Consider the following 52,844-nt stretch of genomic DNA (forward strand, 5'->3'; position numbering starts at 1 on the left):
AGAATAAACTAATCCATTGTATTTACAGTGAAAAATAAGTTGGCACAGTAATTGGATTAGTAGAATTGGGTTTATTGTTGAATCGCTTATCTCAATTATCAACGGCGGTAATTGTAGACTTAGCAACGGCGCTACTGCTCTTCGGAGTAGTGGCGCTTTTTTTATGGGAGCAAACCAATGAAATGGAGTTCGATGCTGAAAGTGTCAGCAATTTCGTTATCGGTATTCACCACGGTCAGCGTAAAGGCAGAGTTGGGTGAGCCAGAAATTGAAGACCTGAAGTTTGGTTTTATTAAGTTAACCGATATGGCACCGCTTGCGGTTGCTTATGAGAAAGGCTTTTTTGAAGACGAAGGCTTGTACGTCACTTTAGAAGCGCAAGCAAACTGGAAGGTGCTTTTAGACCGAGTCATCGATGGTGAGCTTGCTGGCGCGCACATGCTTGCTGGTCAGCCATTGGGCGCAACGATTGGTGTTGGCACAAAAGCAGAAGTGATTACTGCGTTCAGTATGGATTTGAACGGCAACGCAATCACGGTTTCCAATGATACTTGGGAGCAGATGAAGCAATACATTCCAAAGCAACCAGATGGCAAGCCAGTTCACCCAATCAAAGCGGATGCACTGAAGCCTGTGGTCGACAGCTATCTGGATAAAGGCAAACCGTTCAACATGGGGATGGTGTTCCCTGTATCGACGCACAACTATGAGTTGCGATACTGGTTAGCGGCAGGTGGGATTCATCCAGGTTTTTACGCACCAGACTCAGGCGATAACAGTGGCCAGTTGGATGCTGACGTTCTTTTGAGTGTTACACCGCCACCACAAATGCCAGCCACAATGGAAGCGGGCACGATCAAAGGGTACTGCGTAGGCGAACCATGGAACCAACAAGCCGTATTCAAAGGTATTGGTACGCCAGTTGTGACCGATTACGAGATCTGGAAGAACAACCCAGAGAAAGTGTTTGGTGTTTCCAAAGCTTGGGCTGAGAAGTATCCAAACACGCATATTCGCGTAGTGAAAGCCTTGATTCGAGCGGCACATTGGTTGGATGAAAACGACAATGCCAACCGCCAAGAAGCAGTGAAGATGTTATCAAAAAGCGAGTACGTTGGAGCGGATGCCGAAGTTATCGCCAACTCAATGACCGGCACATTTGAATACGAGAAAGGCGATAAACGAGACGTGCCAGACTTCAACGTGTTCTTCCGTCATAACGCCACGTATCCGTATTACAGCGATGCGATTTGGTACCTGACTCAAATGCGTCGCTGGGGACAGATCTCAAGCGAGAAGTCCGATGATTGGTACATGGATGTGGCGAAAGAGGTTTACCGTCCAGATATCTACCAACAAGCAGCTCAAGCGCTAATTGAAGATGGTGTGTTGAGCAAAAAAGACTTCCCAGATTTTAGTGCTGAAGATGGTTTCCGTGCGCCACAAACACACTTTATCGACAACATCGTTTATGACGGTCGCGAGCCAAATAAATATCTAGAGAAGTTCTCTATCGGGCTTAAAGGAAAAGACAAGGTTTAACCATAACGATAAACGCCACAGGCGAGGGGATTCGCTTGTGGCAACAAGGATGTAAATTTCTTAGGAGTGAGTATGTCTAGTAATGTCATTTCCCTGTTTCCTGCTAAGCAGGTAGTGAACCGAAGTCGGTTGGTGCTTTTGCCCGTCATTGGCTTGCTGATCTTTTTGGCAATGTGGCACTTAGCAGCGAGAGAAGTGCAAACTTCATTAGGTACGCTACCAGGGCCAGTGCAAACTTTTCAGCAGTTCAGCAATCTTGTCGATGACCATTGGCAAGAGCGAGAAAAGGAACAAGCGTTTATCGAGCGTCAGGAAAAACGTAATGCTGCGAAGTTAGCCAAGAATCCGGACGCGGAAGTGAAGATTCGTCCCTACACAGGTAAACCGACGTTCTTCGACCAAATCATAACAAGCTTAGTGACCGTAACTGCGGGCTTTTTGCTGGCGACGGTTATCGCGATTCCGCTTGGCATCGTGCTTGGTCTTAATCAAGGGCTGTATCAAGCGTTCAACCCAATCATTCAACTGCTCAAGCCCGTATCACCTTTAGCTTGGCTGCCTATCGTCACTATGGTTGTAAGTGCCACTTATGTGAGTGATGACCCAATGTTTGCTAAGTCGTTCATCAACTCTCTGATCACTGTAGCGCTGTGTAGCTTATGGCCGACGCTGATTAATACCGCAGTGGGTGTAACGAGCGTTGATAAAGACTTAATCAACGTGAGTAAAGTGCTTCAACTTTCGTGGTGGCAGCACATTCGCACTATCGTTTTACCTTCAGCCATTCCAATGATCTTCACAGGTTTACGTCTCTCTTTAGGTATCGCTTGGATGGTGTTGATTGCGGCAGAAATGCTCGCTCAAAACCCGGGGTTAGGCAAGTTCGTTTGGGATGAATTCCAGAACGGCAGTTCAGCATCATTGGGGCGCATCATGGTGGCTGTCATCACAATCGGCTTTATTGGATTGATGCTCGATAGAGGCATGTTGCAACTTCAAAAGTGGCTGTCTTGGAATAAACAACAAGCGTTGAGATAAGGGAAACGATCATGGAAAAAGCATTATTAGATCTAACGCGTTTAGGGATGCGATTCCCAACGCCAGATGGCGAGTTCATCGCGCTTAAGAACGTTGATTTACAAATCAATAAAGGTGAGTTTGTATCGCTGATTGGCCACTCTGGCTGCGGTAAATCAACGGTATTGAACTTAGTCGCAGGGCTGCACATGCCAACAGACGGCGGCGTGATCGTCGATGGACGAGAAGTAGCTGGACCGGGACCTGACCGCGCAGTGGTGTTCCAAAACCATTCATTGTTGCCTTGGCTCACCGTATATCAAAACGTTGAGCTCGCAGTAAAACAAATTGCTGGCAAAAAGGGCAAAGCGTGGATTCAGGAGCAAGTGAATCACTATTTAGAGCTGATTCAAATGCAGCATGCCGCGCACAAAAAGCCGGATGAAATCTCTGGGGGCATGAAGCAGCGAGTCGGCATTGCGAGAGCACTGGCACTTCAACCAAAGGTTTTGTTGATGGATGAACCATTTGGCGCATTGGATGCGTTAACTCGTGCGCATTTGCAGGATGCACTGATGAAGATTCAAGCCGAGCTAAACAACACCGTCATCATGATTACTCACGATGTGGATGAAGCGGTGCTGCTATCTGACAAAATCGTGATGATGACTAACGGACCGGCAGCAACCATTGGAGAAGTGTTAGAAGTAAATCTACCTCGCCCTCGTGAGCGTGTCGCACTGGCAGATGATGCGCAGTATCAGAAGTGTCGACAAGCGGTGCTGAAGTTCCTTTACGAGAAGCAATCCAAAGTCGAGATTCCTGCTTCGAAAGAAGACAAACCCAAAACCGCAGCGCAAACGGCATAAGGAGGCAGCGATGAACAGTCCTTTAACGATTCCAGTAAAGAACGCATTGAGCCATATCGTTGTGGTAGGCAACGGTATGGTCGGGCAACATCTCGTCGAGCAATTAGTGCAGAAAAACGCGCATTTGGAGCACCGAATTACCGTTATTGGTGCAGAGCGCTTTATCGCGTATGACCGTGTACAGCTGTCCTCTTTGTTTGCGGGTAAGTCTCATGATGATTTGATGCTGAGTAACCAAGAATGGTACGACATGCATGGCATCCAACTCGTACTTGGCAGCCAAGTAACAGGCATCGACAGAGAGCAAAAGCGCATTCTGCTTGATGGTGAAGATGTGCTGGGTTACGACCAACTCGTGCTCGCGACCGGCTCGTACCCATTTGTGCCGCCAATTGAAGGTAAAGACCGCGACAGCGTGTTTGTCTACCGTACGCTTGATGACCTTTCACAAATCAAGAAGGCATGTGAAGGTGCAAGAACAGGTGCAGTGATTGGCGGTGGCTTATTGGGTTTAGAAGCGGCAAACGCACTCAAACTATTGGGGTTAGAAACTCACGTCATTGAATTTGCGCCTCGCCTGATGCCTGTACAGTTAGATGATGGTGCTGGCTTAGTGCTAAAAGAGAAGATTGAAGCGCTAGGGCTAACCGTTCACACCTCAACGGGTACGGAACGAATCTGCGATGGTGAAACGGCTAAGCATCGTATGGTGTTTAAAGACAAAGATCCTCTCGAAGTGGATGTGATTGTCTTCTCCGCAGGCATTCGTCCTCAAGATGAGTTGGCAAGGCTGGCTGAGCTAGAAATAGGCGAGCGAGGCGGCATTGTGATTAACAACCAATGCCAAACCAGCGATGAGAACATATACGCGATTGGTGAATGTGCCCTTTGGGAGCAGAAGATATTTGGTTTAGTCGCACCCGGTTACACCATGGCGAGAACCACTGCCGATGTCTTGACTGGGATGCCGAGCGATGGTTTTAAAGGTGCAGACATGAGCACTAAACTTAAGCTGCTTGGGGTAGATGTGGCGTCTATCGGCGATGCACAAATGCAAACCGAAGGCGCACAAGAAATGGTATTGCAAGATGCGGTTGCAGGCATCTACAAAAAGCTGGTGGTTGATGCGAGCGGCACCCAATTACTTGGTGCGATTCTCGTCGGTGATAACAGCGATTACGATGCGCTCTTACAGTGTTATTTGAACAAAACAGTCTTGCCAGACCACGCGGCGAACCTGCTATTTGATACCGGAATGCTGGATGGAGAGATGCCAGACAGCGCCATCATCTGTTCTTGTCACAACGTCACAAAAGGTGACTTAGTTGCCGAGATACAAGCTGGAACCACCAACCTGACAGATCTTAAAGCCAACACCAAAGCCGGTACTGGCTGTGGTGGGTGTAGTAATATGGTGAAGTCGGTATTGGATACTCAACTGGCAGCCATGGGGGTAGAGGTTAACAACCACCTTTGTGAGCACTTTGAGCTCAGTCGCCAAGAGATGTTCCATATTTGCCAAGTGGAACAAATCAAAGACTTCGAAACCTTAATTGCACTGCATGGCAAGGGGCATGGGTGTGATATCTGTAAGCCGACAGCAGCATCTGTGTTTGCTTCTTTGTGGAATGAACACATCATGGAGCCTCAACATCAATCTCTGCAAGATTCCAACGATGCCTTTATGGCGAACCTGCAAAAAGATGGTTCTTACTCGATTGTACCTCGTGTTCCGGGCGGCGAAATCACACCAGACAAACTCATCGTGCTAGGCGAAGTTGCTCAGCAATACGATCTATACACCAAAATCACTGGCGGTCAGCGCGTGGATTTATTTGGCGCGCAGTTAGAGCAACTCCCAGAAATCTGGCAAACCTTAATTGATGCTGGTTTTGAAACAGGGCACGCCTACGGCAAGTCGGTGCGCACCGTGAAATCTTGCGTCGGTTCTACTTGGTGTCGCTATGGTGTTGATGACTCGGTCGGATTAGCTATTGAGTTAGAGAACCGCTACAAAGGATTGCGAGCGCCCCATAAGCTTAAGTTTGCCGTATCGGGCTGTACTCGCGAGTGTGCAGAAGCGCAAAGTAAAGACATTGGGGTGATCGCCACTGAAAACGGCTGGAATCTATACGTTTGCGGTAATGGCGGCATGAGACCAAGACACGCTGATTTGTTTGCATCCGACTTATCTAAATCAGAGTTGATCACCATGATTGACCGAGTATTGATGTTCTACGTCAGCACCTCAGATCGTTTGCAGCGTACGTCGGTGTGGATGGAGAACATGGAAGGGGGCTTAGATTACCTTAAACAAGTGATTTTGGACGACTCTCTGAATCTATGTGACTCGTTGGATGAACAAATGGCGCGCGTCGTAGATACCTATCAATGTGAGTGGAAGAGTACGTTGGATAATCCTCAAAAATTGCAACGCTTCCGTCCTTTCTTGAACAGCACGTCGGGCAGCAAAGTCTTGCCGTACCAGCGTGTGCGCGGTCAGCGTATTCCAGTGAAACAGGAGGTGTAAATGGCAGCGTTAACCAAAGTGAATTTGTGTCAGCTTGATGACTTAATGCCGTTTATCGGTGCTACTGTATTGATTGAAGGCGAGCATGTGGCGTTGTTCTACATTCCAGATAGCGGTGTTTACGCTGTTCAGGACTGGGACCCAATAGGTAAGGCTTATGTAATGAGTCGAGGGATTGTCGGTGATATTGATGGTGAGATGTGTGTTGCATCACCACTGTATAAACAGCACTTCAGTTTAAAGAGTGGGCAATGTTTGGAAGACGAAGCGCACTGTCTAAAAACGTGGCAAGTAACGATCGACGATAATCAGGTTTGTTATTTAGCCGAAGAATGATCCTCGAAATTAGCTTGCTCGATATGAGTAAATTCTTAGCGTAAGAGACAAGCGAATAAAGCTCCAGAGACAGCACAGTATGGCTCTGGAGCTTTTTACTATTTGGAAGGATTCACTTTCAGCTCGGTATAGCCAGTCGAGTCGTCCATCGTTCTGGTAAACTCAAGTTCTGAGTAAGAATGGATGATCAATTCTGCGGTAGTATCAATCACTGTGCCTTCCAGCAAATGCCCACCCCAAACTAGTCCATCACGATCAGACACTGAGATATGAACGTGCTGATGCTCAGGCGTTAGTGTTCCCATCACAGAGACGATTTCAAATGGCTCTTGTTTGGTTAACGTACTCTCTGCACCTGCCAAACGAAGGTTGAGGTGAGAGATACAGCCAACGCATGAAGCAATCGAGCCTGCTTTGATACCATGCTGCTCGACCAATTTCGCTAGGCTCAGCTTTAAGTCCATGCCTTTGGTAAGGCGTACTGCTATCACTTCAATCGACATGTTATTTCCTAATCAAAACCAGTAAGCAGGAAAGCGCGGTATCCAAGTCGGCATAACGTTTGGCTTTGCCAAGCACGCGCATGCCTTGCATGTTGTTGAGAACAAAACGAGCAAGCTCTTCTGGTTTCAGCGTTTTCGGCACTAAGGTTTCTTTTTGTGCATTGGTCAGCGCATCCGCAATGATGTCGATAAGATGGTCAAACAAAAAATGCCCTTTACGCAGTACATCATCGTCTTCACCAGCGTGCTCAATCAACGCATTTTGGATAAAACACCCACAGTTGCGTTTGCGTTGCAGCTCAGCAAAAGATTTAAGGAACGATTCCAACTCAGGTAAAGACGCATCGTCTTTTTCCAAATCATTCAGTGACGGTAGCGAGACCTTTTTTAAGTAAGTATCGAGCGCTTCGTAGTAGAGCTGTTGCTTGTCACCATAGGTGTTGTAAAGACTGAAGCGGTTGATGTTTAACTCGTCGGTGAGATCCGAGATCGACGTGTTCGCAAAGCCCTTGCGCCAAAACACATCCATAGCCACGAGAAGCTTTTCATCTCGGTCGAAGTTGGCTTTTCTTGCCATAAATTACCTGCCTGGGTCTGCTTATCGGGTAATTAAATTGCTTTGGAGGGATGGTACAGAGAACCTCTAGCGTTCGAACTGAACCAATATGATGAATACCCATCTATTCTTGGGTATCAGCCTCCAAATTCATGTGAACTCACAAACGGCATCAAAAATCTCGCTCAGCAAACAGACCCACAACTGTTTGAAAATTTTTGATAGTGAAGTTCTTGACTGATCGTTTATAAACTGGCTACAGTATATCCTAACCAATCGGTTAGAAAAAGATAAAAGGATGTGAAATGAAGCTCTATGAAACCGCAATGACTCCAAGTTGTAAGCGAGTTAGCATTTTTCTAAAGGAAATCGGTGGCGAGGTTGAGCGAATTGCGCTGAACGTTCGTGAGGGCGATAACCTATCTGAACCGTTTAAATCGAAAAGCGTGAACGGCAAAGTGCCTCTGCTGGAATTGGATGATGGTACGACGATCTGTGAAAGCGTTGCGATTTGTCGCTACCTAGATGAAGCGTTTGAAAATGATCTGGCGCTGTTTGGTGCTAACCAGCTTGAACGTGCTCAGGTGGAAATGTGGCATCGTGTGGTGGAGTTCCAAGGACTAAATGCGGCATTTCAGGCGTTTCGAAACATGACCGGAGTTTATGGAGACAGAGAACGTTGCGTTGAAGCATGGGGCGAAGAATCAAAACAACGCGTCTATGAATTTCTGCCTGTCTTAGACAAGCGGCTTGAACATAATTATTTTATCGCCGTAGACCATTTTACTATCGTCGATATAACAGGCTTTATTTTGATCAGTTTCGCAATTAAAGGCCTAGAAATTGATGTGCTATCGACGTCGCCAAACATTGCTCGATGGTATAACCAAATTTTAGCTAGACCAGCATTTCAGAGTTAATGTATTGCAGCGAGTGGATGATAGCTCGCTGCTACCACCTTACCGATTCTTAACTCAGCAGGATATTCAAATTTTTTCAGATTTTTCTTATTTTTTCTCCTATCGCCTATAATTGGAAAAACAACCTCAATTTGCTTCGTTGCGTTTTAGAGCCTTGGGCTCTTGGTCCGTAGACGCTCTCTTTCATCATGGAAAGTCTAATAATAGACAAGGAGAGGTCATGAGTATTCAAGTGAAAACTATCAATAATATTCTAATCGCCCTGTTAATGGTTTCGGTTTTTGGTCTATTCGCACTGTACCTCAATTACACACAGCAGAATGAACAGATTGAAAGGCTACAAAGTCAGTTAATCGAAAAAGAGCATCAGATACTAATTTCTAATGAAGCGTTGTCTTACACTCGATATCAACACCAATTATTAGCCGAAGACTACAGCCGTTTTAGAAATGAGCAGTCAGTGACTAGTGTTTTGCGTTAGCCAGTAAAGCAACCGTATTAAGGAGGAAGATGAAACCCATTCTTTTGGTCGATGATAGTAAAACAGTACTGCTTTACATCAGCAGTGCATTGGAAAAGCAGGGCTATGAAGTGGTTGCAGTTGAAGACGGAAGAGCGGCGCTTGAGGTGCTAACCCACCGCCCTGATATTCAGTTTGTGCTGAGTGATTTAATGATGCCTGGAATTAATGGTATTGAATTGTGTCGCCAATTAAAATCTAAAGTTAGCGAACGTTACATTTTCTTTGTTCTACTGTCTTCTAGAAATGACCAAAGTTCGATCGTGAAAGGCATTGATGCTGGCGCAGATGATTTCGTAGATAAGAAGACGTCTGTAGAGGAACTTCAGGCCAGAATCCGTGCGGGGTTTCGTACTTTAGAACTGCACAACAAACTCGTTGAGAGAAATAAAGAGCTAGATGCGGCCTATCAAACAATTCACCAAGACCTACAGTCTGCTAGTCATCTGATGGAGCAACTACTCCCTGCTGAATCAACTATCCAAAATATACAGTTTAGTTATGTCTACAAACCATGCTCCCAGATTGGTGGTGATATGTTGGGGTATTTGGAGCTCGATGAACAACATGTTGCGTTTTATGTATTTGATGTTTCTGGTCATGGTATTTCTTCAGCTTTGATGGCTTTTTCTATTCAACAGACGCTATCTCAAAGTCAGGGGCCTGATTCGATCACGATGGAGTTGAGAGATGACGGCTATTGCGTAAGTGAGCCTGCATCTGTGATTGAACGGCTAAATCGGCGTTATCAGCAAACTAGAAACAGTCAACTTTACTTTACTATGGCTTACGCCATTCTTAACACAAAATCAGGGCGACTTAGCTATTGCACGGCTGGCCACCCCAGGATCTTAGTTTGGCGAGCGAGTACGAAAACGATGGAACAGATAGGTGACGATAACTTTATCGTTGGTGCAATGCAGCCGATGGAATATATCGGTAACCAAATTAGTCTGGATGAGGGCGATGCATTGTGGCTTTATTCGGATGGTTTGATTGAAGCGAGGCAGGGTGAGGAGATGTTTTCACTACAACGATTGGCATCGAGTATAAAAGCTGTTTGCACGCTGACAGTTGAAGACCAAGTGGGAGACGTCTTTAAAAAAGTACAATCTTGGCATAACGAAGATGAGTTTGATGATGATGCCAGCCTTTTACAGGTAAAATGGCATGGTGAGAGGCTCGATTTAAGGAAAAGAATGTCAAAGAGCGAATTTAAACGAACTTACGGGAGCTCCCTTACTCACTCACGAAGTGCGAGCAAAGACGTTGTTCGGTTTTTGATGGGTCATCAAATCCCCTTAAATGCAATTCAATCATTGGAGCTTTGTGTCGTTGAGCTCATGAATAACGCTTATATTCATTCTTACAGTGAAATAGAAGGCCTGCCAATTGAAGTGGAGTGTAGGGTTGGGGATGACCAAGTGTCCGGTTTCGTGGAACTGAGAGTCTCTGATTGCGGAGCGCCGATCAATGAAAAGACGTTCATCCAACATAAAAACAAACAGATTGAGGCACCTAACTCAATGGATGACGATAGTTGGTCCTCCTCTGGTCGCGGACTGATGTTAGTCGCTCAATTATCTGACCTGTTTAAATTGGAAAAAGGTTTCGAAAACAATACGTTTGTTGTAGTGAAAAGGAATAGGGAGAGAAACTAACAACCAAGCAAAGTCGATTTCCTTCACTTGGTCCCTAGCGTTAATCTGACGGTTGCGTTGTATATCATTGTTATTTTGTATTCGTTGTTGGTGCCGGTGATAGTAACGCCTCCAACTCTTCTGGTGTTAGAATATCACTGATGTTTAACATATTACTTTCATCATCTAGCGCCATCTTTGTACGGCTAAGTAAGTACCTTTTTTGAGTTGGTGTTAGGTCTTTGAGAGACTCAATCAACTCCCTGAAATTGCTATTATTCATTGCCATATTTCCCCCAGTTAAGCCTTGAATTTCTTTATTGCATATTCTTCAAGTAAGCGAAGATTTGTTGATTAATTGCAGCTAGCTCTTTAGTAACTATAGCTATATCTGAGCTATCTGGCGCTGTATCGTTTCTGGTTTTTTCTTCTATTCTTTGAAACGCAATGACCGCGGTGTCTTCTCCGAAACTCTCTAGAATGCCCTTTAAACTATGAGCTAATAGATAGAGTTCTGACCAACATCTGCTTGCATATAGCTCATCTATACGCTCTATATCACTCGTGTGATCTTCAAGGTATGTAGAAAAAACAGTGACGATGAGATCTACGTCGTTATCCATGTATGTATTGAGAACATCAAAATTAATCATGTATACCCCTATTAAACGTTGAGGTAGAGGAATGTTTCGGATAATGAAGGCTTAGCCGAAGGTATGAATGGCATAACCAGTATTTGAGCAGAAATAGTTTGCTTGTCGCTTGAGATAAACTTACAAAAAGAAAGTCATTGTTAAAGATATTTTGACTTATATCCAAACGGCAATGGTCGAAATGTAGGGATGAAAAAACTTCAACTCGCGTGTTTTTAACACAAGTAGCAAAGGGGACGTTTCCACGTAAAACGCCGAGTCGGTAAGTGTCTTGCAGTCCTAGTTTAAGGCTATCGTTACATACGGACGCCAGACGTTCGCCAACTTTGACTATTCCTTCAGTCAAGGCTAACTCTCCTCATTAAGTACAAGTATAAACTAGCAATCTAGTTGCATATTGGCAAGTAATCTGCGGCAAAAAAGGGACTCGCGTCCCTTTTGTATTACTAGCTTTGCTTAGAGTCCTGTTCTATTTGCTTCATAAGCTCGTTGGCTTTCTTCATAGCGCGTCTTGCGCTTGAAGTCCTTCGCTTATTAAGTAGTATATCGGAGAAGCGTAAGTATTTATCAGCAGTTTTGAATCTTAAATCGTTAACATCCTGAAAACCAATAGGAAAGTTTTTCGAGAACAGATCCACATCCTTCACCAAGTTATCGAGATGAGTTGTCGTCCTTGCCTTTTCTAGGCGAGAATAAAAGTTTTCAAACTCTTCTTGGAACAGGATTCTAGCGGCATCTTCTGGAAACGGTAGAGGGCTGTTGGAATCTAGCGCTGTCTCATATAATTTCATTTCCAGCACTGCATCTTTCATCGCATTACTTATCTGTAAGTTCTCTTGATGCTCTTCTACGTTTGAAAAGAAGGTGTTCCCAACCTTAATAAGAGCAACAAGTGCAGCTGCGTCTTTCTTTTGGAGTGCTTCAGTGAGGTGCTGACCGAAAACATCGCTAGATAACGAACTTGGCGTGAAAGGATAACCTTGATGAATCTGATTTAACTCATCCTTGAGCTCATAGATGGATTTACTGCCATCTTCTTTACTGTACCGAGACTTTTCAAGTTGACTGTTGATTTGCCTTGCTATCGAAAGTAACGTGGAGTGCTTGCTTGACTGAATATCTAAGGCAAGAACTTCTATTTTATGTGAGTCAGGGTAGTAGGTTTTTGCTTTATCAAGTATGGACTCAATTTCATCATAATTCGGGTAGTTGTTGGCATCAGAATTCAAAACCTGATCAATTTCAGATTCAAACTCGCTGAGAATATAGGTCTTGTGTAAGCGTAATAAGCCAGCCTTAACGACTGGATGTAAGCTTTTTTCACTATCAATCAGTGCCAAACTTTTTTCTGCTGGCGTATCAAGCTGCCACTCTTGTCCGGCAATTTGATCATTTTGCTTGCTAATAACGGTTTCCAAATTGGTGATGGTTTCTTGTTGCTGCTGATAACCAAATACAATGCCGCTAACTAATAATATACTCGCTGCCGCGCCGCTAGCGGTAGGCCAATAGCGCATATTCAATTTGCGTTTCAACTGCTCAGGGGTCAGCTCGTTCGGAATGATGCCAGTTGAAAATACGCTTGAAAATATTGGCCACTTAGATGCAGGCATGTTAGTTGGTTTAGAGACCTTGATCTTCTTTTTGAGAGCTTCATTAACTGGAGTTCTTGCGTAAGGGTGTTTGCAACTCAATAGCTCGTAAGCAATACAAAATAGAGCAAACATATCGTCGCTTAAGTTCGGTTCCTTACCGGATAACAGGTTGAGTGATGCATAGTTGGGAGTATAACCAAGCGTTTCAATATTTTCGGATTTACGTTTAGCCGCATATTGATCCTGCTTTAATTGATGAGTTTTAGAGACACCAAAATCAAGCAACTTAACGTTACCCTCAGACGTTAAAATCACATTAGCGGGCTTTAGGTCGGCGTGCACTACACCAAGAGAGTGAGCATATGAGAGTGCATCGAGTACCTGATTTAGGATTGATAAAGTTGCATTAAACTTCAGCCCATGCGGCCTAGAACGCTGTATTAAACTCTCTAATGTTTCTCCGTTAATATACTCCATAACTAAAAAGTATATTTCGCCATCAACACCAAAATCAAAAACCCTAATGATATTAGGGTGGCTTAACCTTTGAGTTTGTTGAGCTTCACGTATTAACATACGTGCAGTCTCTGGTTGAGAAGCAAACTCTTTCTGTAATATTTTTAACGCAACGTAGGGTGTTTCTGAACCTGAAGATTCAAGAATCCTATCTTTAGCTAAGTAAACATCGCAAAGCCCACCATGCCCAATAACCGACTCAATTTCATACCGATTTTTAACGGTCGCTCCTATTAAGCTTTCGTTAATAACATCTTTGTTATTATTTAATGAGTCATCTTTATTGTTTTTTTTCTTATTAACTAACGGAGTGTTTTCTTTTTGAGACAGTTTTGTATTTGTTTCATTTTTATTTTTAACGGAGGTTTCATTATTAGTGAGTTTGGTTGATTTAACTGCATTGTCTCGTTTTTGAGTCTTTACAATTTTAGTTTTATCTCCGCTTTCTTCGTTATTTATAGAATTGTTTTTATTACTGTCTTCCATCACAAGAACTCCGTATAAATGATGGGGGAATATATACCTTTCTGCTCAATGAAAAGTCATTATGTTAGAATTTCTCGGCCAAACTAACATTCGTTTTTTTATTGATGAAAGTCTAAGTGTCAAAAATTTGAACTTGGTTGGATAATTAAAATTGTTGAACAATACGTGATTGCTTTGATAAAAAAATGATTCATTATTCCGTGCATGATTTTCAATGGCAGTATTAAGATTTTTATTAATCTTACTGTTAATAAGAAAGTGGTTAATAATAAAATTAAAAATAATATCTAGCAGGTCTTTGGCGAGGTTTACATGAAGTTGGTTTTAACCATAACAAGTTTTCACAAATTTACTCCAGAGATTGAGAGTGAGTTCGTGTTTGAATCAAGTGATGAACATGCCAAGGTTACATTTGGTAGGTCTGAACAATGTGATTGGACACTACCAGATCCTGAAAGAGTGGTATCCGGAACCCACGGAGAACTGATTAAGTTTGGTGACAAATACTTGATAAAAGACCTCTCAACTAATGGTACTTTTGTAAATAATGCTGTAACTCCTGTGGGTCAAGGAAATGAAATAGCACTAAGCGATGACGATATGGTTAGCTTAGGGGATTATCAAATTTCAGTTTCTATTCAAACAGATACAGATGTATTCAGTCTTGAGACAAGTAAAAGTCTTTCTAGCGCACCCCCTGAAGTAGTCTCAAGTCCATCGGAAGCAGAATTTGTTGACCTAGGCCTTAGTGCTAGTGAACTCTTAAACGAAAGTGTTCCTTCTGACTTTCAGCTAGATATTGGTTTAGTCGATGATTTTATTGATATCCCAAAGCCCGAAAAACAGAGCACCGTATCTGAAACTTTACCGAAAGTTAACCGACAATCAGACCACCTATCGACTCCCAACTTTGATACCAATGGGGGTGAACTTGCGGCTTTTGTTAGAGGGGTGGGTATAGATCCAATGATGATTCCCAGCGATAACCGAGAGGAATGGTTCGAACAACTGGGGGAGTCATTTTCTTTGATGCTAGTTGGTTTAATGGAAACACTGCATAACAGAGCAGTGTTTAAACAAACAAATCGACTTAGTCATACCGCATTTCGTAAGTCAGAAAATAACCCTTTAAAGTTTTCTGCAAACTTAGAAGATGCGATTCATAACTTATATAACCGTCAAACCGCTAGCTTCTTAAAGCCAAATGCAGCCATTAAAGAAGCATTTAATGACATCGAAAGTCATGAGCAAGCCTTAATGAAAGGTGTTGAAGGTACGGTTTCGAGTGTTATGTCACTTGTTGAACCTACTTCTATATACTCAGATGCTTTAGCGAAAGACACGGTTATTAATAAGGTTATTCCAGCTAGGAAATATGCTCAAAGTTGGAAGAGGTTTGAGGATATTCATGAAAAGCTATCCGATGATATTATCAATAAAGAGTCTCCGTTCTATTTAGAAGACTTCGCTAAGCACTATGAATTAGCATTAAAAAACAAAGGCTAGGAATTAGGGTGATGAAAAAGTTTTACCAATATATTTTGTTATTAATTTCAATAGCTTTATTTGGGTGCTCAGCAGCGAACCTAGTTGTTGATCCATACTCAGATTTAGAAATAGCAGCAAGTCATAACATTAATCCTGATTCAAACGGCAGGCCTTCTCCTGTAGTGGTGTATGTATTTGAATTAACGTCAAATACCATTTTCGAAAGCCAGGACTTTTTTTCTATTTATGAAGAAAGTGAAAAAGTCTTAGGACCTGATTTAGTGAATAAATATGAAGTTTCATTAACTCCAGGTCAGAAAGAAACATATCAAGCAAGTATGTCTCCAAAGACAGAATATTTAGGCATTGTCGTAGCGTTTCGAGATATTGAAAACTCAAATTGGCGACAAGTCATTAAAGTGGATAAGACCGGTTACAACACATATCAAGTATTGTTAGAAGATCTGTCTTTGGTCGTTAAATAACGTTTAGTTGGCTAATTATAAATGACGCAATACTCCAAGACGGCTTGGTGCGAAGGAATGTTTTTACGTCCCCAGCACTTCCAACAACAAGAACGCGCAACCTCTCAAGAATTCAAGGGCTTACATCAGTTAGGTGGGGCTTACAATTGGGGAGTTTGGAAATGTCGAGTAAAAAAACACGCGCTAAAAGATGGTCTTATTGAACTTGAGCATCTTGAAGCTGTTTTGCCAGATATGACGTTGGTTAATACGTTAATATCCAACGATTCAGTTTCGCCTCTACTTATTGATAAAAACACTGAAAATACGTTAGTAAAAATAACTCTCCCTCTTTCAAGTGTTACAGGTAAAAACGTTTCGGATGTAAGCGAATCGATCGTCTCTCGTTATGTACTTCAAGATATCGACGTGATAGATAACCTTACAGGACAAGATGAAGAAACCATCCAAGTTGCAGCCCTTAACCTAGAGTTGAAAGCGAGTAATGACAAATTAGCGGGTTATGTGGAGTTACCTATCTTAAGGATCAAAGAGGTAACTTCTGAAGGGGAAGTTATACTAGACGATGAGTACGTTCCTCCGCTTATCAACCTCCTTAGCGACAAAGTTATGTCAGCTTATCTACGTAACGTTATCGCGATGACAAAGATGCGTGCTGACGTTATTGCACAGCGCTTGATTAAGGGTAAATCTGCATCGGCATCTGCTGTTGATTTCATCATGCTCCAAATGCTGAACCGATATGAGGCGAAGTTAAAGCATTTCAGTGAGTTAGATAGGTTACATCCACTGGAATTAGCGACGACACTTAAAGGTTACATTGGTGAGTTAGCCACTTTTTCTAATAAAACTAAAAGAGTCCCAAGTTTGCTTGCGTATGATCACTTAGATGTATCAAGTGTCTATAGCGAGTTGAATCAGATACTCAGTCAGTACCTCAGTGTTGTCCTTGACCAAACTGCGACCAAACTTCCGTTGGAGCCTCGCCAATACGGTATTCAAGTGACGCCGCTTCCAGATAAACGCTTGCTTGAGTCATGCCAATTTGTGCTAGCAATTAAAGCAGACACCACAACAGATGAAATAAGACGCCTGGTCCCAGCGCAACTCAAGTTTGGCCCGGCAGAACAGATTCGCGATCTAATTAATAATCAGATCAACGGTATAAACGTAGTGCCGTTGAGTGTCGTCCCGAGACAGATTCCTTACCAAACGGGCTATGTTTATTTCGAAGTTGTCAAGAAAGGGCCATTTTGGATGAGGCTAAAAGATAGTGGCGGTATTGCGCTTCACCTATCAGGGCATTTTCCGAATGCTGAACTTGAGCTTTGGAGTATTAATCAATAGGCGCGCTCTGTATGGAACAAACGATAGTAAAACCAACACCGGGTGGAAGAGCACCCGCATCGAAACCACAATCAGAAAAGTCTGTGGATAATACCGTAGTTATCTCAAAAAGTCCTGAATTGGTGAACAATGATTCAGTGGTCGCTTATGGGAATAACTCTCTACTAGCAGAGGCGAATGGCCTGTTATCTATTATCGGTCAAATTCGCTCGACAGCGACTCATTCCGATCCGTTGTTTCTAAAAGAGACATTGGCACAAAAGCTTAGAGATTATGAGAACCGATTACGTCAGCATGACGTTGATTTGGATACCATTGATACAGCTCGTTATTGTTTATGCTGTTCACTAGATGAAGTTGTCCTTAACACCAATTGGGGTGGGAATTCATTCTGGAGTCACGATTCATTACTTAGCTCCTTCTATGCTAGCAGTCAAGGTGGGGAAGCGTTCTTTAAGCATCTTGATAAGTGCATGGCGAAACCAGATGTGAACTTAGATTTGCTTGAACTAATGTATGTGTGCTTATCTCTCGGGTTTCTGGGTCAATACCGTTTAGAAAAAAATGGACTGGAATCGCACCGGAAATTGAGAAGACAGGTTATTGCTACTCTTAAGACTTATGGGAGAGGAGTCCCTCAGGAACTAAGCAATAGTATCGACCAACACATTTTGAATGGCTCAAAGGCTTCTGATAGAGCTCCTCTTTGGGTTGTATGTTCTGTAACGGCGGCACTATTGGTCTGCATATATATGTATTTTAGTTATGAGCTAAATAAGGCATCCAATCGCACCTTTTCTCAATTAGTCAATTTGATTCAACCGCAACAACTTAACCAAGATGCAACGTCAGAATCAAAATCAGCGCCAATTGCAGAAAAGATTTCAATGTATCTAGCAACTGAGATCGGTAAGGGGCTAATCAATGTTGAGCCGCTGCAAGACAGGGTAAGAATTTCGTTAAAGTCTCAAGATCTATTTGAATCAGGTAGTGCTGATGTTGTCGCTTACATCCAACCCGTTATTTCTAAGCTTGCGAGAACATTGGAGTCGACCCAAGGCAAGATCATTGTTACTGGTCACACCGACGATAGGCCTATTTTCACGAGTAAATATCCCTCGAACTGGCACCTATCATTAGCTCGAGCCACTGCTATGTCTGAACAACTGATCTCGAATAGTGCATTAGAAGGGCGAGTGATACCCGAGGGATTGGGGGATGCAAGACCATTAGTTGAAAACAGTAGTGATGAAAACCGAGCTATTAACCGCCGGATTGAAATCGACCTTCTTGTCGCGAATTAATAATAGGTAGATAGAGATGCGTATTAAAGAAATTGGCAGAATATTTACTCAAAGATGGTTTCTCGGTCTTATAGGTGTCGCTGCTTGTTCTATTTTCATTTGGGTTGTTGGTCCACTTATTGCGATAGCGGGATATGAGCCCCTAAAGAGTGACTTTCAACGGCTAGTCACTATTCTAGTGTTGGTGTTGCTTTGGGCGATATTTAACGTTACCAAGCAGCATAAGCAAAAGGTGAAAGAAGACGAAAGTATTCAAACGTTGCTTGAGGTTGATAGCCTATCAGATAAAGAAGCGGCAAGTGAAATTGACTTAATGCGCGAGCGTATTGAGCAAGCTGTCAAAGTAGTGACGAAAACACACAAAGGCAAGAGAAGCTTGTATGACTTACCGTGGTATGTGTTGATTGGCCCTCCTGGAACGGGGAAAACAACCGTATTAAAGCAGTCGGGGTTAGAGTTTCCATTAGGAGACAGCCTTGGCTCTGACTCTATTGCCGGTGTAGGTGGCACTCGCCACTGTGATTGGTGGTTTGCAAATAAAGCAGTTCTTATAGATACGGCTGGCCGGTATACGACACAAGACAGTCAAGAAAAGGTCGACTCTAAAGCGTGGCATGGTTTCTTAGGATTGTTGAAAAAGTATAGAACGCAAAGACCAATTAATGGTGCGATTGTTACGATAAGTTTAGCCAGCGTGATGTCTCAGACTCGAACCGAGCGAAGTCTTCATGCTCGAGCAATTAAGTCGAGACTTCAAGAACTGAAAAACCAGTTAGGCATGCAGTTTCCGATTTACGTATTGCTCACCAAAATGGATTTAGTTGCCGGTTTCAATGAGTTTTTTGCCGATTTAAGTAAGGAAGAGCGAGAGGAATTATTTGGTTTCATGTTCCCTCGTGAAGTGGATGATGAAAGAGGCGTTATTTCTCTATTCAACAAAGAATTTCATGGCATGTTGGAGCGCCTTGATGCCCGTATGCTTAGAATACTTGAAACAGAGGACGATTTAGATAAACGCGCGCTTATCTTTGAATTTCCAAAGCAATTAAGAGTGCTACAAGCTAATCTTGACGAGTTTTTAGCTGAAATTTTTGCACAAAACAGTTTTGAAGAGCCTGCCTTGATTCGTGGTGTGTTTATGTTGAGTTCGGTTCAAGAAGGCTTACCAGTCGATAAGCTGATGAATGAATCAACCAATGGACTTGGGTTAAATCGTTTAGCTCTAGCAAAGAGTCAGACTGGTTCTCATAGTTATTTCGTAAAGAATCTTTTTGACAAGGTTATTTTCAAAGAGCAACTGTTAGGAACAGTTAATCGTCACTATCAAAAGCAGTCAGGTTGGATGCGTCGAGGTGTTTACATTGGATGTACAACGCTACTGCTAGGAGCTTCTGCGCTTTGGTTTATGAGTTATAAGTGGAACTCACAGTTAATTGTCGATACCAATGAACAAGCGAGCCATATTGATGCAATGATTGGCGCTCAAAGTTTAGATTTTGAAGCGGATATTGTTTCAGCTGTAGAAACATTAGATAGGTTGATGACGCTTCCTCTCGGAAAGCAAAGCGACTACGGTGATGCCGACTCTGTAAAGAGGTTTGGTCTCTATCAAGGAGACAAAGTGTCTCAGGCGGCAAACAATGCATATTCTGATGCTTTGACCCAATATTACGCCCCTCTGCTTCTTGATAGCTTGGTGTCAGAAATGGAGAGCAATCAACAGCATCGTGAGTATTTGTACGAAACGTTAAAAACGTATTTGATGTTATTCAATCCAGACAAATATCAACAAGATGAAGTGTTGGCTTGGTTTAACTTTTATTTCGAACGTCAATATCCGGGTGAGCTAAACGCAGACTTAAGAAGACGTTTGCTACAGCACACTCAATATTTATTAGGCAACGATGGACAAGGCTTTACTTACAACACTGCTGCCGTGACGAGTGCTCGAGAAGTGTTGACTCAAATGTCTCTACCTGAACGTGCTTATCAGCGAATGAAAATACAATTTTCTAAGAGTCATGTACCTTCATTTCGCTTGACTGATGTATTGGGACCTAAAGGGCTTGAGCAGTTCGAGCGAGCTAGTGGAAAACCGCTATCACAAGGCATTTCGGGTTTCTACACGTACAATGGTTTTCATAGCATTTTTCAGATTCAGATCAACCGTACAGTAAAAAGCCTAATGGAAGAGAACTGGGTTTATGGTGACGATCTTAAGGCTCATGAAATTGATCAAGATAGTGCCATCCAAGGCGTTCAGTCTCGATACTATCAAGATTATGTTAATGAATGGAAAACGTTGATCGAAGATATTCAATTGAAGCAGGCTCCGAGCCTAGAACTTGCGACAGAGCAAGCGAGGGTTTTATCTGGAGTTGAAAGACCAATCGAATCTTTGTTGAGAGCAATCCAAAAAGAGGTTGCTCTATCAAAAGTATCATTGTCAGAAAATCAAAAAGCCGCTTCTGAAGTTGCTGGTAAAGTTGCCAAAGTTAAGTTTTCAAATACGGCAGATAGACTAGACATGTATTTACCTGAAGAAAACGGCTTCAATGTTGCTCTGCCAGGTAAAGAAGTCGAATCGCATTTTTCAGAGATCTTACGCCTTGGTGAGCAAGACTTTGATGATATTCAACAAGCAATGGTTAACTTGCGTTCGTATTTAAGTGACTTATCAAGCTCTGGTAACAATCAGAAAATTGCCTACAAAAGTATTTTAGATGGAACCGTTACACAAGATGTCGCAGCTTCCTTCGCTCGTGCTAAAGAACTTTTGCCGAGACCATTTAATCAATGGCTAGGTGAGCTTTCTCAAGAGTCGGTTAAGTTTGCGGAGAGCGGTTCGAAGGATCATCTAAATCAACTTTGGGTAACACAGGTGGTCCGCCCTTATCAGCGGACTATTGCTGGCAGATATCCATTCGAGCCCAACGCGAGCAGAGAAGTTAGATTGAAAGACTTTAAGCGATTCTTTGGTTATGGAGGTACGCTTGACGCATTCTTCCAAGAATACCTCGAACCGTTTGTGGATACTTCGAAAAGTCGTTGGCGATTAGAAAAGGAAATTGGAGTTCGTCCAGAAACACTAATGGTCTTTCAAAGAGCGCAACGTATCAGGCAGTCTTTCTTTGAATCTGATAATTCATTACGCGTAGAGTTTGGGATGAAGCCTGTTTATCTAGACCAGCACATTACTCGATTTGTCTTAGAGTTGGGTGGACAAGATTTGGTTTATAAGCATGGACCAGCAAGAGCTAAATCGTTGAGTTGGCCTGCCGGTCAAGATCAGACTCGAATTGTGTTCACACCACCTGAATCTAAACGCGAAATTGCGCATACCTATGAAGGTGAGTGGGGCATATTCAAGCTTTTGGATCAATCACTTAAAGCAAGGCCAGAATCGCGTAAAGACAATATAGTTATGATTGATTTAAAGGGAAATAAGGTGCAGCTAGAGCTTATTCCTTCTAGTGCCATTAATCCGTTTTGGTCAAATGAAATGGAGAGGTTCAGATGTCCACGAACCTTATAACATCAGGCTGGGGCTATATCGGTAAAATGCCTGCAAAAGGGGACTTTGTGAAAGATGGTTTATCACAAGATTTCTCGGAGCGTTGGCATGATTGGCAACAGGCGGTTATTGCAGTCAGCAGGGAACAACTGGGTGAAAGCTGGAATGAGCACTTTTTAACGGCTCCTGTGTGGCACTTTGCTTTGGATATTAGCTATTTAGAAGACTCAACCTACATTGGTAGCATGATTCCTAGTGTTGATGCATGCGGTAGATACTTTTTCTTTACTATAGCTCGTGCCGTAAAAGGTGAAGCTGCGCAATATTGGGGTGACAGAGCTTGGACCGAGGACAGTGCCGCTCTTGCTCTTTCAGTACTTGAGGACGACTTTGTCTTTGATGTTTGGCATAAGAGTACTCAAGAAAAAAATGACCTCGTTGCGAATGTAACAAGTGAAGTGAAGCCTCTAGAGTTTCTTTATCAAAGCCAAATATCTACAGTTTTTCATGATCACGGCAATACTGATCAAAACACGCTTTTGAATTACCTCATTAAAGAAAAATTGAGTAAACCATGTTTTTGGTGGACTGAAGGTTCAACGAAGGTTGAACCATGCATGTTCATTACTAGTGGATTTCCTTCAATTGGTCAGTTTTCAGCCATGCTTGATGGCGGCTGGAAAAAGTGGAATTGGTAGGATAGAAGAATGAATTGGAACTATTTTACCTTTGCTAAATCGCACGCAGGAAAAGTACGCCCTTATAACGAGGATGCTCTGTTGGATATGACAGAACAGCATATTTGGGTGGTTGCCGATGGAATGGGTGGACACAGTGCTGGCGATATAGCAAGCCAGATGCTAGTGGATAGAGTCGCGCGCCACATGCAGGATGTCTCCAATACTAATATCGATGATATCCGAAGAGTGGTTCAAGAAGCGAACTTAGAAATTTACCAATACGCACAAAATCACTTAGACGGTAAAACGATGGGAACAACACTTGTTTTGTTGTTTATTCAGGATGGGTATTACCACTGTCTTTGGGTGGGTGATAGCCGAATTTACCAGCTTAGAAGTGGTAATTTTGTCCAAAAAACACGTGATCATAGTCAAGTCATGGACTTAGTGGATCAGGGCTTATTGGCATTTGAAGATGCCGAATCGCACCCTCTTGCAAATGTTATTACCAGAGCTGTTGGGGTCGACGAAAGTGTCACTATTGATCAAGTTTCAGGGCAGTTGGCTGACGGCGATCAGTTTCTACTCTGTAGCGATGGACTCTCTAAGGAACTTACGAGTGATGAAATTCATCGGACATTGTATGCAGACTCAGTCAACCAAGCTGGATTAGCGCTCATGCATTCGGCTTTGGTTCGGGGCGCAAGTGATAACGTAACTTGTGCTTTGATCAAAGTTCGCCAAGCGCAAACGGAGTGCGAAACAGTAACTAGAGAAGACGCGACGATACCTGTCTTTCTAAGAGGGAGAGCTTATGAGTAATGAAATGTTTGATTGGTATGAACAAGCGTTGGCTCCTATATCTCAAGAAAATCCTACAGGTATTGATCCTAGAGAGGATGTATCACCACAGTCTGCTTACTATCGGTTGAAAGATCAGCGTATGGCCGCCCGCAACGCTGAACGTAATGCTCTTATAGAAGAAGAAAGTATCTATACCCACAGTAATTTATGGCGAGTATTTATTGAAGATGTCCCAGAAATACTCACGAATCAGTCTAAAGATTTGGAATTTGTTGCCTGGCTTATAGAAGCCCTAACTCGATTGTATGGTTTTCGTGGTATGGGCGTTGGCTACAAACTCGCAACCAGTTTAATTGAGAACTTTTGGGATGATCTGTACCCAATGCCTGATGAAGATGGTATTGAGACAAGAATATCGGCGATTATTGGCCTCAATGGTATCGATAGTGAAGGAACACTTATTTTTCCAATTGCTTGTATACCATTGACTGACTTAGGCGTGGAGCAAGCTTATGCCTATTGGGAATATCAGCAAGCTATAGAGCTTGAGCGTTTAGACGAAGATAAGCGCCGAAATCGAGTCGAGCTTGGGGCTGTTGAGCTATCTGAAATTGCAACTACGGTTAAGTCGACTTCTGATACGTTTTATCGAGAATTAATCACGGATTTGGAGTTCGCTACGGAATCATTTAATGAATTCAGTCAGCGATTAGATGAAGCGGTCGGTGATGTGACTCCTAGCTCTTATATATCAAAAAGACTTGAATCAATACACTCGGCATTAAAGCACCTTCTTGGAGATCGTTTTAATCAACCACAAGCAGTGATTGAAGAGCTAGAGGATCTTGATGAATCTTCTTCTGAACAACCGTTAAGTGCACAAAGTTGTGATGCATTATTAGCGACAAACATGAAATCACGAGAGCAGGCAATTAGACAATTGCAGCAAGTAGCTGATTTCTTCCGAGAGAGTGAACCTCACTCACCAGTTTCTTACTCCATCGAACAGATCATTCGTTGGTGTGGGATGCCTCTGCCGGAGTTACTGGCGGAACTTATCTCCGACGGGGATGCAAAGAAAAGCTACTTCCGTTTGGTTGGCATAGCAGAACAAAATGAAAATTAATAAAGGGAGAATGGTATGACGAGTATCCACTCGAAACTATCACGAGTACGGAAGCCTCGTGTCCACATTACCTATGATGTTGAAACTGAAGGTACAACTCTTAAGAAAGAACTGCCTTTTGTTGTAGGTGTAATGGGTGACTTCGCTGGTCAAAACACAGAAGCGTTGAAGCCATTAAAAGACCGCCGTTTTATTCAGATCGATCGAGATAACTTTGACGATGTACTCAAAAAAATGAATCCATCGGTGAAGTTTAAAGTTGCGAATAAGCTTGCGAATGACGATTCACAGTTTGAGGTCGATTTAAACTTTAAATCAATGCAAGACTTTGAGCCTGCTGCGATCGTAAATCAAGTTGATCCACTACGCCAATTGATGGAAACGCGTAATAAACTGCGTGATTTGATGACAAAAGTTGACCGCTCAGAAGAGCTTGAAAATATCCTAGAGGATGTTTTGAACAATACAGACAATCTGGCAAGACTTGCAGGCGAGTTAGATCTTGGCAAGAAAGCGAAGTCAGACAGTACTGAAGGAGCGGAATAATGACGACTGAAGCTGAAAAACAGTTGGATCTAACTGTTAATGAACAGACAACTTCATTCTTAGATCAAGCTATTGGTGCGACTAAGCAGACCGAAGCTTCTCGTGCTGAGGAGCTGATTAAAACGCTCGCTGAAGAAGCAATGAAAGGGACAGTTACTTGGAACAAAAACCTAACAGTAACTTTTCGTGAAGCGATTAATTTGCTCGATAGGCAGATTTCTGATCAGTTGTCTGAAGTAATGCATCACCCAGAATTACAGAAACTCGAAGGTTCTTGGCGCGGCTTAAATTATCTAGTGATGAATTCAGAGACCAGCTCTACTCTGAAAGTTCGCATGATGAGCATGACCAAGAAAGAGCTACATAAAGACTTGAGCAAAGCTGTTGAGTTTGATCAAAGCCAGATCTTTAAAAAGGTTTACGAGTCTGAGTTTGGTAGTGCTGGTGGTGAACCGTATGGTGCATTGATTGGAGACTATGAGTTTACTAACCACCCAGAAGATATTGAGTCGTTACGCCTAATGTCAAATGTAGCGGCTTCTGGCTTCTCTCCATTCTTGTCCGCAGCTTCACCAGCACTATTCGGCTTTGATGAGTGGACTGAGTTGTCAAAACCACGCGACCTAGATAAGGTATTTGAATCACTAGAATACGCCCAATGGCGTTCGTTCCGCGAGAGTGCCGATTCGCGCTTCGTTAGTCTGACGATGCCAAAAGTCCTTGCTCGTTTGCCATACGGACAAGCTACCGCTCCAGTCGAAGAGTTTGGGTTTGAAGAGTTCGAAGTAGATCCTGTTTCAGGTATTGCTGTTAACGCTGAACATAACGACTACTGTTGGATGAACTCTTCGTATGTTCTTGGTGTTAAGTTAACCGACGCATTTTCAAAATATGGATTTTGTACTGCCATCCGTGGTGCAGAAGGCGGCGGTCGAGTGGATAACTTGCCAACGCATTTCTTCATGAGTGATGATGGCGACCCTGATATGAAGTGCCCAACAGAGATTGGTATTACCGACAGACGTGAGGCGGAGCTTGGTAAGCTTGGTTTCTTACCGCTTTGTCACTACAAAAACACCAACTATGCAGTGTTCTTTGGTGCGCAAACCTGTCAAAAACCAGCGAACCATGAATCCCCTGAAGCAACGGCCAATGCGGCCATTTCTGCCCGCCTACCTTATATGATGGCAACATCTCGTTTTGCGCATTATTTGAAGGTAATGGCTCGAGATAAAATTGGTAGCTTTATGGAAGCAGAAGACGTTGAGTCTTGGCTGAACCGCTGGATCCTAGGTTACGTCAATGCTTCTGAAGGCGGTGGTCAAGAGATCAGAGCGAAATACCCTCTAGCAGACGCTCGTGTTCAGGTTAAGGAAATTCCTGGCGCACCTGGTTCTTACAATGCCGTAGCATGGCTGAAGCCTTGGTTACAAATGGAAGAACTGACCACATCTTTGCGACTTGTGGCAAAGATCCCTCAGTCAGGTGGATAAGAAATGAATTGGCTGGTCGAAAGGCCAGCCATGACCAATCTTTATGTTCTAGATGGAATTAGCAGTGTCACTTAACTTTCGCGACCCTAGCAAGCTAAAACATGAGTTCAGTACCGGAGGCTATGCTGAACTTGATAGCCCGTGGTTGACTCGATTCAATGAATCTTCTGATCTTGTAGCGTCAGCGCGAATTTGGCTAGAAGGTACACGTTCAAGAGATTTGGACAGCTTTCGTCATAGTGTGATGAACACAATTAACCGCATTGATGAGCTATTAGAATCTCAACTAAATGAAATATTACATCATCCTGAGTTTCAACAGCTCGAAAGGGGGTGGGTTGGAGTTAGGTATTTATGTGAACAGGTTGATTCTCGTTCATCGGACTCTGTAAAAGTTAAGGTTTTAACGGCGACATGGAATGAAATCAGTAAAGATGCTTTAAAAGCCATCGAGTTTGACCAATCAGCACTATTTAAGTTGCTCTATCAAAATGAATATGGCATGGCAGGGGGAGAACCCTTTGGTGTGGTGGTTGGAGATTATCAGCTTCGCTGTGATCCTAGTAAAAATTATTTTGATAGAGATCTGTCTGTGTTGAGTAAGATCTCTCAGTCTGCAGCTGCAGCATTCAGCCCATTTATCATGTCTGCATCGCCAGAGATGTTTGGTGTTGATAGTTTCGCTCAACTCTCTGCGATAAGAGATATAGCAGCCCAATTTGAACAGGAAGATTATGCAAAGTGGCGTAGTTTGAGAGATAACGATGACGCTAAATTTATTGGTTTGACTGCACCTAACGTCTTGTTCCGTCAGCCATACAAAAGTGATGGCTCGCGGAATGATAAATTCAATTTTCAAGAACACATCTACGACTCCAACCGAGATTTGCTATGGGGGAGTAGTGCGTACTGTTTTGCTGCTGTATCAATTAGAGCATTTCAGGAACATGGTTGGTTCACGCATATGCGAGGGATTAAACAAGGCGATTACAGTCAGGGTATTATCGTCGCTCCTACAAGGAGCACGATGCGTGTTAATGGCAAGAATGATCGTGAAAGATGTCCGTTAAACTTGAAAATCACTGAGAGAAAAGAACAAGAATTGTCTGAGTGCGGTTTTATTTCTATTTCTCCAATACCTGAGACTGATATGGTAGGGATGACCTCGAATGTATCTCTCTACAAGCCCAAACAATACGCAGAAAAGCATATTTCAACGAATGCAAAACTGACATCGATGTTGCAATACACATTGTGTGTATCGCGAGTCGCACATTATCTCAAGGTTATGGGGCGTGACAAAATTGGTGGGTATCAAGACGCAGAAAGCCTAGAGCGTGACTTTCAACGCTGGTTACACCAGTACACTACCGCATCAGATGAAGCGTCTGATGAGCTTCGAGCTAAATACCCCCTAAATGAAGCGAAAATTACAGTTCGAGAGAAAAGAGAAACTCCTGGACATTATTACTCAGTTATCCATTTGCGACCGCATTTTCAACTCGATCAAATGGTATCTAGCATTAAATTAATTACCGAATTATCACCAGAGCACATGGTGTAAGGAAATAACAATGACTCAATGGAAAAATGCTTTGTCCCAAGGCCTATTGCAACACGCTCTAGAGCAATTAACTGATGAAATTAAAGCAACACCTAAAGATGCGAGCTTGAGAAGTTCCTTCATTGAGCTTCTTTGCATTGATGGGGACTTCGAGCGTGCGGACGCTCAGCTCATGCAATCGATTAAATTGTTTCCTGAGTATCTGCCTGGTGCAAGTCAGCTACGACATTTAGTGAAAGCAGCTCAAGCTAGAAAGGATTTTATCAATGGTGCGGCTAGTGCCAAAGTAATAGGTGATGAGGAATTAACTAAAGAGCTTGTTCGATTTAATCTTGCTCTCGGAAATCAAGAGTACGAAGAAGCGTCACGTCTATCGCATCGCATTGAAGAGCATCGTACTATTAAAGGGTTTAACGTAAACGGCACAAACTACGAAGATGCTAGAGATATTGATGATCGTTTAGGTGGTTACATTGAACTGTTTTCTACAGCAGGTAACTATTTTCTTGTACCCATATCGAGCATCCATACGCTAGAAGTTAAAGCACCTACTTCTTTGTTAGAGAGTATTTGGCGACCTGTCGAGTTTGATATCGATGGACTTGGTGAAGGCGAAGGCCATATGCCGTTGACATATGTTGACTCAGAGACCGATGCGCAAAAGTTAGGTCGAGAAACGGATTGGAAGCAGATTGGTGAGCAAGAATCTTTTGTTGGCTTGGGTCAAAAATGTTGGTTAGTCGGTGATTCGGCGCTTCCAATCTGTGATTTGACTACATTATTAGAACAGAAACAAATAGCGTAGAAATATCATGTCGTTAACCGTTTCTCTGCTCGACAAATTGATAGATAGTGATCCTCTCACTCGAGATGAGAAAGACTTCCCTGCAAGCCAGCAACAGATGTTGAGCAGCTTACTTAGAGATCTAGAGTCGATGCTGAATAGTCGTATTGGATGGAAAAACATTCCTGATGATCTTTTAGAGGTTCGTTATTCAATATTGAATTATGGGCTGCCAGATTTTTCCTCAATGCCCTATAGCAGCCAAGAAGGGCAGAATCAGCTTTGCGACATCGTTCATGATGCAATTAAAGAGTTTGAGCCGAGGTTAAGGAACCCTCATGTCCAGATTTCAGACGAGAAAAACGCTATTGATAGGGTATTGAGGTTACAGATAAATGCCACTTGCTTAATTGATAACAGTATTCATGAAGTGCGATTCAATTCTGAAGTAGAGCCGGTAAATTTAGGTATGAAACTGAGTAGAGCAAAATGAGTGAAGAGTTTCTCAAGTACTATAATCGCGAGTTAGCTTATTTGCGTCACAAAGGGCAAGAATTTGGGGAGCAGTATCCTAAGATTGCTGCGAGACTTCGTATTAGTGAGGAACAGGTTGACGATCCGCACGTAGAAAGATTGTTAGAAGGCTGCGCATTTCTAACAGCAAGGATTAGACAAAGCTTAGACAATAGTTACCCTCAATTTACAGAGTCTTTGATGGGACAGTTATATCCTGATTTTCACGCCCCAATCCCGTCAATGTCAGTCATTAAAATGAGCTGTTCTAACTCCACTTCCTCTTATTTTGATGTAGAAGAAGGCGAGCGAGTTGTTATCGGTGCTCCTGGATATCATGAGTGCGAGTTTAGAACTTGTTATCCGGTCAGAATGTATCCTGTTCATGTGACCTCTGGCGTTTTTAAAAATGCGCCTTTCAAGCCAGTTGGCTCACGATGGGAAAGCAATGCTCATTCAGTTTTGAAAGTACAGCTCACGGCTCAAGATGAAGAGACTCCTCTTGGTGAAATGGGGGCAGAACGGCTGCGCTTCTATTTAAACGGTCAATCTCAATTGACTTTTAAGCTCTACCAAATGCTGTTTCAAAACCTAATTGGTTTATCTGTTGTTGTGGATGGCAAAGAAGTTCGTCCTTTAACCAAAAGGCATCTTTCTGAAGTGGGATTTTCAGAAGATGAGAAAGTTGTGCCATACAGTAAAAGAAGCTTTTCAGGAGCAAGATTACTTGTTGAGTATTTGCACTTTCCTGAGAAGTTTATGTTCTTTGATATCATCGAACTTGGATTATCAGAGCTAGATCTTAGAGAGCAAGTCGAACTGTATTTTTACTTTGATACCAACGATGACTGGCTTCCAAAGCAAGTGGACGAAGAAAGCTTAATGGTAGGCTGTGTGCCTGTGATCAACTTATTTAAAAGTATTATGGAGCCTAAGCGTATTCTACCAACTGAATACGATTACCACTTGTCTCCACAATACCAAGAAGCTGAAAGTAATGAGGTTGTCTCAATTTCTGACGTAACGTTGAGAAACTGGAACAAAACGTACCACAATTTGCCATGTTATCACGCTGGTGAGCACACGCATTATACGAACACTAGTGAGATTTATTGGTTGATGAGACGTGAGGATAAGAACTGGGCTGGTGGGTATGATGAGCCCGGTAGAGAAACTTACATTTCTTTTGTTGATAAAAAACATCAATTGTTCAGCCCGGATAGCCGGGAAAACTGGTTAATGTACGTGGAAGCTGAGTGCTGTAACCGCAACTTAGCGCAGAAACTTCCATTTGGAGGTGGGCTGCCGCAAGTATCTTTACCGGAGGTAAATGACAATTTCGAATCTGTTCGTTGTTTAGTTTCTTTATCAGAAACCATTCGGCCAGAAATGGATGAAAGCACACGATGGCAGTTAACTAAGCTTTTAACTTTAAACCATTTTACCGAGGAAGATGGTTTAGCAACTTTGAAGCAGACCCTTAATCTCTATGCATTTTCTGGGACAGCAGAAACGAAAGCGGTAATCGATGCTTTAACTAAGTTAGAGTTTGAGCCTACTACAGGAAGAATTAGTCAGAAAGGTAAAGCTGGATTTGCGCACGGTATAAAAATTATTTTGACGGTTTCTGATCAAATTTTACCTAAAGAGCAGATCTTTCTCTTAGGTAGTGTTTTATCTGTTTACTTCTCGCAATATGCTGAAATTAACATTTTTACGCAGTTAGAAATAAGACTTAAGTCCACGGGAAAGTCTTTCCATCTATGGCCCGCATTAACTGGTGATAAGGTGTTGCTATGAGCGCGGAACAATTTTATCGAGAATTAAAGCAACATCCATTGTTTGAAGCGATTCATCTTATTGAACACGAAGTCCTGCAAGCAGAGGCGCAAATAGGAACAGATGCGTTACCGAAGCATGAAAAGCTAAACTTAAAGGTTAATCCATCATTAGGTTTTGAAAATGCTCAGCTTTGTGAACTGAAAAATATAGATGACAGCAAGTTAGAGATTGAGACCAATTTAATTGGCCTAACGGGTGAGCAAGGTGTGCTTCCCCAGCACTATAGTGAATTAGCTTTACATCGCCAAAAAGAAGGCGATACGGCTATGGTGGACTTCTACGATATTTTCAATCATCGCTTATTATCTCTTTATTATCGATGTTGGCAATTGAGTCAGCTGACTGTTCAGTCTCGTGCGCATGCGCAGGGCGCGCGTTCTCCGTTAGAAAGCTGTAAATCGGCATTAACTGGGAAAGGGAGTTCACTGTCCCGGCACTATGGTGGTGTGTTTGCTTCACCAGTGAGAAGTAAAGGTGGACTAAAAAGTATTCTTGAATGTTTATCTGGATGCCAAGTAAAAGTTCATGAATTTCAAGGACAATGGTTACACCTTACGAAAGAAGAGCAAACACGCCTTGCATCCCGAACTATGCCTGAAGGGCAGTTTGCTCAACTTGGTTTAGGAGCGTCTTTGGGTTCGAAAGCATGGAACATCAACGCGGGGACAACAATAGAATTTCTGCCAAAAGATAAACAGCTAGTTAGTAAATTGCTTCCTAACCAACCCAATATAGCAATCATTAAGAACGCTGCTTATGAGTTGATTGGAAAACATAAACAACTGAAGTGGCAGCTCACCACCAAACATAGTTTGCTACCACAAGCTTGTTTATCGAAACAGCAGGGGCAGTTAGGTATTGGTTCTGTGCTTAAAAAACACGAACGTACAAAAGATCGAACTATAACAATTACTATTTAAAGGAAATGTAATGGCTTCACTCTCACTTTCAGCGTTGGTCGAAAGATTGTCTCCTCAGGCTAAGGAAACGCTTGAACAGGCAGCTGCTATGGCAAGCTCCCGAACTCATCACAGTATTGAAATGTCTCACTGGTTAATGATGATTATCCGCCATCCTGACGATATTTACTCTGAAGTTTTTGACGAATTTGATGTCGATAAAATCAAGGTTGAAACCGATATTCAAAAGGCATTAGAAAAATACAAAACAGGATGCCAGTCGGTGCCTGGGCTATCAGCTCATACGGTGACTGTTATGCAAAATGCCTTGTTGTCTGCAACCATTGAATTCAATCAAGAACAGTTGGGGTGCATCCATCTTTTATTTGCCTACTTGTCTGATGATACGTTAGTCAACATGGCTGGTTCGATTAGTCCTGAACTAAACAAGATAGAACCATCTCGCTTATTGAACTTTAAAGAAAGTAATGCGCCTCAATCAAGATCGAATGACTTAGCGCAGTCAAACGCGAATTCCGCCTTGAATCAATTTACAACAGACCTTACTGAGCAAGCTAGGGAAGGTAAAATAGATCCGGTGATTGGTAGAGATAATGAAATTCGCCTAATGATCGATATTTTATTAAGACGCCGACAAAACAACCCGATTCTTACGGGAGAAGCTGGTGTTGGAAAAACAGCCGTTGTTGAAGGTTTGGCGCAAAAGATCATTGATGGCGATGTACCTCCCGCTCTGCAAAATGTGGCAATTAAGTCTCTGGATTTGGCGTTACTGCAAGCCGGCGCAGGCATGAAAGGTGAGTTTGAAAACAGGCTTAATAACCTTGTTAAGGAAGTAAACGACGCTCCACAGCCTATTATATTGTTTATTGATGAAGCTCATGGCCTAATTGGCGGTGGTGGGCAAGCGGGCCAAGGTGATGCGGCGAATATTCTGAAGCCAGCATTAGCGAGAGGTGAACTCAGAACGATCGCAGCAACAACGTGGGCAGAGTATAAAAAGTATTTTGAAAAAGATGCAGCTTTAACTAGGCGTTTTCAAGTCGTAAAGGTTGATGAGCCTGCCCCTGAACTCGCGATCGAAATGTTACGAGGCTTACTTGATGTAATGGCACAACACCACGATGTTCATATCACTAACCAAGCTCTCAATGCAGCGGTCCAACTCTCAGCTCGATACATTAATGGTCGTCAACTGCCAGATAAAGCGGTTTCTGTTTTGGATACGGCCTGCTCTCGAGTTGCGTTAAGTCAGTCATCTACACCGGGAGGCCTAGATGCGAAAAGAAATAAACTTAAAGCAAAGCAAGCTGAGTATGAGCATCTTAGCCAAGAGAATCGGCTAGGAGCATCTCTTGATGTGCAGCTGCAAAGTGTCCGAAAAGAGATTGATGCGCTATCTAATGACATTATTGAATTAGAAGTACTTTGGGAAAAAGAAAAAGAATGGGTAAGTGAAGCTAAGTCACTTAGAACCCAAATAATCCAGGAGGGTTCTGAGACTGCGAGAGACAAGTTACAAGAGCTTGAAAATAACCTCTCCGCTAACTCACAGCCCTTAGTTTTTTCGCATGTAAATGAAGCGCTAATCGCAGAAGTTATTTCGGATTGGACCGGTATACCGTTGGGTAAACTTCAGGATGATGAAATCCAAGCAGTATTGGGTTTGAAAGAAAGTTTGTGTAAGCGAGTTGTCGGGCAGGATCACGCTTTAGAGCTCATGTCTGAAGTGATAAAAACCGCGAGTGCGCAGCTCACGGATGAGACACGACCAAATGGTGTATTTCTCCTGACCGGACCAAGCGGAGTGGGTAAAACCGAATCGGCTTTGGCGATTGCAGAGAAAGTGTATGGTAGTGAAGAAAATGTCACGACTATCAATATGTCGGAATTTAAGGAAGAGCATAAAGTCTCATTGCTATTAGGTTCTCCTCCTGGTTATGTCGGTTATGGAGAAGGAGGTGTACTGACTGAAGCTGTTAGACGTAAACCTTATAGTGTAATTCTCCTCGATGAAATGGAAAAAGCGCACCCTGGTGTTCAAGATATTTTTTATCAGGTATTTGATAAAGGCTCAATTAAAGACGGTGAAGGTCGAGATATAGACTTTAAAAACACTATTATTATTATGACCGCGAACACAGGGACCGAAACGACGATGTCTTTGTATTCTGATCCTGATTTAGCTCCTGAGCCGTCAGCACTAAAAGATTCTTTACGCGATGATTTGTTGGTTGACTTTAAACCAGCATTTTTAGGGCGTGTGAATGTATTACCTTATTTGCCTCTATCAAGAAAAGTATTGATAGAAATAACAAAATTAAAGTTGGATAAAATTACGACTCGTATTCGTAAGCACTATAACGCTGACCTATTTTTTGATGAGGAACTAATTAATGATATTGTAGACAATAGCAATGAGTCTGGGAGTGGTGCGCGTGTGGTACAAACAACCATAGAAAATACATTGCTTCCGAAGATTTCTCATGAAATATTGCATGCAATTCTTAATGATAAGACGTTTGATGAAATTATTGTTAAAGGTACAACTAGTGGACTTGATGTCTCAATAGTTTAACATCCTTTACACTCTCAATAATAATTGGGAGTTGGTTCATATTAACTATTATTTTTTATAAAAAACGCTTAAATTAAATCTTATTTAAAGATATAACAGGGCGTATTTAAAATGAAGTTTTTGATACATTAATCACTAATTATCACCAAACGTCAGATAATTAAATTACTACGATATATGTCAATTAATAATGCTATAGGAGATTAGCATGCAGTCTAATACGTATCTTAAATACGCAGATATTAAGGGTGAGGCAACAGCCGAGCAATACAAAGATTTGATTACACTACTATCTGTAGATTGGAGTGTAGGTCGTGAGATCTCATCATACACTGGTACAGCGATGGACCGTGAAGCGAGCGCTACTCGTCTATATGATTTGACTATCACTAAACTTCAAGACCGTTCTTCTCCTGACTTATTTAAAGAAGCGACGATTGGTAAAGGTAAACCAGCGGTTTTCCATATTACTAAGCAGGGTGAGAAGGTTGAAGAGATCATGAAGATCGAACTGACTGATGCGATGATTTCTAACTACTCAGTTTCTATCCAAGACGATCGTCCAGTTGAAACTATCACAATTTCTTACACAGAAATGATGATGACAGTGACTCCTACTGACGATAAGAACAACACTTCTGCTCCATTGGTATACGGCTACAGCGGTGTTAAAGGTCAACAAATGTAATTTTCATGCGGGGGAGTATTCCTCCGCATTTTTTTGAAAGAAGTATTTAATGAAAAGAGCAACTCAAGATAACAATTTCATCCGAATTTCTTCGCCATTCGGTAAAGATGCCATCATACTAAACTCGTTTGAGTATAGAGAAGAGATCTCAGAACTTTTTTCATTGCGTGCTAAAGCTTACTTTAATGATCAACGAAGTGAGTTAAACGAAATTATTGGTAAGGAAGTTACCATTACCCTTGAAAATAATGAGGATGTTTCTTCAAATCCTCGTTATATGCATGGTTATGTTTCTGCTGCAAGATTAGAAGGGAAAAGGGTTTCTAATACACATAAAGGCGAAAATTATAAAAACATAGAATTATTAATAGAGCCTAAATTACGTTTCGCTGAATATCGAAAAAATTGCAGAATATTTCAGCATAAAGATATAAAGGAAATTATCTCTGAAGTACTATCGGAGCATAGTGTTGCCTTTAGTTTTGAGTTAACCAAGTCCTATCCTAAATACACATACAAAGTACAATATGAAGAATCAGATCTTGAATTTGTTCGACGTCTGTTATCGGAGGAGGGGCTATCATTTTGTTTTACACATACTAAGTCTGCCCATACGCTCAATATTTTTGATGACATCAGTTTTTATAAGCCGGGTACTGAGTTTTTAGTCGATTTTGATACAGGTACGGCGAAATCTAGCCACATTTCTTCTTGGCATGAAACGCAAATTCTGACTACTAAAGCGAGTCAAAAGTCAGGCTATAACATGCTCAAGCCTTCTTCGAATCCTAAAAATACTGCAAAGGGTGAAAGTGATTTTTTTACAGTACCTGGAAGCGAGTATTTTGAATACATGGGTGAAATGGAGAGCAATGATCAATACGCACTGAGAAACACGCATGCAATAGAAGCACTACAGCAAAATGCATATTTGTGTCGTGGCGAGGCTACGTGCAGAACATTCAGTGTGGGCAAGTGCTTCAAGTTTAAAAAGCATGAAGATAAATCTCGAGTCGGCAAAGAATATGTACTGTCTTCTGTTTTTTTGTCTGCTGCTGTTTATAACCAGACTGGTCAAGGTGGGACCGGTGCGCAAGGTGTCAAAGTCTCGTTTAGTTGTGTTGACTCAAAGACAATCCTGCGTCCTTCAGTTAACTACCCGAAACCTCAGATGAAAGGTTTGCAAACCGCAGTAGTTACGGGGAACAAAGATGGTGAAATTTACATAGACAAACATGGCCGTATCAAAGTTCAGTTTCACTGGGACCGTGTTGGTAAATACGATGTAAATAGTTCATGTTGGATTCGTGTTGCGCAAAATATTGCAGGTAACGGATGGGGGTCGGTGTTTCACCCTAGAGTCGGACAAGAGGTCATCGTCGAGTTTGTTAACGGAGACCCTGATCAACCAATCGTTACGGGGTCACTATATAACGGTAGTCAACTCCCTCCTTACGCTTTACCAGAGCAAAGTTCTCAGAGTGGTTATAAATCACGCTCTGTACAAAAAGGTACATCCAATTTTAATGAGTTGCGCTTCGATGATAAGCCTGGTGAAGAGCACATTTATCTTCATGCTGAAAAACTGTTCCAAATGCTAGTTGAAGACTGTGTTGATATCGCCGTTGAAAACAGTAAAACCGAAAAAGTGACCAATGATGTTAATCAAGAGGTTGGTCAGAACGCGAGCTTGAAAGTAGGTAAAAACTTTTCGAATGAAACGGGTGAAGTACTGTCTTTTAATGCAGGAAAGAGCGTCGAGATCAAAGTAGGTGGTGCTTCTATTCAGATGTCTAGCTCTGGAGAAATCAATATCAAAGGTAATAAAATATCCATTAACGGCTCAGCTATTGCTCTTAAAGCTGGGCAAATTTCATTGAACTAAGGTGATTTAAAGTGGGTAAACCAGCCGCAATTTTGGGCAGCTTTCATCTTTGCCCTAAAAAAACAGGAAAGATACCGCATGTCGGTGGTCCCGTCGTTGTTGGTTCACCAAACGTAACGATTGGCGGGATACCTGCGGCAAGACAAGGCGACAAGCTTATTTGTATCGGTCCTCCGGATAGTATCTCTGCAGGTTCTTCTAGCGTAACAATCAACGGTAAACCAGCCGCGAGAGTCGGCGATTCAACGTCTCATGGTGGCAAAATTCTATCTGGTATGCCTACGGTTTTAATCGGAGGCTAGATGCCACTCGCATTTCAAACGCATCTTCTATCCTTTAATGGCCGTTCACACACCGTTCGCGAGATAGCTGATGATTCTTTTAGATTGTCCGAGGAAATCCGACCCCCTGACTTTGCTCAATCAATAGATGAGCATATATTAAGCCTCGTGCGCTCTGAGCGCGAGAGTCTTGAGCAAGCTGATATCAAGGGGAATCTCTGTGTTCTTTTACCATCTTCGGTGGACAAAAGTTTGCTTAAAGCATTGATAAGCGAGCTTTCTATTTTCGTTGGCCAAACTGTCAATACTGAAATTTACTTTTATCCTTATGGCCAAGCTGCATTTTTGATGGCACTAAATCGGATAAATCGTGAAGTTAATGAAACGCAAGCGACTTGGATACTGGCTATAGAGGTTACGAGTGATGTAGAAGGGCATGTCAAACCTCAAAGCTCTATCATTTTAACCAAGTGTTTTTTTCGACATTCAGGTCTTGTGCCTGATGTTGTTCGAATTGATTTAGATGCCAAACAACAACGCATCGCCGTGGACAAGGTGTTTAAGCAATTAGGAGTAAGTTGTGAACATCCACTCAGTCAATTGTATTTATCCGTTAATAAGGAAGAACCGCAATGGTTAAACTCAATGCAATTCTTGTCTCCGTGGGTGACCGATCAAACTCAGTATCAATTTGTTGATATCAAACTTGGCGGATTGGGTGCATGTGGCGGCGTTTTAAAAGCGTTAGTGATTGATGAGCTTCAAAGAAGCAGCCCCTGCCCAGACTTTCACGTGTTGCAAGCGGACATCGAGTCAGATGGCTATGCGGTAGGAGTAATATACAATTGGCGTAGTTAATAGGTCTGGCTATTGCTTTTCCTTCTAGTAGTAGCTGAGGTTTTAGTGATGCAAATGTTATGGGGGATTGACTCGAAACTGGCCCTTTAATGATGTTTGGACAATGACTAGGCGCAGCTTGCTTTTCAAAATAGCTTTGCTCACCGCGTTTTTACAGTGTTCTTCTCGCTTTCTGATTAAATAGCCAGCCATAGAACACAAACCACATGAAAAGCTGTTCGACTCAAGATATCCTTACCGAAATTAAATAACTTGAGTTTTGGCTTGTTCGAGATCCCACCCGTGACGCATTCCTTTTTATAAACGGTACATGGACTCTGACAGAAGCAAGCCTACTCATAGAATTGGCGGAAAGTGAATTCGAATGAAGTTTATCCACACCTCAGATTGGCATCTTGGTCGACAATTCCACAACGTATCACTACTCGAAGATCAACAAGCAGTACTCGAACAACTGATTAACTATATTGAACGCAACCCCGTCGATGCAGTTGTAGTGGCGGGAGATATCTATGACCGTTCGGTGCCACCAACGGTTGCAATAGAACTGTTAAATCGAGTCGTGAAACGCATTTGTACCGAGTTAGAAACACCAATGATATTGATATCTGGCAACCATGATGGTGCAGAAAGGTTAGGTTTCGGCTCAGAGCAAATGAAAAATGCAGGTCTCCATATTGTTAGCAACTTTGAAGAGATGCTCACTCCCATCATCATAAAAACGGACTCTGCGGACGAGGTCGCGTTTTATGGTATGCCTTATAACGACCCTGAACAGGTCAGGTTTGCCTACAAAGCCTCGGTATCCACTCATGATGAGGCTCATCAATTGCTTGTTGAGCAAATTAAAGAGCGCTTTATCTCTAAGCAAAAGCGCGTGCTCGTGAGTCACTGTTTTGTTGATGGGGCTATCGAGTCAGACTCTGAACGACCATTATCTATTGGTGGTTCTGATCGCGTGAGTCATGAACACTTCTTAGATTTTGACTACGTCGCACTTGGTCATTTGCATCAGCCTCAAAAGAAAGGCGCAGAGCATATCCGTTACTCTGGCTCTCTCATGAAGTATAGCTTTGGTGAACAGAACCAGAGAAAAGGTTTCACGTTAGTTGAACTGGACAAGAAAGGATTCGTTTCTGCAAAGCATATTGATCTTACGGCTCCTCATGAAATGCGTATTGTAGAGGGCGAGCTGGATAAAGTTATTGAGCAAGGGAAAACAGACCCCAAGAATGAAGATTATTTGTTAGTTCGTTTGATGGATAAACATGCGATTTTAAACCCAATGGAAAAACTTCGTTCAGTGTATCCAAACGTTTTACACCTTGAGAAACCTGGCATGTTAATTGGGGTAGAGCAGGAAATGGCGCAAGCAAAGTTGGCGCGAAGCGAAATTGATATGTTCCGAGATTTTTTTATTGAGGCGCAAGATAGCCAGTTGTCTAAAGAGCAAGAGCAAGCTGTTACTGACATTATTAAGCAATTATCACAGCAATAGGGACCAAAGATGAAACCAATTAAACTAACCATGCAAGCCTTTGGTCCGTTTGCAAAAACTGAAATCATTCATTTTGAGAAGCTTGGCAGTAACCCTCTATTTTTGATTAATGGTCCTACAGGTTCCGGTAAAACGTCGATCTTAGATGCCATTTGCTTCGCCCTTTATGGTGAAACCACAGGTAATGAGCGACAAGGTATTCAGATGCGGTGTGACTTATCCGCGCAAGACTTACCAACCGAAGTAGTTCTCGAATTTTCGTTACACGGCAAACAATACCGAGTTGTTCGATCCCCTGAGCAGGAAGCGCCCAAGGCCCGTGGTGAAGGGATGACGATTAAAAAGCACACTGCGGCTCTTTATGAACTCGGTGAGACTGAAACGCTTATCACCAGCAAGACGACTCAGGTTAAAACTGAAGTTAGCAATATTATTGGCTTGAATGAAACTCAATTTCGTCAAGTTATGGTGTTGCCTCAAGGAAAATTCCGAGAACTGTTGCTTGCTAGCTCTAAAGAGCGTGAAGAAATTTTTGGCCAGCTCTTTCAAACTGACATATATAAAAAAATTGAGTACGCGCTCAAAGATAAAGCGAGTGCAATTAGTAAAGCGAAAGGCGAATTTGATAATCAAATTCGAGGTGCTTTACAAGTTGCAGAAGCGAGTTCTGAACAAGAACTATTACAACAACTGGAACAAGTAACTAAGCAATTAGAGTCTGATAAAAAGAATGAGCAAGCAGCGTTAGATAAGCTCAATACTGCTAAATCTGAATTGCAAAAAGCGGAAACCTTGAATGGAGAGTTTTCGAAACGAGAGCAAGCAGAAAGCGCACTCAAGCTGCATCTAGAACACTCAGATTCGATAAAAGCTCGTCAACAGCAATTAGAAAACGCTAAAAATGCCAATAAGATAGAGTTGCCCTACATCTCATTACAAAATGCAAAAGCTCAAACGCAAGAGCTTAGGCAAAAAATCGTAGCTTTGGAAGAGAGTCTCGAAAAAGCTAATGTCGTTGCGAGAGAACAAGAAAACTTGCAGCAAAGTGCAAAAGAGGCAGCGGCAAAGGTCTCGCAGTTAACGCAACTGCAGTATCAACTTGAAAGTATGAAAAACAAGTTGGTCGAGAAAGACAATTTGGAAAGTAAAATAACGGCGGGTTATCAACAAAAACAACAATTTGAAGCAACGTTAAAACAGTACATAGAACTAAAAGATAAGTTAACGTTACAGGCCCAGCAGGGACAGAAGGAGCTAGAGAAAGCACGAGTTGATGTTGCGCTTATTGGCAGCATCGATGCGGAAATAAAACAAAAACAACGGCTGTTACAGGATCTACAAAAGCTGCATGATCTTACTTTAGAGCTCTCTAAACTCAATGCGCTAACTGTAGGCAAGCAGCAGTCACTACACGAAGCCAGTCAGCGCTATATGCAGCGTCAACAAGCCGCTGATACGATAGAGCTTAAGTGGCACAACGCTCAAGCGGCAGTATTAGCGCAGCGACTAAAAGCAGGTGAAGCATGCCCGGTGTGTGGTAGCGAAACGCATCCTAACCCCGCAACGTTTGTTGAAGAAGCCGTTACAAAAGAGCAAGTTCAGGCGGCTAGAGCTAAAGAGCGAGAAGCTCAAACCTTGTTGAACCAACTAAGCAATCAGCTAGAACAACATAACGTTGTCATTAGTCAGTATCAGAATCAGTGTAACCAGTTGAAAGAGGAGTTGGGTGAGTATGCTACATCTGAGATCTCGACGGTTCAAAATGATTTGCAAGCGCTTAATGCTCAACTCCTACGTCTACAAGCTATTGATATTGAAAAACTAGAAAGGAACGTTGAACAGCTTAATCAACGCTGCGTCGTGGGTGAAAATAAAATTCATGAGCTGCAGAATCAAATGGCGGCAAATGAATCAACCGTTAAAGCGAACCAAGAACAATTGGCTCAATTACAAGCTTTTATTGACCCAAAATACAGTTCCGCTGACTTGCTTGAACGTGAAATTTTGCTGACAAAAGAGCAAATTCTGAGTTTGAACACAGGCTTAGAAAAGGCGCAAAACGCTTTGCAGCAAGCGATATTGGAGAAATCAAATGCGGAAAGTCACTTAGCGACGAACAAGCAGTGGTTATCTGAGTCAGAGCAAAAACTTAGCCAAGCAGAATTAGCATGGAATGAGGCACTACAGGCGAGTAAATTTGAGGATGAAAGCCATTATCTAAGTAGTCGAGTGGGAGATGATGAACTTCAAGCCTGGCAGCAAGAAATAGACAGTTTCAAACAGGCACAAACCAAGCTTGAGCAAACACTACATGATTTAAATCATGCATTGAAAGATCTTGAAAGGCCTAATTTGGAGTCGTTTAACGACAGGTTAACCACTCTGCAGGCGCAATATATTGAAGTAAGGAATCAACTTGATACCACACGCTCAATATTTGAACGTCTTGAAAAGGTTCGTAAAGATATTGCCGTGTTGCATGAGAAAAATAGTAAGTTAGAAGAAGAATACAAAGTCTTTGGTACGTTGTACGACGTTGCTAGCGGTAAAACAGGCAGCAGGGTTAGCCTACATCGCTTTGTTCTTGGTGTACTGTTGGATGATGTGCTGATTCAGGCCTCTCAACGCTTAAGCCTTATGAGTAAAGGGCGCTATATTCTTGCTCGAAAAACAGAGGGCTTCAAAGGCGCAGCGGGTCGCGGCTTAGATTTAATGGTTGAAGATGGCTACACAGGAAAAACGCGTGATGTTGCGACACTTTCCGGCGGTGAATCATTTATGGCAGCGCTTGCTCTGGCACTTGGTTTGTCGGATGTTGTGCAATCCTATAGTGGCGGTATTCGTTTAGACACTTTATTTATTGATGAGGGCTTCGGTAGTTTAGACCCAGAGTCTTTAGATCTTGCTATTCAAACGCTAGTGGACCTGCAACAGACTGGGCGCATGATCGGTGTTATTTCTCACGTTTCTGAGTTGAAAGAACAAATGGCGCAGAGGATTGATGTTGAACCATCAAGACTTGGTTCAACGGTGTCGATTAAATCTCAATGTCGCTTCGCTGTCTAATTCAGTGATTACTGTTAGATCAAAAAGCCCCTATTGTTAGGGGCTTTCTGACTAAGTCGCTACTGTTCGCAAAAGTGGCCTTCTTTTGGCGATTGGGTAATCGCATATTCGCCATCGAGGTTGCGATAAACAATCGTGTTCCAAACAGAGCCATCATCCAATTCAAACTCAATAGCATAGTTGACGCCGCTAACGATTTGCGCGTGAACATTCAGTATTTGTTTAAACGACGCTATTGTGTCCATTTTCTTTAAAACAAAGGCCATTGCCTTTTGTGCATCAGGGGTCGCGTTAAACTCATTCCACCCACCTGGCATGTTTCCTTGTGCATTACATACATCTGCCGAGGTCGTTAATTGTGTCGTTTCGCTCGGCTTTTCCTGCTGACAACCTGCAAGTAACACCAAAAGTGCACAAACTGACACTGTTTTTAATTTCATAACAATAACCTCTGTCTATAACGCAACGTATTATAGGAGGGTGATATGCCTACGAATGTCTATGTTGTGCAAAGTTTCTATATGCATAGGGTTAAATGCTGACAAAATGTACAAGCATGGTCAGCTTGTAAGTCAAAAATAGAGCAATCTTGTTATCGATTTGCTGAGATGACGAGGTTTCGGTGTTCAGCGCGCTATTGATGATGAAGAATTGTGATGTGTACCTATGAGGGCGATGGTGCGGCTTAGTGATCGATTTGTTATCTTCTAGAGTAAAATCAATCACTAATTAAAATTTAGGTGTTGTATGAAATCGATAAAAATATTTTTACTTTTGTCACTTGCAACTTTATTTGGTTGTACTTCGAAGCCGGATGGGGTGGAACCCGTCAATAATTTCGATTTAGAGCCATATCTAGGTAAGTGGTACGAAATTGCACGCCTAGACCATTCATTTGAGCGAGGCTTATCCAACGTTACCGCTGAGTATCAGGTTCGCGAGGATGGTGGGGTTAAGGTGATAAACCGTGGATATTCCGAAGAAGAGCGACAGTGGTCAGAAGCTGAAGGCAAAGCTTATTTTGTTGAAGATAAAACGGTTGGACACTTAAAGGTTTCCTTTTTTGGGCCAATATACTCTTCTTACATTGTTTTTGAGCTAGGTGAAAACTATGACTATGCGTTTGTTTCCGGTTACAACCACGACTATTTGTGGCTATTGTCTAGAACGCCTAACGTTGATGAGAAAGTAGTGGAGCGCTTTAAGTACGTAGCTAAAGAGAAAGGTTTCGCTATCGACGAGCTCATTTTTGTTGAACAAGAGAAACAAAGACAGCTTTAAGTTCATCAGCGTGGCTGAAAAAGCGGACAGAGGGGAAGCTTCCTAATTAAGAGCTCAGTTTGTCATTTCGCTTAACAGTAATTTGTTACGGCGTAACTTAATGTGGTCAAAATGGACATAGCCCCATCATTTGTGATTACTCGTGATGGGGCTTATATAAATTTGAGTGAGCGTCGAAAGGTTGCTCTATCAACAAACGGTTATGGTTTACTTAATCAAACGAACGATCAGGGAACCTGGTGCTCGAATAGATTCAACATTGTGGCTAAGTACTGTGCCGTTTGTTGGGGCGGTGTAGCGTTTAATCTCAGCGCCAAAGCTGTCGTATTGAATCGCAAGAAGTTGGCCTTGCTCGACAAAATTCATCAAACTGACATGAGGCAGTACAAAGCCGCCGTGTGTCGCTTTCACACTGACGATTTCGTTTCCTTCCAAGCATGACGTAATAGGGTCCATATCACCTTCAACAATGCTATGCTTTTTCAGCACATTAAAAATGCCTGTTACAGTTCGACTGATAAGTTCTTGCTCGGTGTATCGCCCCATACCTACTTCAACTGTAATGCTTGGGACACCATGGTTATTCCAAACCGTTTCAAGGACGCCAGCATCTCCAGGATCATTTAAAATCGCATCAGGATTAATGAGACGAGCCATTTCTAATGATTGCTCGATTCGGAAATCTGCAAACACGTAAAGTGGATAGGCCGCACCACTGGTTTGAGTGTGAAGGTCAATGGCTAAATCAGCATTTGGCTTGAGCAAATCATTCCACAATGCATATAAGTAACGTTGGGCCTCATTGCCGTTTTGGTCACCAGGAAAAAAGCGGTTTAAGTTTGCAGGAGACGCATCAGGATCTGCGGAATAGAAATCGCGGCTGTGGTTTAGCATACCTGGCATGTTAATGGTTGGAACAATAGTGACAGTACCAGCGACTTCAGTGCCGATGAGCTCTCGAGCAGTTTTCTGCGCTGCTAACACACCATTGTACTCATCACCATGAACCCCTGCGGTAATCATGATCTTCTTGCCAGGTTTTTCACCTTTGAACACTAGCACAGGTAGGTGTTGCCACTGAGAGAGAGCATTCGTTGCGATGCGAAACCAAAACTTATGCTCGCCCGAATTTAGGTCTGCTACATTGAGAGATTGAATCACTTGATGACCTTGAATCACGTCATCGAGAAATTGTGTTGCCATTAAAGTTACCACTCCAAAACCATAAGCTAATCTAAAACCTTAGCGTCGTCATACCATGAATATTAATAAGGCGAGAACATGTCTCGCCTTAATTACCAATTGGCTTCGTTTTACGCAAAACCCATAATATGAGCTGCGATAACGACGATACTTGATAGGGTAAAGAGTAATAGAATAAATCGCCAGCAGAATTTTGCCCAGTCACCCCAGTCGATACGGCAGACACCAAGCGTTGCCATGAGAGATGCCGAAGTAGGGACGATAACGTTAGTAAAGCCATCGCCAAGTTGGAATGACAAAACTGCCACTTGGCGCGTAACTCCTGCAATGTCTGCCAGAGGGGCCAGTAGAGGCATCGTTAGTGCCGCTTGTCCTGAGCCTGAAGTGACAAAGAAGTTGAAGATAGATTGGAATACATACATTAACCATGCTGCAGCTACGTCAGGAAGCCCACTGATCACGCCGCCAGCACTGTTTAGAATTGAGTTCAGTACACTCGCTTCATCAGTTGTACCACCACCAAGGATCAACAATACCCCTTTTGCACAACCCACTAATAGGGCAGGTGCAAGCATAATAGCTGCACCTTCTTTAAATGCATCAGCTGCGCAGTTTAGCGTCATACCGTTTAGGCGGAAAATCGTACCGATGATCGCGACAACAAAGCCCATAGTGAAAAATTGAGAAGCGATTTCTGGGATGTACCATGCGTTAGCGACTACGCCCCAAACGACCCACACCGTGGTCGCAATAACCGTAAGGATAACGAGTGTGTCACCTAGGTTCCAACGAGAATCTTGATTGCCAAGCTCTTGCTGACGGAAATACTGGTCTGTGCGATGGCTGTAAGAAAGTTTAGGATTTGACTTCACACGAGCGGCGTAGATCATTGTGAAAGCGATACCAATTAACGTAAAGCCAGCCCATAACCCCATGCGCACTGTCATGCCGGATAAAACAGGTACACCCGCAATGCCTTGCGCAATAGCGACGGAAAAAGGGTTCATCCAAGAAGTAGCGAAGCCAATTTGAGTCGCAACATAGGTAACCATCACCGTAGTGATACCATCATAACCAAGGCGAACCATAAGCGGCGCGATAATAATCGCAAATGCTACGGCTTCTTCACCCATACCAAATACCGCACCGCCTAGCGAAAACAGCAAAAATAGCACTGGAATGAATAGCGCTTCGTTACCTTTGGTCTTATCGATAAGGCGCAGGATACCGTTATCGATAGTGCCTGTGCGCATTACAACGCCGAAAGCACCGCCGATAACCAACATGAACATAATCACGCCGATTGCGCTGCCCCATTTAGAGCCAGAAACTAGACCTTCGAAAGGGAAGTTCATCAGACCAATGCCACCACCAGAAGCAAACAGGCCAACTGTGTTGTAAACCAACTCACCGTTTTCGTCGGTTGCATAAGAGAAAGAAGAAGGATCGATAACTGTGCGAGTTTTTTCTGCACCGTCGACCATGTAGGTCACCTGTTGGCTATCAAAATGACCAGCAGGAATTAAGTAGGTAAGAATCGCAGCAAGAATACCAACAATGAAGATCAAAATGAGGGTATCTGGCATCTGCCACGACTTAGGGGTAGCAACCGAGTCTGCTGGTTGCGCATGTGTGTGAGACATAACTTACTTCACGTCAAATTCAATAAAGCATGAAATATCGATAAAATAGAATAAAAAGTCAATATTAATGCTTATGTTGAACTATAAATTCATCAAATATTTGAAGTGAAGTTAATTTGATTGTTTTGTGGTCAAATGTTGGGTTAATGTTTCAATATGCGTTGAGTTTGGATGATTCACGAGCTTTCATAGTACATCTACAGGTGATCTAATCACTTGATTTCTGTCTGTTCTGCATAAAAAGCAGCGACATCACGAAGGTCTTCATCATTTAACATTTTTAACTGTGCTGCCATCATTTCTGCAAGTGGCCCTTTACGCTCACCGGCTTGATAAGATTTCATTGCATTGTAAAGGTACTGAGCATTTTGACCAGCAAGGCTTGGATAGGTGTTGTTCGTTGCGATGCCTGTAACACCTTGACAATAGACACAGCTAGGTGATTTGATTTTACCTTTATCAGCATCACCAAACGGCTCGGCATGGATAGCGGAAGAGAAAATAAAAGAGATTAGAAGTACAAATCTGAGCATGGAGGTTATCTATTCGCTAAAAATCATGCCGATACAATAAAGCTTCCCCTTAGGGGAAGCTCAATGATCAAAATCAAATTAAAGTAGAGATTTTATACTTGATAAGAAAGTGTCGATGTCTTTCGCTGAAATATCTTTATGAGTTACAAAACGAATTGGATTTCCAGGGGTTATCGTGATGTTTTGTTCCTTTAGTTTCGCAGCGATACTTACTATGTCCACTTGAGGAGCAAGCTTCGCGAACACGATGTTCGTTTGAACAAATTCAGGGTTGACTGAAAAACCAGGCAGTTCTGCTAAACCTTCCGCTAAGGTTTTTGCGTTGATGTGATCTTGTTTTAGCTGTTCCACTTGTTCGGTAAGGGCAAGTTTGCCTGCTGCGGCAAGAATACCCGCTTGACGCATACCACCGCCGACCATCTTTCTTAAGCGACGTGCTTTTGCGATGTAGTCTTTGCTACCAAGCAGTAGCGAGCCAACAGGGGCAGCCAGACCTTTCGACAGACAGATCGTCATTGAATCAAAGTACTGACCGATCTCTTTTACCGGAACATCAAGTGCAACGGCTGCGTTAAAAACGCGAGCGCCATCTAGATGCATCTGCAAGTTATGTTTATTCACGAAGTCACGTGCTTCTGCTAAGTAAGACAGAGGTAGTACTTTACCATTAATTGTGTTTTCTAAGCTGAGAAGCTTAGTGCGAGCAAAGTGACAATCATCTGGTTTAATCGCAGCAGCCAGTTTATCAAATGGTAGCGTGCCATCTGGGTTATTTTCGACTGGTTGAGGTTGAATTGATCCCAAAACCGCCGCGCCACCAGCTTCGTATTTGTAGTTATGTGCTTGTTGCCCACATAGATATTCATCTCCCCGCTCGCAATGCGCCATTAAACCGAGCAGATTGGCTTGAGTGCCTGAAGTGGTAAACAAAGCTGCTTCGAAACCAGCAAGCTGCGCAGCAAATTTTTCAAGCTCATTGACCGTAGGGTCATCACCATAAACATCATCCCCAACGGGGGCCCTAAACATGGCTTCTCGCATGGCTTGGGTGGGCTGTGTAACGGTATCTGATCGAAAATCCATGAATGTCTCCTTGGTCAAAGTCCTAAATATATCCGCAAAGGCGCGCTTTGCTTAAGCAAGCGATCGTTTTGGCATCGGTGATCGTGCCATCGACAATCTTTTCTTCGAGTTGCTTGATTGACAAGGTGACGACCTCAATCACTTCGTCTTCATCGCACTCGTAACGGTTTGTTTTATTGAGCTTTTCGGCAACAAATAGATACTGTATCTCATCACAAAATCCGGCAAGAGGGGTGACTTGGCCGAGAGACGTGAATTTCTCTGCACTAAACCCAGTTTCTTCCTCTAACTCTCTTTTGGCGCAGCAGAGTGGCTCTTCGTTGCCTTCCCTGGTACCAGCAGGAAGTTCCAATAGCCATTTATTAAGTGAAGGCCGAAATTGGTGGACAAGGACAATCTCACCCTCCGCTGTAATAGGGAGAATCACTGCAGCGCCCGGATGATGGATTGTGGTGTGCGTAATTGCCTGTCCTGTAGGAAGCATAACGTCTTCTTCAATCAGAGAAATTTGCTTCCATTTATGAATTATCTTGCTCATGCAGTTATAAACCCTAGCTGTTACCGCATTTTTGACGTTTTTCGACATTAACCACAAATGGTGGGAAACAAAAGCAAAAAATACTGCAACACGACGAAAGCGTTTGCACTTTAAGTGAGCAATGTCTCATAAATGGAAACTTTGATTGCTTCGTCAAGAAGGGGAAAAGCATCTGCTATAAGGGGAATTCGACAAAATACATTTGTAACAAAGTTATAACAAGTGTATAAAAATGTTAACGCAATACCACTTCAGCAGCCGGAGAACGTATGACACAAACCTTATTTACCTCAAATGCCGAAAAAGCGCTTCTCTCAGAACGCATCAATAAATTGGCGAAAGCGTTAACGGATGGCGTTTATGAGCGTGAACATACGATCAAGCTCTGCCTTCTTGCTGCACTTGCTGGTGAAAGTGTTTTTCTTTTAGGTCCCCCTGGTATTGCAAAAAGCTTAATTGCCAAACGACTCATCCAAGCGTTCGATAACAGCAGTTACTTCGAATACCTGATGACGCGCTTCTCAACCCCTGAAGAGGTGTTTGGGCCACTGAGTATCCAAGAGCTAAAAGACAACGGCCGTTATGTTCGCTTAACTAAAGGGTATTTGCCAACTGCACAAGTCGTATTTTTGGATGAAATCTGGAAGGCGGGCCCTGCAATTCTTAATACATTGCTGACAGTGGTTAATGAGAAAACATTCAAAAATGGCAGCGATATCGAGCGTGTGCCAATGCGCTTGTTGGTATCGGCTTCCAATGAATTACCCGATGAAGATAGTGGATTGGATGCGCTCTACGACCGCATGTTGGTGCGTGTGTTTGTGAATCGAATTCAGAATAAACAAAACTTTAAGTCGATGTTGACTGTGGGCACATCGCAAGAGGCACAAGTACCAGAAGGCCTAGCGATAACTGATGAAGAATATCATCAATGGCAACAACAGCTCGACAAATTGACGTTAACCGACAATGCATTCGAAAAGCTTTTCCAGCTTAAAACGATGTTAGAAGCCAAAGTTGAAGCTCAGTTTGGTGATGTGGCCAAGACCGACATGTATGTCTCTGACCGCCGCTGGAAGAAAGCCGTGAAGTTGTTAAAAGCGAGCGCGTTTTTTAATGGTCGCGATGAAATCAATCCGCTTGACCTTCTACTGCTGCAAGATTGTTTATGGAACAGTCCTGAATCGCGAGATGTGGTACGTGAAGTGGTTCAAGAGTTCGCCTTAAAACATGCATTTGATCAACAAGACGCGGAGCAGGAAATTGAGTACTGCCGAGAGTCTTTGGTTGATGTTCAACATGAACTTGAAGATGCCTACCGCATGACGTTAACGTCTGAAGCGGCAACGGGTATTTTGCGTAAAGAAACCATGCGCTTTGATACCTCTAAAGCCAAGATGTACAAAGTTGGCGCAGCCGTTAACTTAGTTAAATTGGTTGTCTTGCAAAGCAACATGTCGGTTTCAGAATCAGAAAAAGGTGATAGCCGCTGGGTTTATGTACCCAAAGATGAGTTAGATCGAGTCATTAAAGAGGGAAGCGGTGATGTGTATGGTTACGTCAATCAAAACACCAACATGTGCCGTTTACGATTTGACGTTGACGCGGCGAATAACCTAGCTATCCGTGATATCGCGAATCGAGGCATTTTGGTTAGCCTAGTGACTCAAGAGGGCTTGGATGTAGAGCTTTACCAAAAGTGGTTAACGCAGAGCGAAAAAGCCGTAAATCAGCTTAGTGAGGCAGAACACCATATGCGCAAGGTGAAAGCGAACTTTCATGATGCGCTTCCGCATAGCTTTGTTGATCCTGAACTACCCCGCCTAATGGAGTCGAGTCTACAACAGGTCAGTCAGAGACTTGAATCAATCCAAGCAGAAAGTGAAAAAGTTATCCAACGCTTTAAAAACTTAAATCAGTTTTTCTCATAAGGAGACGACATGCTAGGTGCAGACGGACTTAACCTCGCGCTGATGGTGGCCGACTCTGGCATCATCGATAGCGCAGTTAATGATTTGATGGCGCGTTCACAAGTCATGATGATGGCAGAAAACCGAGGCGTTAAATCTTCGGTCAAAGGTCACTTGTTAAAGTGGCGAGGCAGCGTTAAAAAACGGATCACCAAGGTATGTGAGACAGAGCGTTTCCAACAAGAGCTGTCTTTATATCAAGAGGTCATTCACTGGGATGAAGAGGCGTTTTTTGAAAACATCGAAGATGTGATTAAAAAGCTGGAATGGCACTCTGCGTTTTACATGCAAGCTCGCCGAATGATGGAAAAGAACAAAGGGATGAATAACCCTATGTTCCCACATTACTTTTGTGATCAATGGTACCAAAGCCTCACCGATGCTATAAAACAAGCGCAAGTAAGCGAGCTTGAAGCCAATAAAGAAAAGGTGCTGAATGACCTGTATCAACGTATGGAAACCATGCGTAATATGGATAAAGTCACGGAGTCGGGTGACGCTGAAAGTGTAGGGCGCCTGTGGGATATGGCATCTGCCAAGTTGAGTAAAACAGACTTAACGGTGATGAAGCGCCATGCTGAGTTTCTGAAGAAGCACCAAGGCTTGCAAGAAATTGCGGAGCAACTCGGTCGTATGGCGGGGCAAGTAAATGATCCTGAACTAAATCGTGCGCCCACTGAAGAACTTCAATTGGTCGAAGAGAAAAGTGATGAGGCGACGGATGATATTGTTGGTATTCACGAAAGCGATGATCTAAATAAGCTACTTCCCAACGAAACGATGTTTTTGGCGTATCCTGAACTTGAAGTTGTGTTCTATAAACACTTAGTCGATAAACGGCTCATGAACTATCGTACACAAGGCAAATCGCGCACGTTACGTAAAGTTAAAGCTCACCGACCTGACCATAAAGCGGTAGATATCGAAAAAGGCCCCTTCATTGTTTGTGTGGACGCGTCCGGTTCCATGAGTGGCTTTCCTGAGCAATGCGCCAAAGCCATGGCTTATGCTCTGATGCAAATCGCACTAGCGGAGCAACGTGATTGCTATGTCATTATTTTTTCTACGGAACACATTACCTACGAACTAACCAAACAAGATGGTCTGCGCGAGGCGGCGGACTTTCTAACTTATAGCTTCCATGGTGGTACAGACTTAGAGCCAACTTTGATTAAATCTATCGACTTGATGAGCGGTGATAAATATAAAAACGCAGACATGGTAGTCATTTCCGACTTTATCGCGCCAAAACAACAAGACGAGTTACTGGCCAAAGTGGATGCGCTCAAAGCGAAGAAAAACCGTTTTCACGCGATTAGCTTATCGAAATACGGAAATCCTGCATTAATGTCGATGTTTGATCACACTTGGTCTTATCACCCTAATGTTGTGGGAAGATTGCTAAAAAGGGTCAGCAACTATTAAACGCCTTAATGTTTCATGGGACAAAACGAACTGAAAGCGAGATTTATATTGCTTCGTTTTAAGCCAATAAGATCGAACTTTGGTCGAATTGACTTAAAAGAAATCAAACGAACAGAAAATGAAATGTTTTTGTTTGACTATCTTCTCTCAATCCGTAAAGTAGCCACCAACGCAACGGGGTAGAGCCCTGAAGCGTAATAAAAAGGCGCCTTGGCAGAGTG

The 52,844-nt window shown here is 42.7% G+C and carries 44 protein-coding genes; 33 read left to right on the top strand and 11 right to left on the bottom strand.

Going from position 1 to position 52,844, the window contains the following annotated elements:
• The first annotated feature begins 177 nt into the window (after positions 1-177).
• From KJB35_RS24965 to nirD, 5 genes are all read left to right on the top strand, one after another.
• Positions 178-1,542 (top strand): CmpA/NrtA family ABC transporter substrate-binding protein, encoded by a 1,365-nt coding sequence (locus KJB35_RS24965; RefSeq protein WP_005375887.1) that lies wholly within the window; start codon positions 178-180, stop codon positions 1,540-1,542.
• A gap of 72 nt (positions 1,543-1,614) precedes the next feature.
• Positions 1,615-2,580: an ABC transporter permease gene (locus KJB35_RS24970; protein WP_005375889.1), complete on the top strand. Its 966-nt coding sequence runs from the start codon at positions 1,615-1,617 to the stop codon at positions 2,578-2,580.
• Between the two features lie 11 nt (positions 2,581-2,591).
• A complete protein-coding gene (locus tag KJB35_RS24975) occupies positions 2,592-3,428 on the top strand; it encodes an ABC transporter ATP-binding protein (protein WP_005450080.1) in 837 nt (278 codons plus the stop codon).
• A gap of 10 nt (positions 3,429-3,438) precedes the next feature.
• On the top strand, positions 3,439-5,958 hold the full coding sequence (gene nirB, locus KJB35_RS24980) for a nitrite reductase large subunit NirB (RefSeq protein ID WP_213907636.1): 2,520 nt from the start codon (positions 3,439-3,441) through the stop codon (positions 5,956-5,958).
• Positions 5,959-6,294, top strand: a complete 336-nt coding sequence (gene nirD / locus KJB35_RS24985; RefSeq protein WP_171342577.1) for a nitrite reductase small subunit NirD — start codon at positions 5,959-5,961, stop codon at positions 6,292-6,294. It begins immediately after the preceding gene.
• Positions 6,295-6,392: 98 nt separating this feature from the next.
• Here nirD and KJB35_RS24990 read toward each other — a convergent pair whose 3' ends face one another.
• Together KJB35_RS24990 and KJB35_RS24995 are read right to left on the bottom strand one after the other, a co-directional pair.
• Positions 6,393-6,797: a PPC domain-containing DNA-binding protein gene (locus KJB35_RS24990; RefSeq protein WP_054701378.1), complete on the bottom strand. Its 405-nt coding sequence runs from the start codon at positions 6,795-6,797 to the stop codon at positions 6,393-6,395.
• 1 nt (position 6,798) lies between these two features.
• Complete coding sequence (locus KJB35_RS24995; RefSeq protein ID WP_005375904.1) at positions 6,799-7,374, bottom strand: TetR/AcrR family transcriptional regulator; 576 nt, start codon at positions 7,372-7,374, stop codon at positions 6,799-6,801.
• A 284-nt stretch (positions 7,375-7,658) separates the two neighbouring features.
• On the opposite strand from KJB35_RS24995, the gene KJB35_RS25000 reads away from it, so the two are divergent.
• From KJB35_RS25000 to KJB35_RS25010, 3 genes are all read left to right on the top strand, one after another.
• Entirely contained in the window at positions 7,659-8,273 is a 615-nt protein-coding gene (locus KJB35_RS25000; RefSeq protein ID WP_005387550.1) for a glutathione S-transferase family protein, read from the top strand.
• 220 nt (positions 8,274-8,493) lie between these two features.
• On the top strand, positions 8,494-8,754 hold the full coding sequence (locus tag KJB35_RS25005) for a hypothetical protein (RefSeq protein WP_017820228.1): 261 nt from the start codon (positions 8,494-8,496) through the stop codon (positions 8,752-8,754).
• Between the two features lie 29 nt (positions 8,755-8,783).
• Positions 8,784-10,454, top strand: coding sequence for a SpoIIE family protein phosphatase (locus KJB35_RS25010; RefSeq protein WP_213907638.1), 1,671 nt, complete (start codon positions 8,784-8,786; stop codon positions 10,452-10,454).
• A gap of 70 nt (positions 10,455-10,524) precedes the next feature.
• Here KJB35_RS25010 and KJB35_RS25015 read toward each other — a convergent pair whose 3' ends face one another.
• From KJB35_RS25015 to KJB35_RS25025, 3 genes are all read right to left on the bottom strand, one after another.
• Positions 10,525-10,716 carry a hypothetical protein gene (locus tag KJB35_RS25015; protein ID WP_025767706.1) on the bottom strand — a complete coding sequence of 64 codons (192 nt, stop codon included), beginning with the start codon at positions 10,714-10,716 and terminating at the stop codon, positions 10,525-10,527.
• A 34-nt stretch (positions 10,717-10,750) separates the two neighbouring features.
• Entirely contained in the window at positions 10,751-11,086 is a 336-nt protein-coding gene (locus tag KJB35_RS25020; RefSeq protein WP_017820226.1) for an Hpt domain-containing protein, read from the bottom strand.
• 446 nt (positions 11,087-11,532) lie between these two features.
• Complete coding sequence (locus KJB35_RS25025; RefSeq protein WP_285358292.1) at positions 11,533-13,683, bottom strand: serine/threonine-protein kinase; 2,151 nt, start codon at positions 13,681-13,683, stop codon at positions 11,533-11,535.
• 312 nt (positions 13,684-13,995) lie between these two features.
• Between KJB35_RS25025 and tagH the strand changes: the two genes are divergently transcribed.
• The 22 genes from tagH (at position 13,996) to KJB35_RS25135 (ending at position 42,947) form a co-directional block, all read left to right on the top strand.
• Positions 13,996-15,189: a type VI secretion system-associated FHA domain protein TagH gene (tagH, locus tag KJB35_RS25030; protein WP_213907641.1), complete on the top strand. Its 1,194-nt coding sequence runs from the start codon at positions 13,996-13,998 to the stop codon at positions 15,187-15,189.
• Positions 15,190-15,200: 11 nt separating this feature from the next.
• Positions 15,201-15,656, top strand: a complete 456-nt coding sequence (gene tssJ / locus KJB35_RS25035) for a type VI secretion system lipoprotein TssJ (RefSeq protein ID WP_005375933.1) — start codon at positions 15,201-15,203, stop codon at positions 15,654-15,656.
• Between the two features lie 21 nt (positions 15,657-15,677).
• On the top strand, positions 15,678-17,003 hold the full coding sequence (gene tssK / locus KJB35_RS25040; RefSeq protein ID WP_213907643.1) for a type VI secretion system baseplate subunit TssK: 1,326 nt from the start codon (positions 15,678-15,680) through the stop codon (positions 17,001-17,003).
• Between the two features lie 11 nt (positions 17,004-17,014).
• Positions 17,015-18,307, top strand: a complete 1,293-nt coding sequence (gene tssL / locus KJB35_RS25045; protein ID WP_005375939.1) for a type VI secretion system protein TssL, long form — start codon at positions 17,015-17,017, stop codon at positions 18,305-18,307.
• A 16-nt stretch (positions 18,308-18,323) separates the two neighbouring features.
• Entirely contained in the window at positions 18,324-21,842 is a 3,519-nt protein-coding gene (gene tssM, locus KJB35_RS25050) for a type VI secretion system membrane subunit TssM (RefSeq protein ID WP_047100988.1), read from the top strand.
• Positions 21,824-22,519 (top strand): type VI secretion system-associated protein TagF, encoded by a 696-nt coding sequence (gene tagF, locus KJB35_RS25055; RefSeq protein ID WP_005375944.1) that lies wholly within the window; start codon positions 21,824-21,826, stop codon positions 22,517-22,519. The genes tssM and tagF overlap by 19 nt, the downstream gene beginning before the upstream one ends.
• 9 nt (positions 22,520-22,528) lie before the next feature.
• Positions 22,529-23,323: a PP2C family serine/threonine-protein phosphatase gene (locus tag KJB35_RS25060; protein WP_005375947.1), complete on the top strand. Its 795-nt coding sequence runs from the start codon at positions 22,529-22,531 to the stop codon at positions 23,321-23,323.
• The gene (tssA, locus tag KJB35_RS25065) at positions 23,316-24,431 is read left to right on the top strand and encodes a type VI secretion system protein TssA (RefSeq protein WP_085569004.1); all 1,116 of its coding nucleotides are present in this window, start codon (positions 23,316-23,318) and stop codon (positions 24,429-24,431) included. The genes KJB35_RS25060 and tssA overlap by 8 nt, the downstream gene beginning before the upstream one ends.
• Before the next feature lie 15 nt (positions 24,432-24,446).
• Positions 24,447-24,977 (top strand): type VI secretion system contractile sheath small subunit, encoded by a 531-nt coding sequence (tssB, locus tag KJB35_RS25070; RefSeq protein ID WP_005375949.1) that lies wholly within the window; start codon positions 24,447-24,449, stop codon positions 24,975-24,977.
• Positions 24,977-26,470: a type VI secretion system contractile sheath large subunit gene (gene tssC / locus KJB35_RS25075; protein ID WP_085569005.1), complete on the top strand. Its 1,494-nt coding sequence runs from the start codon at positions 24,977-24,979 to the stop codon at positions 26,468-26,470. The genes tssB and tssC (KJB35_RS25075) overlap by 1 nt, the downstream gene beginning before the upstream one ends.
• A gap of 52 nt (positions 26,471-26,522) precedes the next feature.
• The gene (tssC, locus tag KJB35_RS25080; RefSeq protein WP_053303680.1) at positions 26,523-28,034 is read left to right on the top strand and encodes a type VI secretion system contractile sheath large subunit; all 1,512 of its coding nucleotides are present in this window, start codon (positions 26,523-26,525) and stop codon (positions 28,032-28,034) included.
• A 10-nt stretch (positions 28,035-28,044) separates the two neighbouring features.
• A complete protein-coding gene (locus tag KJB35_RS25085; RefSeq protein ID WP_005375952.1) occupies positions 28,045-28,839 on the top strand; it encodes a type VI secretion system accessory protein TagJ in 795 nt (264 codons plus the stop codon).
• 7 nt (positions 28,840-28,846) lie between these two features.
• Positions 28,847-29,311, top strand: coding sequence for a type VI secretion system baseplate subunit TssE (gene tssE / locus KJB35_RS25090; protein ID WP_017635621.1), 465 nt, complete (start codon positions 28,847-28,849; stop codon positions 29,309-29,311).
• Complete coding sequence (gene tssF / locus KJB35_RS25095) at positions 29,308-31,131, top strand: type VI secretion system baseplate subunit TssF (RefSeq protein WP_213907644.1); 1,824 nt, start codon at positions 29,308-29,310, stop codon at positions 31,129-31,131. Before tssE ends, tssF begins: the two co-directional genes overlap by 4 nt.
• Positions 31,128-32,093, top strand: coding sequence for a type VI secretion system baseplate subunit TssG (gene tssG, locus KJB35_RS25100; RefSeq protein WP_005375963.1), 966 nt, complete (start codon positions 31,128-31,130; stop codon positions 32,091-32,093). The genes tssF and tssG overlap by 4 nt, the downstream gene beginning before the upstream one ends.
• A gap of 10 nt (positions 32,094-32,103) precedes the next feature.
• Entirely contained in the window at positions 32,104-34,671 is a 2,568-nt protein-coding gene (gene tssH, locus KJB35_RS25105; RefSeq protein ID WP_005375965.1) for a type VI secretion system ATPase TssH, read from the top strand.
• A 208-nt stretch (positions 34,672-34,879) separates the two neighbouring features.
• Positions 34,880-35,359: a type VI secretion system tube protein Hcp gene (locus KJB35_RS25110; protein ID WP_005375967.1), complete on the top strand. Its 480-nt coding sequence runs from the start codon at positions 34,880-34,882 to the stop codon at positions 35,357-35,359.
• A 49-nt stretch (positions 35,360-35,408) separates the two neighbouring features.
• Positions 35,409-37,244, top strand: coding sequence for a type VI secretion system tip protein TssI/VgrG (gene tssI / locus KJB35_RS25115; RefSeq protein ID WP_005375968.1), 1,836 nt, complete (start codon positions 35,409-35,411; stop codon positions 37,242-37,244).
• Positions 37,245-37,255: 11 nt separating this feature from the next.
• Positions 37,256-37,546: a PAAR domain-containing protein gene (locus KJB35_RS25120; RefSeq protein WP_005375969.1), complete on the top strand. Its 291-nt coding sequence runs from the start codon at positions 37,256-37,258 to the stop codon at positions 37,544-37,546.
• Entirely contained in the window at positions 37,547-38,383 is an 837-nt protein-coding gene (locus tag KJB35_RS25125; RefSeq protein ID WP_213907645.1) for an NAD/NADP transhydrogenase subunit beta, read from the top strand.
• 364 nt (positions 38,384-38,747) lie between these two features.
• A complete protein-coding gene (locus tag KJB35_RS25130) occupies positions 38,748-39,881 on the top strand; it encodes an exonuclease SbcCD subunit D (protein ID WP_005375971.1) in 1,134 nt (377 codons plus the stop codon).
• Between the two features lie 9 nt (positions 39,882-39,890).
• On the top strand, positions 39,891-42,947 hold the full coding sequence (locus KJB35_RS25135; RefSeq protein WP_268208410.1) for an SMC family ATPase: 3,057 nt from the start codon (positions 39,891-39,893) through the stop codon (positions 42,945-42,947).
• Positions 42,948-43,006: 59 nt separating this feature from the next.
• Here the strand turns inward: KJB35_RS25135 and KJB35_RS25140 are convergent, their stop codons facing one another.
• Positions 43,007-43,387, bottom strand: a complete 381-nt coding sequence (locus KJB35_RS25140) for a cystatin domain-containing protein (RefSeq protein WP_005387498.1) — start codon at positions 43,385-43,387, stop codon at positions 43,007-43,009.
• A gap of 307 nt (positions 43,388-43,694) precedes the next feature.
• Here KJB35_RS25140 and KJB35_RS25145 point away from each other — a divergent pair, with 307 nt between their 5' ends.
• Positions 43,695-44,228 carry a lipocalin family protein gene (locus KJB35_RS25145; RefSeq protein ID WP_017820207.1) on the top strand — a complete coding sequence of 178 codons (534 nt, stop codon included), beginning with the start codon at positions 43,695-43,697 and terminating at the stop codon, positions 44,226-44,228.
• Between the two features lie 207 nt (positions 44,229-44,435).
• Here KJB35_RS25145 and KJB35_RS25150 read toward each other — a convergent pair whose 3' ends face one another.
• The 5 genes from KJB35_RS25150 to KJB35_RS25170 all read right to left on the bottom strand — a co-directional run bounded on the left by KJB35_RS25150 (position 44,436) and on the right by KJB35_RS25170 (position 49,228).
• Entirely contained in the window at positions 44,436-45,431 is a 996-nt protein-coding gene (locus KJB35_RS25150) for a succinylglutamate desuccinylase/aspartoacylase family protein (protein ID WP_017820206.1), read from the bottom strand.
• 110 nt (positions 45,432-45,541) lie between these two features.
• Complete coding sequence (yfcC, locus tag KJB35_RS25155; RefSeq protein ID WP_205460993.1) at positions 45,542-47,074, bottom strand: putative basic amino acid antiporter YfcC; 1,533 nt, start codon at positions 47,072-47,074, stop codon at positions 45,542-45,544.
• Between the two features lie 212 nt (positions 47,075-47,286).
• Positions 47,287-47,607: a cytochrome c gene (locus tag KJB35_RS25160; RefSeq protein ID WP_268208416.1), complete on the bottom strand. Its 321-nt coding sequence runs from the start codon at positions 47,605-47,607 to the stop codon at positions 47,287-47,289.
• Between the two features lie 78 nt (positions 47,608-47,685).
• On the bottom strand, positions 47,686-48,690 hold the full coding sequence (gene ltaE, locus KJB35_RS25165) for a low-specificity L-threonine aldolase (protein ID WP_262634927.1): 1,005 nt from the start codon (positions 48,688-48,690) through the stop codon (positions 47,686-47,688).
• A gap of 22 nt (positions 48,691-48,712) precedes the next feature.
• On the bottom strand, positions 48,713-49,228 hold the full coding sequence (locus tag KJB35_RS25170) for an NUDIX hydrolase (protein ID WP_017820203.1): 516 nt from the start codon (positions 49,226-49,228) through the stop codon (positions 48,713-48,715).
• Between the two features lie 269 nt (positions 49,229-49,497).
• Here KJB35_RS25170 and KJB35_RS25175 point away from each other — a divergent pair, with 269 nt between their 5' ends.
• Positions 49,498-51,159: an ATPase RavA domain-containing protein gene (locus KJB35_RS25175; protein ID WP_258457123.1), complete on the top strand. Its 1,662-nt coding sequence runs from the start codon at positions 49,498-49,500 to the stop codon at positions 51,157-51,159.
• 9 nt (positions 51,160-51,168) lie between these two features.
• Positions 51,169-52,623, top strand: coding sequence for an ATPase RavA stimulator ViaA (gene viaA, locus KJB35_RS25180; RefSeq protein WP_033907023.1), 1,455 nt, complete (start codon positions 51,169-51,171; stop codon positions 52,621-52,623).
• Positions 52,624-52,844 lie beyond the last annotated feature (221 nt).

Source organism: Vibrio sp. D431a, assembly GCF_030248655.1.
Taxonomy (GTDB): Bacteria; Pseudomonadota; Gammaproteobacteria; order Enterobacterales; family Vibrionaceae; genus Vibrio; species Vibrio alginolyticus.

Bases quoted from the DNA above. Each gene is read 5' to 3' on its own strand.
- tssG (WP_005375963.1), top strand. From the start codon at position 31,128: ATGAGCGCGGAACAATTTTATCGAGAATTAAAGCAACATCCATTGTTT.
- KJB35_RS25020 (WP_017820226.1), bottom strand. From the start codon at position 11,086: ATGATTAATTTTGATGTTCTCAATACATACATGGATAACGACGTAGAT.
- tssI (WP_005375968.1), top strand. From the start codon at position 35,409: ATGAAAAGAGCAACTCAAGATAACAATTTCATCCGAATTTCTTCGCCA.
- ltaE (WP_262634927.1), bottom strand. From the start codon at position 48,690: ATGGATTTTCGATCAGATACCGTTACACAGCCCACCCAAGCCATGCGA.
- tssJ (WP_005375933.1), top strand. From the start codon at position 15,201: ATGAAAAAGTTTTACCAATATATTTTGTTATTAATTTCAATAGCTTTA.
- tssK (WP_213907643.1), top strand. From the start codon at position 15,678: ATGACGCAATACTCCAAGACGGCTTGGTGCGAAGGAATGTTTTTACGT.
- KJB35_RS25175 (WP_258457123.1), top strand. From the start codon at position 49,498: ATGACACAAACCTTATTTACCTCAAATGCCGAAAAAGCGCTTCTCTCA.
- KJB35_RS25170 (WP_017820203.1), bottom strand. From the start codon at position 49,228: ATGAGCAAGATAATTCATAAATGGAAGCAAATTTCTCTGATTGAAGAA.
- tssF (WP_213907644.1), top strand. From the start codon at position 29,308: ATGAGTGAAGAGTTTCTCAAGTACTATAATCGCGAGTTAGCTTATTTG.
- tagF (WP_005375944.1), top strand. From the start codon at position 21,824: ATGTCCACGAACCTTATAACATCAGGCTGGGGCTATATCGGTAAAATG.
- KJB35_RS25110 (WP_005375967.1), top strand. From the start codon at position 34,880: ATGCAGTCTAATACGTATCTTAAATACGCAGATATTAAGGGTGAGGCA.
- KJB35_RS25015 (WP_025767706.1), bottom strand. From the start codon at position 10,716: ATGAATAATAGCAATTTCAGGGAGTTGATTGAGTCTCTCAAAGACCTA.
- KJB35_RS24990 (WP_054701378.1), bottom strand. From the start codon at position 6,797: ATGTCGATTGAAGTGATAGCAGTACGCCTTACCAAAGGCATGGACTTA.
- KJB35_RS24975 (WP_005450080.1), top strand. From the start codon at position 2,592: ATGGAAAAAGCATTATTAGATCTAACGCGTTTAGGGATGCGATTCCCA.
- KJB35_RS25125 (WP_213907645.1), top strand. From the start codon at position 37,547: ATGCCACTCGCATTTCAAACGCATCTTCTATCCTTTAATGGCCGTTCA.
- tssM (WP_047100988.1), top strand. From the start codon at position 18,324: ATGCGTATTAAAGAAATTGGCAGAATATTTACTCAAAGATGGTTTCTC.
- KJB35_RS24995 (WP_005375904.1), bottom strand. From the start codon at position 7,374: ATGGCAAGAAAAGCCAACTTCGACCGAGATGAAAAGCTTCTCGTGGCT.
- tssE (WP_017635621.1), top strand. From the start codon at position 28,847: ATGTCGTTAACCGTTTCTCTGCTCGACAAATTGATAGATAGTGATCCT.
- KJB35_RS25150 (WP_017820206.1), bottom strand. From the start codon at position 45,431: ATGGCAACACAATTTCTCGATGACGTGATTCAAGGTCATCAAGTGATT.
- tssC (WP_085569005.1), top strand. From the start codon at position 24,977: ATGACGACTGAAGCTGAAAAACAGTTGGATCTAACTGTTAATGAACAG.
- KJB35_RS25140 (WP_005387498.1), bottom strand. From the start codon at position 43,387: ATGAAATTAAAAACAGTGTCAGTTTGTGCACTTTTGGTGTTACTTGCA.
- KJB35_RS25145 (WP_017820207.1), top strand. From the start codon at position 43,695: ATGAAATCGATAAAAATATTTTTACTTTTGTCACTTGCAACTTTATTT.
- tssB (WP_005375949.1), top strand. From the start codon at position 24,447: ATGACGAGTATCCACTCGAAACTATCACGAGTACGGAAGCCTCGTGTC.
- yfcC (WP_205460993.1), bottom strand. From the start codon at position 47,074: ATGTCTCACACACATGCGCAACCAGCAGACTCGGTTGCTACCCCTAAG.
- KJB35_RS25060 (WP_005375947.1), top strand. From the start codon at position 22,529: ATGAATTGGAACTATTTTACCTTTGCTAAATCGCACGCAGGAAAAGTA.
- KJB35_RS25005 (WP_017820228.1), top strand. From the start codon at position 8,494: ATGAGTATTCAAGTGAAAACTATCAATAATATTCTAATCGCCCTGTTA.
- tssH (WP_005375965.1), top strand. From the start codon at position 32,104: ATGGCTTCACTCTCACTTTCAGCGTTGGTCGAAAGATTGTCTCCTCAG.
- KJB35_RS25135 (WP_268208410.1), top strand. From the start codon at position 39,891: ATGAAACCAATTAAACTAACCATGCAAGCCTTTGGTCCGTTTGCAAAA.
- nirB (WP_213907636.1), top strand. From the start codon at position 3,439: ATGAACAGTCCTTTAACGATTCCAGTAAAGAACGCATTGAGCCATATC.
- tagH (WP_213907641.1), top strand. From the start codon at position 13,996: ATGAAGTTGGTTTTAACCATAACAAGTTTTCACAAATTTACTCCAGAG.
- KJB35_RS25085 (WP_005375952.1), top strand. From the start codon at position 28,045: ATGACTCAATGGAAAAATGCTTTGTCCCAAGGCCTATTGCAACACGCT.
- KJB35_RS24970 (WP_005375889.1), top strand. From the start codon at position 1,615: ATGTCTAGTAATGTCATTTCCCTGTTTCCTGCTAAGCAGGTAGTGAAC.
- KJB35_RS25000 (WP_005387550.1), top strand. From the start codon at position 7,659: ATGAAGCTCTATGAAACCGCAATGACTCCAAGTTGTAAGCGAGTTAGC.
- KJB35_RS25010 (WP_213907638.1), top strand. From the start codon at position 8,784: ATGAAACCCATTCTTTTGGTCGATGATAGTAAAACAGTACTGCTTTAC.
- KJB35_RS25025 (WP_285358292.1), bottom strand. From the start codon at position 13,683: ATGGAAGACAGTAATAAAAACAATTCTATAAATAACGAAGAAAGCGGA.
- KJB35_RS25130 (WP_005375971.1), top strand. From the start codon at position 38,748: ATGAAGTTTATCCACACCTCAGATTGGCATCTTGGTCGACAATTCCAC.
- tssL (WP_005375939.1), top strand. From the start codon at position 17,015: ATGGAACAAACGATAGTAAAACCAACACCGGGTGGAAGAGCACCCGCA.
- KJB35_RS25160 (WP_268208416.1), bottom strand. From the start codon at position 47,607: ATGCTCAGATTTGTACTTCTAATCTCTTTTATTTTCTCTTCCGCTATC.
- tssC (WP_053303680.1), top strand. From the start codon at position 26,523: ATGGAATTAGCAGTGTCACTTAACTTTCGCGACCCTAGCAAGCTAAAA.
- viaA (WP_033907023.1), top strand. From the start codon at position 51,169: ATGCTAGGTGCAGACGGACTTAACCTCGCGCTGATGGTGGCCGACTCT.
- nirD (WP_171342577.1), top strand. From the start codon at position 5,959: ATGGCAGCGTTAACCAAAGTGAATTTGTGTCAGCTTGATGACTTAATG.
- tssA (WP_085569004.1), top strand. From the start codon at position 23,316: ATGAGTAATGAAATGTTTGATTGGTATGAACAAGCGTTGGCTCCTATA.
- KJB35_RS24965 (WP_005375887.1), top strand. From the start codon at position 178: ATGAAATGGAGTTCGATGCTGAAAGTGTCAGCAATTTCGTTATCGGTA.